Genomic DNA, 57,671 nt, shown 5'->3' with positions numbered 1-57,671 from the left:
GGCCAGTGTGCCGCACAAGAGCGAACATGGGTTGGTGCGGCTGCGGCTGACCGATGCCGACAGCGTGCGCGCGGCGGCGGAAGCCTGCTTGGCAAAACTGGTCGAGCTGGACGTGGCCACGCCGCGCGTGGTGGTTGGGCAGATGGTCAGGGGCAGGCACGAGTTCGCGCTGGGCGTTACGGTGGATCCCGCTCTTGGACCACTGCTGATGATCGGTGAAGGCGGCACCTTGCTGGAGCTGCGCAAGGACATTGTCACTTTGCTGGCGCCTTTCGGCATGGAAGAAGCCCGGGCCGCCTGCCGGCGCCTGCGGCTGGCGCCCCTGTTCGACGGCTACCGTGACATGCCCGCACTGGATCTGGAGGCGCTGGCATCTGCCGCTGTTGCGCTCGGGAATTTTGCGCTGGTTTACCGCAATTCGCTTAAGGCCGTGGACATCAATCCCCTGATGGTGATGCCGGCGGGGCAGGGCGTGGTGGCAGTCGATGCCGTTGTGGAAATGACGTGAAACTTGAGACAACGGAGCGCGGAATGCAAATGCAAAACACACCCAAAGACGAAGTCACTGTAGCCGTGGAAGACGGCATCGCCGTAGTGACGCTGAATCGCCCCGACCGCATGAATGCCGTCAATGATGCGCTGCGCACGTGTCTGATCGCCAGCCTGGATGAGTTGAACCGCACCCCCGAAGTGCGTGCGGTGGTGCTAGCGGGCGCCGGGCCGCACGCCTTCTGCTCGGGTCAGGACCTGGACGAAGCGGCGGCCGTCACCTGGCAGCAGATCGTGCCCTGGCTCAACCGGCAGCGCGCCATGTACCAGGCTGTGCGCGACCTGGACAAGCCCTGCGTGGCCGCGGTGCATGGCGTGGCGGCTGGCGCGGGCTTCCAGATGGCGCTGTGCGCCGACTGGCGCATCACCACGGCGGACAGTCGCTGGGGCCAGCCAGAGGTCAAGGCCGGCCTGGCCAGCATTGTCGGCTCCTACCTGATGACCCTGCATGTGGGCCATACCCACAACATCCAGATGTCGCTCTCGGGCGATCTGGTCAGCGGGCAGCGGGCGTACGAAATCGGCCTGGTGACGGAGCTATGTGCGGCGGACGAACTGATGGGCAGCGCGCTGGCGCGCGCACGCAAGCTGGCGGCGCTGCCGCCCACGGCCGTGCGGCTGTCGAAGCAGCGCCTGCGCACGATGAGCCAGCCGGGCTTCGACGATGCCTGCGTGGCTGGCATCCGCGCCCAGCTCGAATGTTATGCGGACGGCGAACCCCAGCGCGTGATGGCAGCCTTCCTGGAAAAACGCGCGAGCAAGGAGAAACAGCAGTGAAACAGATTGCACAGCATTACATCGATGGCGCGCGGGTGGCGATAAAGCCCACCGGCGAGGCCCGGATCCACGACGCGGCAACCGGCGCACCGCTGGCCGCAGTGACGTTCGGCAGCGAGGCGGATGTCGGCGCGGCGGTTGGGGCCGCGAGGCTCGCTCTGTCCGGCTGGCGCGCGCTGGGTGCGCGGGGCAGGGCGCCCTTCCTGCAGGCGATCGCCGACGCGCTGGAGGCGGTTTCGGCAGAGCTGGCCCGCGAAATCTCGCGCGAGGTCGGCATGCCGCTCAAGCTGGCGCAGCGCATCCAGGTGGATGCGCCAGTTGCCGCGTGGCGAGCCACGGCCGCGCTGGCGGAGGATTTCAGCTTCGAGCGTAGCGTGGGCAATTCGCGCATCGTGCTCGAACCGGTGGGCGTGGTGGCTGCCATCACGCCGTGGAATTATCCATTGCACCAGATCACCGCCAAGCTGGCGCCAGCCTTACTGGCGGGCTGCACCGTGGTACTAAAGCCGTCGGAGCTGGCTCCGGCAACCGCCGTGCGGCTGATGGACGCTGTAGAGCGCGCCGATCTGCCGCGCGGCGTGCTGAACGTGGTGCTGGGTGGCGCGGCGGTTGGCGAGGCGCTGGTGGCGCATCCCGGCGTCAACATGCTGTCGTTCACGGGATCCACCGCGGTGGGCCGCAAGATCGCATCCATTGCCGCAGGCGACATGAAGCGGCTGTCGATGGAGTTGGGCGGCAAATCCGCCGCCGTGGTGCTACCTGGCGCGGATCTCGGCCGCGCGATCAAGGCCACGCTGGCGTCCTGCTTCCTCAACAGCGGGCAAACCTGCAGCGCCACCACACGGCTGCTGGTGCCGCGCGAGGCCTACGCGCATTGCCGCGAATTGCTGAAGGAAAGCGCCGCCTCCCTGACCCTCGGCGACCCGGACAATGCAGCCACGCGCGTGGGCCCCTTGCTCTCAGCGGCGCAGAAAGCGCGTGTGCTGGCATTTATCTGCGAAGCGGAAGCCGCGGGCTACGAACTGCTGGCGGGCGGTAGCCAGGCGCCCGTGCCCGACGCCGGCAACTTCGTCGCGCCGACGGTGTTCGGCGATGTGCCGGCGGACAGCCGTCTGGCCAACGAGGAAGTGTTCGGGCCGGTGCTGGCCGTGCTTTGCTACGACACGCCGGAAGATGCCATCGCGCTTGCCAACGCCACGCCCTACGGCCTCGCGGCCACGGTGTGGGCGGCCACGCCGGAGCAGGGCCAAGCAGTGGCGCGCGAATTGCGCGCCGGGCAGGTCGATGTGAATGGCGGGCGGTTCAACGCGCTCGCCCCGTTCGGCGGGTTCGGCATGTCGGGCGTCGGGCGAGAGGGCGGCGTCTTCGGGCTGGAGGAATTCCTCGAGCCCAAGTCGATTCAACTTCCCTGAGCCACGTCCTCAGCAACATCTCGGAGCAAAAAGCATGTACACGCAGATCGAACTCACCAAAGCCGGCACGGACAACCGCATCGCCGTCATCACGCTCAACCGCCCCGACAAGCTCAACGCCCTCACCAAGGTAATGGAGGCGGAACTCCGCCAGGCTATGGAAGACGTCGACCGCGACAACACGGTCCGCGTGGTGGTGCTGACCGGTGCCGGCCGCGGTTTCTGCGCCGGCATGGACATCGAGGAACTCGAGATCCTGCCGCCTGGCGATATCCGCGCCGCGCAATGGATGCGGCCGTTCGACATGAACCGCCGCCCAGACTACCAGACGCGCTACGGCTACTTCCCCGCCATGCGCAAGCCGGTGATTGCCGCCATCAATGGCGCGGYGGCGGGGCTGGGGCTCGTCTTCGCGCTCTACAGCGATATTCGCTTTGCCAGCGACAAGGCGGCGTTCAGCACGGCCTTTGCCAAGCGCGGGCTAATTGCCGAGCACGGCATCTCCTGGATGCTGCCGCGTGTGGTCGGCCCCGGGCATGCCGCCGACCTGCTCTACTCAGCGCGCAAGGTATCGGCGACGGAGGCTCTGCAGATGGGTCTGGTGAACCGGCTTTATGACGTAGACAGCCTGCTTCCCGAAACGCTGCGCTACGCGGAGGACCTGGCCCAGAACGTGTCACCGCGTTCGATCGGCGTGATAAAAAAGCAGCTTGGAGAGGTGCCTTTCCAAAGCCTGGTCGAGGCCACCCGGCAGGCCAATGAGGAGATGTTCGCCAGTATCCAGAGCGCGGACTTCAAGGAAGGCGTGGCCCACTTCGTTGAACGCAGGCAGGCGCACTTTACTGGCGCATAAGCAGTCAACCCGGCCGGGTGCCGCGCAACGCGTGCTGGGAAGAATATGGCCGACAGAGCCGAAACAAGGAGACGACTGTGATAAACGTCAATATCAGTACAAGTGCACTGGCTGCAGAATGCACCCCGTCAGCTGACGCTGTCTATCGAAAGATAGCCTTGCGCTTCATGCCATGGTACGTGTCCTGCAGAGGGCGGGAGGCGACCATTCTATCTACACTTCACGATTGCTGGCCGGGCAGGGCGGACGGGGAAGGTGATAGTTCGGTAGAGCCATGCGTATGACCTCGCGAAAGATCGGAAAAATAGGGGTATTCTGGCGATCCGCGTTCATGCCACGATCTGCGCGCCAGGGAGATCTTCATTGAAAGCACTCGCGAGCATCGGCAGGAGAAGAGCGTTTTTCCTTCATCTATCCTGGCTGGCACCCACATTTGCGGAATTTGAGGTTGCCATTAGCCGAAATAACGATCTGCAACAGCTGGACGCTTCAGAAAGGTTTGCGGGAAACGATTTTGCAGCTTCACGATGGCCTGCGGCACCGGATCGACGGGCTTAGCGGGCTCATTTACGGGCTTAGTCGGGCGGGCTGAAGCCTTAGTTAGGGGGGCGCGACGCGTCTTGGCCCGTGGTGCGGCCTTGACTTGCTTGTGCTTCAGCCAGTATCTACGTCAGGGGCGGACGGGCATATTTCAGCGCGAATGTAACTTGAACGACTCCCCCAGCATACCCGCGCGATCGACGCAGGAAATGCGATTTCGGCCATTTTCCTTTGCGTGATACAACTGCGCGTCGATTAGGTTTAGGAACGCGGTCGGGTCCATGCGCTCAGTCGGCACGATCGTGCCGACGCCGAAGCTCGCCGTCACGCACTGGTTGTACGGCGAGCGCACATGCGCAATCGCTTCCTCCGCGATAAAAGCGCGGCAGCGTTCGGCGATTCTCACAGCGGCCTCCGCATCGGTGTCGGCCAACACCAGCAAGAATTCCTCGCCGCCGAAGCGGACAAGCACATTGCCCGGGCCGGCCACTTCGCCCAGCAGGCGGGCGATCCGCTTCAGACATTCGTCCCCCTGCAGGTGGCCGTAGTAATCGTTGTACGACTTGAAGAAGTCGATATCGATCATGATTAACGACAGCGGCTTGCCGTTTTCTTTCGCTGTCGCCCATTCGCGTTCCATCACGCTGTTGAACATGCGGCGGTTGCCTACTCCCGTCAGGCGTTCTCTGAACGAAAGGTGTTCGAGTTCCTTCTGCAGTTGCGCGAGCTTTTCCTCCGTGCGCTTGCGCTCGCTGATGTYGAACATAAAGCCGATCAGTGAATCGACATCGCCTTTGGCGTTGCGCACGACGTGCACGACGTCGCGCAACCATATGTATCCGCCGTCGCGCGTGAGCGCGCGATAGTCGGCTTCGTGATCGGTGCCCGCCTGCGACTGTGCAACGCAAAACTCGACCACCGCTGTGCGGTCGTCCGGATGCATACGCTCGGCCCAATCGTTGACGTTCCTCCAGGTCGACGGCGCCCAGCCCAAGAGCGCTTCGATCTGTGGACCGATATAGGCGAATTCCATAGTCGCCCAGTCGATTTTCCAGGGGATGGCTTTGGTCGATTCCAGCAGGGTTCGGTATACGGCACTGTCGTCGTCGCCGAACACGCGGTTCGGCGGGGCAAGGGTTTCTTGATGCCGCAAGAAGGCGGCCTGTAGCGTGCTTTCCGGGGTATCGTGGCAGGTCATGCTGGTTGTGCGTACGGTTGCTGTAGTGACGCTGCTTGTATTAACGACAGCTTGTGCCGGTTCCTGAAGGGGGCTGGAACGGTTATCCTGCCGTTCGTGGCTTCGGCGTCCGCTCGGTTTCGAGACGCATTTTTTACGTCGATCGGCCCGCTTCAGTGCTATCGATGCCGTTCGAGAAGTCGGTCTGGAGTCCAAAGCTGACGCGCTACACTGTAGTCTTGTTTCGCCAGCGCCGCGGCGGGGCATTGACCAAAGCAGGCATGCTGGCCGCCCGTCACGTTTCGCGCGTCCACCCGATCCGGTGACGTTCCTGCGTGGCCTCATGCCGTGCATCGTCTTCGGTGTGCAGGTAGGCGCTGGTCGTGGCGATGGATGCATGCCCGAAATTGTCCCGCACGAAACGCAGGTCCACCTGCTGGTCGGCCATGTGCGACCCCGCGGTATGGCGCAGCCAGTGCGCTGACGCGCTGGCCAGCACCGCGGCCCGGCTTGCCCACTCGGGGCCGCGCGCGCGCAGGCGCGCGGCGGCCATCCCGAACACCTCCTTCAGCACCAGGTGCAGCGCGCCCCGTGACAAGGGTTTTTCCTTGCCGATGATCGGCTGCACGATGGGGCGCTCCTCGCCGGGATGCTGTGCCGGTGGCCCGCTCACACAGTTCATAGTGTGTTGCATCGACCGGTTGAATCCACACCAGATATCGGACATCCACGAGCAAGCGGCCGGCGTTTACCCTCGCGTCATGGTTGACGGAGAGATGGACGCTGGAGCTTGGAGCTGCGGAATGGTTGCCGGTCTAATCAACGATATTCCGACGGTCAAGGACACGAAGGAGCGGATTATGGTGGAGGCCGAAACGCTGATCCTGCATCGGTTGTCTGGCTATTTGGGGGTGGTCGCTGGCACTGTCATTAGGTAGGTTCAGATCTCAGCGGGCTTGATCGCCCTTTCTCTGGGGTAGGCCAAGACGGGATTCTGCTCGTAGAGCAGAGCGACGAAACCTAGCCACATCAGTTTCGTTGGCTAGCGCATGAAGAGGAATGGAAACATGCGCCGATGCCGGGACCCAAAGCGTTGCTACAGTGAGATGTGCCGTCCTCCATGGCAAGGACGTACGCAATTTCAAGCGTTGGTACCCACCTGACAGGCGAATCGACGGACTTCCGTCTGCGATCGTGGCCCCCGGATTTGGCTACACCATTACAAGGAGCGCTTGTCGGGCATGGCTGGATGGGGGCTCACCTGCAGATAGCGCTCACTCGTCACCAGAGTTGCTCGGATTAACGCGCGGCCGTTTCGTTGACTCGGCACCCAGGCGTCTTGAGAGCGCGGTCGCTTGGGTCACCAGGACAGATTCGATCTTGCGTTCCAATCCCTTAGTGAGCCGCACAGTCGGCAAGGCCACGGCAATCGAGGCGATGGGGCGTCCCTGGATATTGAAGACCGGTGCAGCCAGCGCGGTTATGCCAGGCATGTACTCCTCCCGCCCATACGCGATCCCGACCTTTCGTACTTCGGTAAGTTCCTTGTGTATATCCTTAATCTTTGTCAGAGTGCGCGCCGTATAAGCAATTGGCTGATGCGTAGAGAGATACTCGTCGATTTCGGTGTCATCCAAGAACGCTAAGATTGCGCGACCCGCAGCATTGGCAAGCATAGGTAATCGCTCTCCAAGATTCAATGTATGCGCAAGGGGCGACGGGGAACTCTCTGCGCAAACCACAATGCAATCGTTGCCCTTCGGTAGCGTCAAACATGAAAATTCGTCCAACTCCACATACAGCTTGTGAACGAAGGGCGCTCCCTCGCGAACAATATTCAGGTTCCTGAGATAGGCGTTGGCGAGATACATGACCTGCGAGCCGATCGAATATCGAGCCGTTCCTTCGTCTAGGTGCAGGTAACCGGGCTGCTGGAGGTCGCGTAAAAGCCCCGTCAAGCTGCTCTTCGGAATACCGAGGCCTGCGGCAATCTCGGAATGGGTGGCGCCGGTCTTGCATTGCGCAACAAATTCCATGATTGCCAACGCCCGGAAAGCAGATTTCGCCATACAAGTCTTTTGAACGAGAAGTTGTGCCGGATCCTATTCTAAGTGATTTCGAGCCCAGCAGGATGTTGAGGGCGCAATGGTAGGGAGTGGCAACTTTGCGGCTTAGGTTGGCAAGTGGTGGTGGAGATGCCGTACTTCCGTCGGGACGGCACTCCTGAGAGCGCCATCAAGGGACGTCCTGTTGGCGGCGTTTCGATTGTCGGAGTGCAGCGGCGTCTACGTTTCTGTGTGTACAATCACGTGCGGGTGCGCAGTGCCGTGCCACAGTGCCACAGCTGTGCGCTGGCTCTCCGCACGCAGGAGGGACGCGCATGTGAACTCGACGTACCGGGTGGCCGACAGGTGGCCGTTTGGTCACTGGCTTCCGCGTGAAGGAAGAGTATCCACTCCAGTTCTGGGTAAGAATGGCAGTTTGCTGCCTTCTGCTCGAACCCTTGGGGGCCCGTCCAGATCCACGGGAGCAATTCGGCACAAGGGCATCCGCCGCTCCGCCGTCGCTGTTTCAGTGTTTCCCGACGCAACAATGCAGAGCTGCCTTGTGCCCGATGCTCTACGCCCGTGCTGGTGGGGAGTCACGAACATGCCCGCAACCGCAACCAGCAAGTCTGCAAAGAATTAAGCAGGCGGCCTTCGATCAAGAGGACCGGGGTGGCGATACACGCGAATCGTGGTAGCAGGGATGGAGATTATGATGAGTCTCTCCTTCGTTGCGCTCTTGTGGGCGATGAGCGTGATCATCAATCACGATTGATTTTGACCTGCTCAAGGATCTGATTTAAGCCTGCTCCGAAGGAGGCTGAAACCGCTCACGAATCGGCCGGCGCCGCAGGGGGCTCCCAACCACCTCCCAATGCCTTGTATAGCACGATGAGGCTGATATAGGATGCCGTTTCTGCATCGGCCAACCCGTCTTGTATGCGCAAGAGCGTACGCTGCGCGTCCAATTCAGACAGGTATGATGCCCGGCCTTCGCGATACTGCGTGTGCAGCAGCGATGCGGCCTGTTGGCTTTGGTCGGCCGCCTGTGCAAGGTCGCGCACACGTTGCTGCGTCTGGCCATACGTGGTCAAGGCAGCTTCAACCTCCTCGAGTGCGCGCAAGACCGTTTGCTCATACCGCGCCTGCGCAGTTTGTTCGCTTGCCTGGAATGCACGTTGACGTGCGCGCACGCTTGCCAGATGCAATGCAGGCCAACTAATGAGCGGCGTCACGCCGAATGCGCGGCTAGAACTGCTTCCAAGATCGACGCCTCGCATGGCCACAAAGCCGAGGAATGCGCCGAGGTCAATACGTGGATATAGCTCTGCTGTGGCTGCCCCCACCTCGGCCGTCGCAGCTGCCCACGAGGACTCCGCACTTGCGACGTCCGGTCGTCGGCGCAGCAAGCTGCTTAGGTCGCCAATCGGCAGATGCGTGTCTAGAATGGGCAGCTTCGATTGCTGCGCAAGCTCCCCTAACTCATTTGGCCGCAACGCGGCGAGGATCGCGAGGTGATAGAGTGCCAAGCGGCGCGATGTCTCAAATTGCGGGATCAGAGCCTTGGTGCTTGCTAGCTCGGCACGTGCGCTGGCCAAGTCGCTGGCCTGGGCTCGCCCAGCAGAGGCCATCGATTCCGTGACTCGCAAGGTGGCTTGACGGATTTCGAGATTCGCCTGTGCAAGCTCCAAGTGCCGTTCGGCTCCGCGCATTTCATAGTAGTTGCGGGCCACCTCTGCGACCACGACAATGCGCGCTTGAGCTAGGTCCGCCTCTGCCGCATTGCTTCGGGCCGCGGACGCCTCAGCCGTACGTCGCAGGCGCCCGAATAGGTCGATCTCCCAGTTTGCGTCGATGCTTGCGTGGAAGTTCTGTACTAGGTTGCGCTGGCCGACGGGCCCCGGGTTGGCCTGTGACATGCTCCGGTGATAGCCTGCGTTTGCCGTGACAGTCGGAAATTGGTCCAGGGTTTTCTCATCCAGCACGGCGCGTGACTCCAACAGGCGCGAGTGAGCGATTCGGATATCGTGATTGCGTTCGAGCGACAGGTTGACGAGCCGGTCCAGTTGCGGATCCTGCAGTTGACGCCACCAATCGCGCTGAATTCGGTCAGAGGTGAAAAGCGCCTGCTCGGGGCTGATTATCGTGACTGCTGCCTCGACCGGAGGCCTAAAGTCCGGACCGACCGCACACCCAGAGAGGACGATGGCACCGAGAATCGCGGCCGTGTGAAGAATAGGAGTGTATCGTGTCTTGTTCATGGACTTTTCCTTATGCACGATCCGCTTCCGTGGGCTTTAAGTTAAGGACGGCATCGGCGGAATCCGCTAGCAGTGTCGTGCGCGCACCCGCGATCTCGCGCGTCGCGCGGTGGTCGACAGCGATGATCGTGTATACCGTCGGAAGCACGAACAGCGTAAAGACCGTACCAACGAGCATGCCTACCACGATCACTAGACCAAGGTCGTATCGGCTGTTCGCGCCTGCACCCGATGCAAACAAAAGGGGAACTAGGCCGACAACCATGGCGGCCGTCGTCATCAGGATCGGGCGCAGCCGCATTCTCGCCGAGTGCTCGATGGCCGCGCGTCGATCCAAGCCCGCTTTCACCTGCATCTCGTTGGCGAATTCGACCATTAGGATTCCGTGCTTGCTGATCAGCCCGATCAGGGTGACCAGGCCTATCTGCGTATAGATGTTGATGGTGGCAAAGCCTAGCGCCAGCGGGATGAGGGCGCCACAGATCGACATTGGTACGCTGATCAGAATGATGAACGGATCTCTCAGGCTTTCATATTGGGCTGCCAGGATAAGATAGATAACGATGATTGCGAAAAGGAAAGCCATCATGAGCGCTGAACCTTCCTGCGTGTACTGACGCGCATCTGACAGCCAATCATAGGTGAAGCCGGGGGGGAGCGCCCTAGCTTGTTCGGTCAGGAACTGTACCGCGTCGCCCATTGTCACACCCGGATTTGGAATGGCCTGAAACGTGGCTGAATTCAACTGATTGAACTGAGTCAGCTGATTAGCCTCCACGCCCGTGGACAGGCGCACCAAATTCGACAGCGGAACTTGCTCGCCCGTTGCGCTCTTGACGTAATAGCGCGACAGTGCCTCTGGCGAAATACGCTCATTGCGTAAGCTCTGCGGGATCACGTCGTAAGATCTTCCGTCGGTGCCAAATCGATTGATGTAGTTTTCGCCGACTAGAACTGCGAGTGTGTCGCCGATGTCCTTCATGGTGATCCCCAAGCTATTTGCCTTGGTACGATCTATCTGGATGTGGACCGCTGGATTGTTGTAGTCCAGGTCGCTGTCCACGACCATGAATAGGCCACTCTTGCGTGCCGATTGCTTCAATGTCTCCATGGTTTCATATACGAGACGGTGATCTCCCGCGCTTTTGATGACCAGTTGAACAGGCAGCCCCCCGGTCGAGCCAGGCAGCGATGGCAGCTGAAAAGCAAAGACATTGCTGCCCTCGATGTCGTTGGCCCTGCTTTGCATGTCTACCTGAATTTGGTCGGCATTGCGCTTTCGCTTGTCCCAGTCAACAAAGTTGACGCCCGCGATACTGTTGGCTACGCCGCCAGAGCCATTGATTAGCCACAGATTGCTCTGTTCAGGAAGTGTCCTCATGGCGTCATTCCACTTTTGGCCAAATTTTTCCACATAGTCAATATTGGCGTTTTGGGGTGACTTGATGGCCGTGAGAACGGTGGACTGATCCTCCACGGGCGCCAACTCGCTTTGTGCGCTGCGGTAGAGCAACGGCAGGCTAACGAAGACGATCGCTGCCAGCGCGCCGCTGAACCAGCGGTGATGCAAAGAGATATCGAGGAGACGGCCGTATGCGGTACCTACCTGTTGAAATATCTGCTCCGCGCGGCGCGCCATCCGTCCTTCGGACGCCTTGCTGTCGAGCAGGAAGGAACTCATGACCGGCGACAGCGTGAGCGCGATGACGCCAGACACGACCACAGAACCGGCCAACGTGAAGGCGAACTCCTTGAATAGCGTGCCCGTTAGGCCGCCCATGAGTCCGATCGGCGCATACACCGCAGCTAAGGTGATCGTCATGGCGATCACTGGCGCGGCAACCTCGCGTGCGCCGATCAGTGCAGCCTGCACCGGCGACTTGCCTTCCTCGATATGGCGGTGGACGTTCTCCACCACCACGATGGCATCGTCTACGACCAGGCCGATCGCGAGCACCATGGCCAACAGTGTGAGCAGGTTGATGCTGAAGCCAAACAACGCCATGAACGCCGCGGCGCCGAGCATCGACAGCGGTATGGTTACCACCGGAATGATCACTGCGCGCCATGAGCCAAGGCACAGGAAGATCACGCACACAACAATGGCAATGGCCTCGAACAGCGTGCTTCGGACTTCGTCAATGGAGGCGCTAATAAAGCGTGCGAGCTCGAACGGAACCGCCACCTGCACGTCGGGAGGCAGGCTCTTTTTGATTTCTGGCAGCAACTCATTGACCTTGCTGACAATGGTGAGCGGATTGCCGTTAGGCGCGGCGTTTAGGCCAAAATAGACGGCCTTCACACCATCCATAGTCGCGCTGGTGTCTGCCGAAGCCGCACCCAGTTCTACGGTCGCGACGTCGCTCAGCCGGACAATACCGCTAATCGTTCGTTTGATCACCATGTCGCGGAATTCCCCCACGTTGATCAGATCGGTATTCACCTGAATGTTGGACACGACATAGAGTCCCTTGGCCTGCCCCGGGGCAGCTTGCACATTGTTGTCGCGCAGCGCCTGCGCGATCTCGCCAGCTGAGATGTTGCGCGCAGCCAGGCGATCGGCGTCCAGCCATATACGCATCGCCATCCGCTGACCGCCATTGAGATCAAGGCTGGCAACGCCCTCGATCGAAGAGAACTGGGGCTGCACGACGCGGGAGACGTAGTCGGTCAGCGCGGGGATGGACATCGTCTTGCTCGCGAACCCTACATAGGCCACGGCCGTGGCGTCACCGGACGACTTCGTCAGTACGGGGTCGTAAGCCTCCTTCGGGAGCCGATACTTGACTTCGTTCATTTTGGCCATGATCTGAGTCATGGCCTTGTTCGAGTCTGCGTTCAGCTTCATCCGCAATGTAATGATGCTTCTCCCTTGCGTTGAGGAGGAGGTCAAGTAGTCGATGTTCTCGACGGTGGCGACAGACTGAGCGATAGGCTGCGTCACGAACCCTTGCATGAGTTCCGGCGACGCACCGGGGTATTGGGTGGTAATGGTTAGCGTGGAACTCTCGGTCAGCGGATACTGACGTATTGGCAGCCCGCCCAACGCGCGCAGGCCCATGAGCAGTATCAACGTGCTGACGACCAGTGCCAGCACGGGTCGTCGGACGAAAAGATCAGTAAATTTCATGATGAGATTTCTTGTCGTGACTATTGGCGCGCGACGTCGCTGCCGTTCGGTACCACGGCCACGGTGTCGTGGCCAACAACTTGCACTGCGGCGCCGTTGTGCAATCGCAACTGGCCCGACGTCACTACGCGCTCGCCGGCGTGGATACCTTCGGTGACGACCACCTTTCCTTCTATGTGCTCTCCGGTTTTCACATACGACTGGCGGACGCTGAGGGCCTTCGGGTTCATGTCTTGCAAGACATAGACGAACTCGCCATAGGCGCTGTAGCTGACCGCAGTCTCGGGAACGGTGACCACAGCTGGTCGTGGCGGCAGCGCCACGCGAGCATTGACGTACATGCCGGGCGTGAGAGCACCGTCCGTGTTTTCCAGCGTGGCTTGCACTAGGAGCGTCCGGGTGCCGCTATCGATCTGCGGCTCAATGGTGCTGACCTTGCCGGTGAAACGGCGGTTCGGATGCGCATCCACCGCGACAGTCATGACCTGGTCGGGCCTTACCTCGCGCAATGCCCGCTCCGGCAGCGTGACATTGGCGTACAGGGTGTGTGAGTCCGTGAGGGACACCATCCCGTCACCAGTATGGACGAATTGCCCCAGGTTCACGCGCCGTACACCCAGTACACCGTCGAAGGGCGCCTTGATGCGCTTTTGCTCTATCAGGGCCTGAGTGCGCCGGATCTCGCCTTCTGTCTGGTCGTAGGCTGACTGTGCTTGATCAAGTTGCTCCTGCGTGGCGGCCTGCTGCGGCAATAGGCGGCGCGTGCGTTCGAGCATGGCCCGGGCATTACTGGCTTGGGCCTTCAGGCGTGCGAGATCGCCTTGTTCTGGCGCGTCATTCAGTTGCACCAACACCTGTCCCGTCCGCACCCTGCCGCCTGGGTAGAACAGGATTCGCGAAATGAGACCACTTGTCTCCGCCGTTACAAGCACTTGCCGGGTGGCTTCGAGCGAACCGATGCCTGTCAGGAAGCCGGGGAGGTCGGATTGCTCGGCCACGGCCACTGCCACTTTCGTGGCCGGGACTCCTGCTGCGCTCGTCTTGCTTGCCGCTTGCGCGCGGACGTGAAGTACCCCAGCGCCAATCGCGGCGAGAGCCAACAGGGCGGAGCAGCCCAGCCCAATCTTGAGTGTTTTGTTCATGATGTCGGTTTGTCTTGGTCAAAGGCCGGGTGCAGACTTTCGGACGCGCCAACGTGCCGTGACGCCGGTTCTCATCCACGCGTACCCTCACACGGATTGGCCCGGCTACATCTCTGCACTGCTTACCGAGAGCTAAAGCGGTATGCCTCTGGCTGAAAGGAAGAGGTGACGATGGCCAGTTCTTTGCGTTGAGCGTGTTGTCGCGCGTATTTCATGGACTCGCCTGAGCCTTGCGTCGAGGTTTCTACAAAGACCCGTCTTGCCCCGGGAAGAATGATATAGAGGAACGAATGGGCAATCTACGTGATAGAGTCCGGGAAACTTTGTTAATCGTCCATAAAAGTAATCATGGATCCACTTTCCGATGTCCTATCTTTACTGCGCATCCAAAGCTATCTTTCGGCTACGCTGAGCGCGGGTGGGGCGTGGGCGATCGAGTTTCCCGCGCAGGAGGGGATCAAGTTCAGTGCAGTCGGGCGGGGTAGCTGTTGGCTTCTGGTCGACGGTGAACCGGAGCCGTTGCAGTTGCGGGAAGGTGATTGTTTTCTTCTGACGCGGGGGAAGTCTTTCACGCTGGCCAGCGACCCGACCATACAGCCGATCGACTCTCGGGCGATTGTTCAGAGGATTGCGGCTGACGAGCTAGTCTGGCACTGTGGTGGCGACGATGTCGTGATTTTCGGTGGACGATTCGCATTTGCCGGTGAACCGGCCGCTTTGCTGATCGGCACGTTACCCCCCTTGGCACACATCAACGAAGGTTCGTCCCAGGCAATGGTGCTGCGATGGGCATTGGAGCGATTCACGGAAGAACTTCGCGACCGGCAGCCTGGCAGATCCCGAATGGCAGAACATCTTGCGCACCTCATGTTTGTTGAGATATTGCGTGTTCATCTGAAGGCGACGAGTCAGAGTGGCAGTGGATGGCTCGCCGCGCTGTCGGACCGTAATCTGAGTAGGGTGGTCGGTGCCATGCATGCCGCGCCAGCAAATCGCTGGAGCGTCGAAGACTTTGCCCGCGTGGCAGGAATGTCGCGATCGGCCTTTGCCTATCGCTTCAAGCAAGTGGTTGGCGTGGCACCGATGGAGTACCTGACGCGATGGCGAATGCTAGTCGCCGGCGATCGGCTGCGTCATACTGACGAACACATATCATCCATCGCATATTCGCTCGGCTACGATTCCGAAAGCGCATTCAGCACCGCGTTCAAGCGAGTGATGTCGTGCTCTCCAAGGCAATATCAACGAAGCTCCACCGCGCAGGCTGTGGCGCAGCCCGCTGCCTGACACTTTTGGCTAACGGCGTGCCATGGTCGGTTACGTCATGCTAACCGCAGGGAGGATGGGCACGCGGCATGCACGTGCGGCGTGACGTGGGAGGCGACAATCATTTTGTCCGGCGGCCAAGATGTTTGTCGGTAAACCGGACATCCTGCTTGACGCTATCCAGTGACGTTCATCTCCAGGGAAGCGTCAGCGAACTCCGCTGCATCATAGCTCTTGTCTGCACCTGGCGTGATCGCTGTGTCTGAATCCTTCGCCGCCTGGAGAGCATCGTCGACCATGACCTTGGTGGCCTCGCGTTCTGCACGGCCGTCGGCGACTGTCACCATGGCCCTGGCACCAGGCTGTGAACGGTTATACCGCTCAGGGGGTGCCCATGTAACGCAATTCACTGAAAGTTTTGCCGATACAGAACAGCAGAGCATCATTGTCCGTCCTGGACTCCTGGACTCCTGGACTCCTGGACTCCTGGGCTCGCTACTCCGCTTGCCGCCTTTGCATTCGCCACCGTGGTTGTTGTTGTCCTCGCCATCCTTGCGGACAAAGCTCTTGAGGTCCGTCCAAGCTTAAATCAGCGTACCGTCGACGCTGACGTGTTCGCCAGTCGGCCAGCTCTTCTCTTGCGCAATAGCAAGCACGGATCGGTCGTTTGCGGTTGTAGGTGAACACCGTGGGGCCCGCAGGCCTCGTCGGCCATGGCCAGACCGACGAACCAGCGGAAGAGGGCTGTTAGAGAGCACCTGCAGGCATGGCCCCGCCACAACTTCTCCGGCGCGATACTCTCGCGCGCGCCTCCAAGATCCGCATCGTACATTCCCGCGAACGGCCAGTTCATCTTCGCCAGCGCTTGATTGGCCATGGTACGGCTACATGCGTAGTGGATGGGATTGGGCACGAAGTCGTTAAGTCGCCGCTCGGCGAACAGTGCCTGCGCCACGCATCGCATGTTCAGGGTCGTGCGAGGGTCTCATATCAACGCACATGCTGACTCCGAACTGACTTCTGCCGGAGGTGCTTCACCAGCCTGATAAGTATTGGATCCATGAGCGGAGGGGTTGCCGATAGGCTCTGGACATCGCGGTGCTGCCCCGCAACCCCCTGCCCGTCATACCGAGAACTCTGCATCCAATGCTATGAGATCGCCAGCGTTGCGCCATCGGCCGGAACTGAGCCGTACGGCACGCTCCTGCATCCCTGGATCGTCGCATCACCAGCATGCCTGTCCGGAACGGTTCCGCGGCAAGTCGGCTTCTTCTGAGAATCTCCTCCTTGACTGAGCGTGAATTGCACACCTATACTTTGYTCACATACAGGATGTGAGTTCACGTATGTGAACTATGACCAAAAAATTAGGCCTCCATGGAAGGCGACGGAGACAAACGTAATGCTTAGTGATCAGAGAGCTCTATGTGGAACGTACATGCGAGCGGAAGTGCACTTTCAGTGCGTACGAGCGCTGGACACGTGATTCCAAACAGTTAGTCGCCACCTTTGAAATTGCCAGCTGCATTTCCGGCTACTAGGCATTGATCCCGAGGGGGCGGCGGAGATGGCGATTCCGTCACTGCAGCCGATTGGTAGCGCCCGGCGCCAGCAATCGGTGCAGTGCAATTTTGCGAAACTTCAACGAGTAATCTGAAAAATGCATCTGACATTAGGCCTGCATCGTGCTGTCCGGCACGAGCCGAGCAGCGTAGCCACGTTCTACGAAGGACGCACCCATACATTTCGACAATTGGCTGACCGCGTGGCCAGGCTGGCCGGTGCGCTGCGTACTATCGGCGTAAAAACGGGCGATCGTGTTGCTATCCTCGCACTGAACTCTGACCGATATATAGAGTACTACTTGGCGGTATGGTGGGCCGGCGCGGTCGTGAATCCGATAAATACGCGTTGGGCCACACCAGAGATTCTCTATTCGCTAGACGACTCGCAGTCCGAGGTGATGTTTGTAGACAGCGCGCACAAGTCGAAGATCGATGAATTGCGCGAGGGTAGCACTACGCTTGAGCACATTATTTACCTTGATGAAGAAGAGAAGCCTAATGGCACGCTTTCCTACGAAGATCTCATTGAAGATGGTGAGCCGATTGAGGATAGCTACCGCCACGGAGACGATATAGCCGGCATCTTCTACACCGGAGGCACAACCGGATTTCCAAAAGGAGTGATGCTCAGTCACACCAACATCGGTGTTCCGGCCATGACGTTTCTTTGCGAAGAGTATGGCTTCGGTTCCGTTTCTCTTCATACCGCGCCGTTGTTCCATGTCGCGCCGCTAATGTACGTAATAGCTCAGCTATTTAATGGTGGCCGCCACATCGTCTTATCCGGATTCGAACCAGCGCAGGTGGCGCGTGCGATCGAGGAGAGAAAAGTCACGGATGTACTACTGGTCCCCTCAATGCTCCACGTTCTGCTCGATTCTCCGGTTGTTCAAAAAACGAACTTCTCAGGTCTCAGGCGGATCTGGTACGGCGGGTCGCCAATCGCAGAGACAACCCAGCGTCGAGCGCTCGAAGTGTTTCAACCCAGCGGCTTGGTTCAGCTCTACGGCCTGACCGAGATTCCCGTTGTTGCATTGCTTTCCGCAGCATGGCATGCACCCGAGATGAGAAAGCTTCGATCAACCGGGCGCGCCGCTCAGGAAAACGAAATCATGATCGCCGACGCGAACGGAAGAGAAGTACCGCGCGGCTCGATCGGTGAAATAGTCGCGCGCGGACCCAACGTAATGAAGGGATATTGGAACAAGCCAGTGGAGACGGAGACGGCCATCCGTAATGGCTGGCTATGGACAGGTGACGCCGGCTACATGGACGACGACGGCTTCGTGTTCATTGCTGATCGCTTCAAAGACATGATCGTCACGGGGGGGGAGAACGTTTACGCGGCGGAAGTCGAGAACGCCATTGCGAAGCACCCGGCAGTTGCCGCCTGTTCAGTCATAGGTATTCCCAGCCACGAGTGGGGTGAGTCGGTTCACGCTGTGGTGGTGCTGAAGCCTGGCGCCCGCGAATTTACCGTGGAGGAGATCCGACATCATTGCAAAGATCTGATCGGTGGATACAAGAGCCCACGTAGCATCGAATTCAAGCCGTCACTTCCGCTTTCAGCATTCGGCAAGGTCGTCAAGGACGAGCTTCGAGCGCCGTTCTGGAGAGACGCAATTCGAAAGGTATAGATCGACGTCGACCAACACACGTAAAAACTTCCAGGAGGTTCAAGTGAATCAGGCACAAAGGGATATCCAAAGTCACCTTGTCGGTGTAGCTGCGCCCCCTTTTAGGGGAGTCGTCGAATATACCAAGGTCGTCGAGTACGCACAGGCCATTCATATCCGCAACCCTATTTATTTCGATCGTGAGGCCGCGATCGCAGCGGGATACCGAAACGTTGTTGTGCCCCCTGGTTTTATCAACCCATTCTCACTACAACCGCGTTCCGCAAAGTTCGAGACATTTGGCATTAATGAAAAAAGAGCGGTCGCAGGGGAGTGGTCATGGGAGCAGCGACTTGTCATTTGTGCAGGTGATGAACTTCACGGGCAGAGTGTACTTGTCGAGTTTAGTGAGAAGCAGGGAACGCGTCCGAAACGCATTTTCGTGATCGAGACTACGTATTCGACTGACGATTGCGAGGCCGCCATTGTGGTTCGCGACACAACGATCGAGTTCAAGGAGTGAATCCATGAGAGATCCAATTGAGGAACTCTGTCCAGCCGTTAGTCGCGTCGATATCGCTTGGGTGTGTGTTGCGACCAATGACGGCAATCCGTTGCATCTCGATCATGAATTCGCAAAGATTGCCGGCTTTGCGGACGTGGTCGTACCGGGACATCTCTTGATCGGATGGATCGGCCAGTATCTCGAGGACTGGTGCGGTGGTCCTGAAAATATCCTGGGCTGGGCGCTACGCTTCACAGCGCCGGTATGGCCAGGTGACCGTATTAAGCTGCAAGGTGAGCTGACGGAGTCAGTTCTGCAATCCGGCGAAACCGTGATGGTGACAATCACAGCGACATCGCAGAAAGATCAGGTGGTCGGCATCGCTAGGGCGGAATTTCGCCTCTCATACGCGAAATCATTTAACAACTAAGGAAACACACCGTGGACCGCTACGCTCGCTACACCAAGCTGAAGTTTGACCGACCGCATCCTCATACATTGCGAATCACGATCACCACTGACACAAAGCACAACTTCATGGACGCCGATATGCATAGAGAGCTCGGTGAGGTCTGGCGAGACATCGACGTTGACGAAAGCGTGTCCGCGGTGCTACTCACAGCAGCCGGCGCGTCCTTCTCAGCTGGTGGAAACATCAAGCGCGCCAGCGACACTTACGAGTTCGAGGAACGCGCGCGAACGATGAAGGAAGCGCACAACATCGTCTATAACATGATCAATTGCAGCAAGCCAATCGTCAGCGCGGTGCGGGGGTGGGCGGTCGGCGCAGGCCTGGCATGTGCGCTGTTGGCCGACATTTCTATAGTTACCAAGGACGCGAAGCTCATGGATGGCCACACGAGACTGGGGATAGCTGCCGGCGACCATGCCGTCATGCTATGGCCTTTGCTCTGCGGCATGGCGCAGGCTAAGTACTACCTTCTCTTGTGCGATCAACTGTCCGGCGCGGATGCCGAGAGAATTGGTCTAGTTACGATGGCAGTCGAGGACGATGAGTTGGAGCAGAAGTCATTGGATATTGCAATACGATTGGCCGAAGGTGCGCCGAGTGCAATACGCTGGACTAAATATGCTCTTAATAATTGGTTCCGACAGGCAGGCCCAATTTTTGACACGTCGCTCGCGCTAGAGATGATTGGATTCTTTGGTCCAGAAGTCAAAGAGGGGCGCTCTGCGGTGAACGAAAAGCGGCCTGCAAAATTCGAACAAAATATTTGGTTTTGATTCTCCCACCAATCTCAGGGGGCAGCATTCGTCAGCGCAACGCCATGCACGCTGAACTTGTTGCGATAGTTTTGTGTTATGGAAAATTAAAATCATGATAAGTGACGGCGTACTGAGGCTGGGACAGGGTTACGTCTGGCAGGATCTGGAGATCGGTCAGCGATTCGACACCTACCGCCGAACCATCACCGAGTCTGACCTGGTCAGCTTCATCAACTGCACCGGTATGTTGGAGGCTATCTTCATCGATGCCGAGTACAGCACCCGTTTCGGCGCGGTAAAGGGACGGATCGTACCTGCGGCGCTCACATACGGGTTGATTGAAGGCATGTTGTTTCAAACAATGATTCAGGGTACGGGTCTAGCACTGCTTGAATCACATCAGAAAGCGCTCAAACCCGTCATTGTCGGAGATTCAATCCGCGCGACTGTGGAGGTAACAGGAGTCAAACAGACATCGAAGGATAACCGTGCAGTCGTTGCGTCACAGGTTGAGGTGTTCAACCAGCGTGATGAGGGGGTCCTGACCTATCAGGTGGTACGTCTTCTTGCTGGACGGTAGACAACCCTACGGTCGACGAAAGAAATTTCCTCAGTTATCGGGTAGCCAAATCGGTAGACCTGTATTTGGCATGCACCCGTTCACCAAGCCGATGTAGCGGCGCGATCGTTTCAATCACCAAACAGTGAAAAATGGCACCAGGTTGACCTAGACCGCAATCGCGCGATGGTATCGACCAGACGGAAAGCGGACAAACGAGTCGAGCGAGGTACCGAGTTTCACCATAAAAAGTTGCTCCACTAATTCGGAGGAGATTAAAACCATGATTACCGCTGGAACGATAGATGGAATCAGGATCGTGCCTGCAGAGATTGAAGCTGCTGTTTACAGAAAGATAGCTTGGCGTCTCATACCCTTCCTAGGGTTGTGCTATCTCATGTCCTACCTGGACCGCGTTAATATCAGCTTCGCGAAATTGCAAATGCTGCGGGACCTCGGGATGAGCGAAGCCTCCTACGGTCTGGGCGCTGGTTTGTTCTTTATTGGGTACATTCTCTGTGAAATACCCGGCAATGTTATCTTGCAGAAGGTTGGGGCTAGATTCTGGATTGCCCGCATCATGATTACGTGGGGGATTCTGTCCGGCCTCATGATGTTTGTCACATCTCCTTGGCAGTTCTATGCGCTGCGGGTTCTACTTGGCGCTGCGGAAGCAGGCTTCATCCCAGGGGTGGCGTTCTTCCTGGCTAGTTGGTTTCCAGCTTACCGTCGTGCTCGCGTCATGAGTCTGTTTTTTCTTGGAGCAGCTCTCTCGGGTGTAGTGGGCGGCCCGCTTTCGGGCTGGATCTTGACTCACCTTCATAATTCCAGCGGCCTTCATGGCTGGCAATGGCTCTTTCTGCTCGAAGCGATTCCGACGGTCGTGCTTGGAATCATGACTTTCTTCGTCCTCGCGAATTCACCCAACGAGGCGAGATGGCTTTCGCAGAAGGAAAAGGAGATCGTGGCAGGCATTCTAGACGCCGATGCTGGCGAAGCGGGACATAGCACACACCGCTTTGTGGACGGACTAAAGGACATGAAGGTGTGGTTGCTGGGTGTCATCGATTTTTCGATCCTCATCTGTATCTACGCAATCAGTTTCTGGATGCCGACTTTCATTCGAAATGCTGGTTTGCACGATACCTATCAGATTGGGCTGCTCACTGCCCTCCCGAGCGCTGCTGCCGTGATTGGCCTGCTGTGCCTCGGATGGAGTTCGGACCGGTACCGGGAACGCCGTTGGCACCTAATTTTGCCGTTAGTCGGTGGATTCGCGGCCATGGTAGCGAGTACGTGGTTTCCGCAGAACGTTGTGATGACAGTCAGTTTGCTGACAGTTGCTTACGGTTTGGTCTTTGGGTCGATACCGGTCTTGTGGGCTGTGCCTCCGTCCTTTCTGCGAGGATCCGCAGTGGCCTCGGGGTTCGCGGTAGTTTGTTCCGTAGCTAACGTCGCGGGACTTGTCAGTAACGGAATCATCGGTTCCGTGTTGGACCTAACTGGTAGTGCCGCAGTGGCGATGTGGGTGTTCGGAGCAATCCTCCTCATTGGAGCCGCACTGGCTTTCTCGTTGCCGGCAAAGCAGGTCAACCGTTAGGCGATGCAAATGGCGATGGCCTCCAGCCAAATCTTGGGGTATAGCCGTAAATCATTTTATACAAATAACATCAAGAATTTTTCAAAACCACAACGGCGGCATAGATCGCCAGTGCGATCTGTGCGTCAACAAGGAGGAGAGAATGATGAGCCATCGAAGGCTGGTTGCGGCATTGTTTGCAGCAGCCCCTGTGCTAGCCTGGTCCCAGTCCGTCACAACATACGGTGTGATCGACACCGGTGTGGAGTATGTGAATAACGTTGGCCCATCCGGCAATAGCCTGGTGCGCATGCCTGCGCTCACGGGAACGGTGCCTTCCCGTTGGGGCCTGCGGGGCTCCGAGGATTTGGGCGGCGGCCTGAAGAGCATTTTTGTCCTGGAGTCGGGCTTTGCACCGGATTCTGGTACCGCTAATCAAGGCGGTCGACTTTTCGGCAGGCAGGCGCTGGTGGGGTTGTCGGGGGAATGGGGGCAGCTATCGCTTGGAAGGCAATACACGATGTTGTTTTGGGCAAATCTGGATTCGGACATCCTTGGCCCTAATATCTATGGATCGAGCTCGCTCGACAGCTACATCGCAAATCCGCGCGCAGACAACGCGGTGGCATACAAGGGGAAGTTTGGGGGGCTGACCATCGGCGCCACTTACAGCTTCGGCCGTGACACAGTCAACGCCGGTCCAAGCGCCGCCGGCACGAACTGCGCGGGTGAGAATGCCGCTAGCAAGTCGTCATGTCGCGAGTGGTCGGCGCTGGTTCAGTACGAGTCCAATTGGTGGGGGGTCGCGGCCAGCTATGATTCTCTGCGCGGTGGTCCTGGAGCATTTGCCGGCCTCACTAGCAAGGATTTGACCGACGACCGCCTTCTGATAAGCGGCTATGTTGTTCTCTCACAAGCTAAGCTGGGTGCGGGCGTGATTCGTCGCGACAACGAGGGCAGCAGCACACCGCGCAGCGAACTATGGTACGGCGGCCTCGCCTACGACATCACGCCGGCATTCACGCTGGCGGGCCAAGTCTACTACCTCAACTACCGCAACAGTGGAGACAAGGCGATGCTGTACGCGCTGCGTGGCTCCTACGCGTTTTCCAAGCGGACTTCCGTTTACGCCACAGCTGGCTATATCGACAATGGAGGGCAGCTTGCCATGTCGGTCAGTACCGGCGCACCCAACTCCAACCCGAAACCAGGCGGCTCTCAATTTGGCAGCATGGTCGGAATCAAGCATATCTTCTAGTGCACTTGTGTGATTGCCGAAGCCCAGTGGGGTAGCTTCCTTCGTTGGACGGGCCGTTACTCCACATTTCATGCCGACTGGGTTCGGACATATCGACATTGCTAGCTCGGCAGACGATGAGATTGTGTGCTGATGTGATCGGGGCCAACGACATGATGGCGATTGGGTTACGATGCGCGCCGGCATGTTGGGTTGGCCGTCGCCGTCGGAGTTCACTATCGACAGCGCGTGCCGGGCGCCGCGTCGAAATGCTGCGAGTCGGTCGACGAGGGGGCGATGACCACGGCGCGTAACCCAAACGATCATGTTGGGCAGGGTAACTCCCCGGCGGGCTCCTGGGGGCCCCGCACCTGCATGCGCTCGTGCGTCAATCTCGGGCTGAACTCCGTGGCCATGCCAGTCGGAGAAATGGGGGAAACAATGTTTAGGCTGTCCACCTCTGGCGGCCGCCAACGGGCTGGCTGGTGCGCCGACGTGACTGAGTTACGAGTGGCAAGCCCATCGTGGGGGGGTAGGCCGCCGCCGTGGGCTTGTGGTGACGGTCACGCACAGTGCGGGTGGCCATGTCGTTTGTGAACCTGAATCCTGGAAGAAGGAAATGATGGTCGACAAACTGGAACGCCGGTTGGCGGGGCCGGCCAGAACCTACATCGAAGCGGGATATGCCATAGAGGTGGACGTTCTGCAAGTGGCGGACGGAAGCTGGGGAGCGCTCGTCCGTCTGTCAAAGCAGGCTGACGCGCAGTTGCCTGCCGTGCATTTTATGCTTGACCGTACGTTCGAGGACCGTGCCATGGCGTTCTCGTACACGCTGGCGCTGACACGCACGTGCGTGTCGCAGTTCGCACCAGCGGCCACGAACACGATCGCGGACTTGCTCAAGTCCGGCAAGGCCAACACATAGGCAGGCCGCAGCGCGGCAAAATGAGAATTCAACGAGGTTGGATGTCGCTTTGCGCGCTTCGAGATGCCTTGATGGCAGGAGTCGGAAGCCTTCCGAGGCCTCATGGCGGCATTCGAGCGCATTCTTCCTTTGCGACGGCCATCAAATCTGTCGAGGCGAGAGGTTGTCTCGGCGGTTCTGGAGGCGGGCGGAGGTTTGACCGGTGAGGTCTCGCGGCTTTTGAATTCTGCCACTGAGCTTGCGATCCGCGATGGAAGGGAAATGATTGATGTCTCCCACATTGAACACGCCTGGAGCTGAGTGCTCTAACCGGCCGAGGCCGTGGCCCGTTGCACCGCGTCCCTTTGATGGGGTCCTGGTTCAAGAGGGCGACGCGCACTTGCACGACACTGTGTGCTCCCGCACGACTCCAACGCATATGTTGGCTTTTACACATCCGACGGCCAACGATTCGATTGATAGATGACTCGACGAAGCCGGTCGCGATTCGTAGGCCGACACGACATCAACGCCCAGCTCAGCGATTGGCTTTATCTCCTCGCACCACCGCCGCACGGGCTGTGCGTGTTGGAGGGATTTGCCCACGGCCATTGTGTGATTGCGGATAGTCACGTGACTGTCGCGTCCGGAAGTTGGCACCAAGAGGTCCATGACCTGCTTGGCCTGCCGGTAGGGCATTGTGGCGCCGAGTTCAGCATGCAGCCATCGCAGCTCGCCTGTGCTTGCTCCTTAACGTAATTCTTAAGCGGCGACACATACCTGGATCTGTCTGTACCACAATTGCATGCTTTCCATCGATCGCGGCAGTAGAAGACCTTTCCCAGCGTGGTCTTCAGTTCGGCGGAATGTCCGTCGTGCACACGGCGGAGCGCGCCGCAAGCCTTACAAGCTCGCTGCGACGCGCAGTAGCGATCGATCTGCTCCACGACAAATTCTTGCTGGACGCAATTGACTAACGACTTGCCTTCCGCAAGGGACAAGCCGACGTCGCCGGAGGCCCCGCAGTCGGCTCGATGGAACCGCATCAACTCAACCCGTTTGACCGCTGTGGCATGGCCATCATCGAACTCGAGAACGATCGTGCATCGCATGTCGGCTCCCCGTCTCTTTGATATCGAGACGATACTCTGATGCAGGGCGGCATCCCAGGGTTTTTAACGGCTTCCCTCAACAGCAACGGCGCTATCCGGCGCGTGCACTTCCTGATGCCAATGACCGCTTCGATCCTGTCGAACAACCGCGTGCACGCGCCTTTTGGCGCGGCGGGCGGTGGCGCGGGCGCACTTGGTAACAACTACATCGAGCGCGCGGACGGAACCCGGGAAGGGTCGGCGCACATCGGCAGGGCGACATGGTGCCCGACGACGTCTTCGTGATCGAGACCCCCGGAGGGGGAGGGTACGGCCGCGAATGAGCCCATTCTGGGTGGCTCATTATCCTCTTGAGGGCAGACTGCTCTCAGCCGCGCTTTGGCAAGCTCTCCAGCAGTGGCGGATCAACGGCAGGGGCCCGGCGCGGGCTGCGTTCCCGGCGCAATCATGTCGATGAAGTCCTGCATGTAGCTGCGCACGTACTGGTCGGCCCGCAGGCTAACCGCCGCCATCGACGGCGGAAAGAGGTCGCCGGTGTCGATCACCGCGAGGTCGGTGTCGCGCCGGGGCTCTACCGCCATCTGCTGCAGCACGGCCACACCCAGGCCGKCGGCCACGTAGGCCTTGATCACGTTGGCGTCGGTCGCCCTGACCACCACGCGCGGCGCCAGTCCCCGGCGCTCGAACTCCCGCGTTACCATCCATCCCGAATTGAAGTGCTCGTCGTAGGTCACGAGCGGATAGCGTGCGATGTCCTCGATCGTCACGCGTGCCAGCTTCAGCAGCGGATGCCGCCGCGGTACGATCAGGCAGCGCGGGATGGCATAGGCTTCGAGCGTGACGATGCCTTCCGGCGTCGCGTCCGGCAGCGTCGAGATGCCGAGGTCAACCGCGTTTTCGCTCACCCACTGCATGATCTGCGCGGGGTGTCCCTGCAGCAGTTCCAGGTCTATTGCCGGATATGCCGCGCTGAAGCGGCGGATGGCGTCGAGCAGCCCGTAGCGTGCATGGATGTGCGTGGTGCCCACGCGCAGCGTGCCGCTGCCACCCGCGAGGCCCGCGCTGGCCAGCCCCGACAGCGAGCGCGTGTCGTTGAGCACGCGCCGCGACAGCGCCGCGGCCTCCTGGCCGGCGTCGGTCAGTCCCACCAGCCGGTTGCCCCGGCGCACGAACAGTTCCACGCCGATCTCGCCTTCGAGCGAGCGGATCAGCTTGCTCACGGCGGGCTGGGTGGTGTGCAGCGCGTCAGCCGCGCGAGACACGCTGAGCTGGCTGGCGATGACGGCTTGCAGGCAGCGGAGTTGCTGGAGGGTCATGATCGTCGCGTCGGTTGGATCATGCCATTTTGGCAATGATTGTCTACAAACATGTCATTTTACAGAAAGAAGCCGACGGCCGAGAATGGCTGCCATCCCCTCAGGAACGAAAGGCTTCGCGATGACTTGCAGTGTGTTCGACCAAGCCCTCCAGCAGCACATGTGGAGCACCGACGAGATGCGTGGTGTGTTCTCGGAGGAGAGCCGTGTGCAGAAGTGGTTCGATTTCGAGGCCGCGCTGGCCGCTGCGCAGGCTGAACTGGGCATCATTCCTGCCGAGGCCGCTGCCGAGATTGGCGTGAAGGCGCGGGTGGCGGACATCGACCTGCTGGCGCTGGCCGCCGAAACGCGCCGGGTGAAGCACCCGCTGGTGCCGGCGGTGCGCGCGCTCCAGCAGCGCTGCGCCGGAGGGCTGGGCGAGTTCGTGCACTTCGGCCCGACCTCGCAGGACGTCTACGACACCGGAATGATGCTCCAGGTGCGGCAGGCCCACGCCATCCTGATGCGCGACCTGGCGGCCGTTGGGCGCGAACTGTACCGCCTGGCGGACGAACACAAGCACACGCCGATGGCCGGGCGCACCCACGCTGTGCAGGCGCTGCCGATCACGTTCGGCCACAAGTGCGCGATCTGGCTGTCCGAACTGGGCCGCCACCATGAGCGCATGCAGGGGCTGGAGCAGCGTACCTTTGTCGGCCAGATGGTGGGTGCCGTCGGCACGCAGGCGTCGTTCGGGGCGCAGGCCGGCGAGCTGGAGCAGCGCGTGATGGAGCGGCTCGGGCTTGGCGTGGCACCGATCAGCTGGCAGCCTGCGCGCGACCGCCTGGGCGAGTATGTCAGCGTGCTGGGCCTCGTCGGCGCCACGCTGGGCAAGATCGCCAACGCCATCATGAACCTCGAGGGCGACGAGGTGGGCGAGCTCGCCGAGCCGTTCAGCGACGGCAAGGTAGGCTCCTCCACCATGCCACACAAGCGCAACCCGGCCGTGGTGGAGACAGTGGTGACGCTCAGCCGCGCCATCCGCTACAGCGTGGCGATGATGCACGACGCGCAGATGGCCGAGCACGAGCGCGACGTGGCCGCGGTGCGTATGGAGTGGAAGGCCGTGCCCGAGGCCTGCATGATGGCCGCGGCCATGCTGCAGATGATGCAGTACGCGCTGTCCGGCTTGACGGTGAACGCCGCGCGCATGCGCGCCAACCTCGATTTGCTGGGCGGCTTCCTGATGTCCGAGCGTGTGATGTTTGCGCTCGGCGGGAAGGTCGGCAAGCAGACCGCGCACGAGCTGGTCTATGCCGCCGCCATGCAGGGCATGGAAAGCGGTATCACGTTCGAGCAGGCGCTGTCCCACGATCCCGCAATCCGCGCGGCCATCGAGCCAGCCGAGCTCAAGGCGCTGCTCGACCCGGCCACCTACGTGGGGCTGGCCCCGCAGATCGTGGAGCGTTTCCTGGGCCAGGCGCGGGAGAGCGGATGGCCCGGCTGAAGGCGCGCCGGCCTGCACAGGCCCTGCCCGGCGCGAGACATCACAGGACATCACAAGACAACACAGGAGACACACCATGAACCGAATTGCCGAGAGATTGCGACGGCTGGGCGCGCTGGCGCTGCTGTGCGCGGGCGCCATGATCGCCACCCATGCGGGCCATGCACAGGCTGACACCTACCCGAACCATCCGGTGCGCGTGGTCGTGCCCTATCCCGTGGGTGGCGGCGGGGACACCGTCGCCCGGCCACTGACGCTGTACATGTCGGAGCGCATGGGCCAGCGTATCATCGTCGACAATCACGGCGGCGCCAACGGCAATATCGGCATGGAGATGGTCGCCAAGGCACCGCCCGACGGCTACACGCTGGCGCTCGCGCTGACCTCTCAGCTGGCAGTCAACCAGAGCCTGTACCGCAAACTGCCGTACGACCCGGTCAAGGATTTCGAGCCCGTCTCGCTGCTGGCCTCGGCGCCGTACTTCCTCGTCGTGCATCCTTCGGTGCCGGCCACGACCCTGGCCGAGTTCATCAAGCTGGTCAAGGCGAATCCCGGCAAGTACACCTACGGCTCGTCGGGCAACGGCAGCGGCCCGCACCTGTCAATGGAGTTGCTGAAGTCCATGGCCGGGCTCGATCTCGTGCACGTGCCGTTCAAGGGCACCGGGCCCGCCATGCCCGCGCTGCTGGCGGGGCAGGTCAGCGCCATGTTCGCCAGCTATGGCGTGGCGTCGCAGCAGATCAAGGCCGGCAAGTTGCGCGTGCTGGCGGTGTCCACCGCGCAGCGCGCGGCCTCCATGCCCAATGTGCCCACCATCGCCGAGGCCGGCGTGCCCGGCTACGAGTCCAACGTGTGGTACGCGCTGCTGGCGCCGCGCGGCACGCCGCGCCCGATCGTCGCCAAGCTCAGCGGCGAAATCGCGGAGCTGATCAAGAGCTCGGACCTGCGCAAGCGCTTCATGTTCGACGGCATCGTCCCGGTGGGGTCGACGCCCGAGGCACTCGGCGCCTATATCCAGTCCGAGAGCGTCAAGTGGTCCGCCATCGTCAAGCGCTCGGGCGCCACGATTGACTGAGCGAGGCCAGCACTCCCATCCCAGCCACACCCACAGGAAACCCACAATGAAGATCGAACGCGTAGAGGCCATCGCCGTGCGCATCCCGCTGAGCAAGGTGTTCTCCGGCAGCTCGTACCAGGTCGACAGCCGCGCCACTGTGATCRCCCGCCTGCACACCAGCTCGGGCCTGGTCAGCGAGGTCTACAACGGCGACCCGCGCGAGCACGGCCCCGAGATCGCCCGCATGATCGAGCAGGACATGGCGCCGCTGCTGATCGGCGAATCCATCCACGCGTGCGAGCGCATCTGGGAAAAGCTGTTCCGGCTGACGATCCGGGCGGCAGACCGGGCGCTGGTCATGAACGCCATCGCCTGTGTCGATGCGGCGGTGTGGGACCTGGCGGGCAAGGCGCTCGGCGTCAATGTGTGCCGCCTGATGGGCGGCTACCGGCAGGAGATCCCGATCATCGCCATTGCCGGCTATTACCTCCCGGGCAAGACTGCGTCCGACCTGGCCGGCGAGATGGCCTGGCTGCGGTCGGTGGGTATGGCCGGCTGCAAGGTGAAGGTGGGTGGCCTGTCGCCCGAGGAGGATGCCGAGCGCGTGAAGTATGCGCGCGAAGGCGGCGGCGCGGACTTCATGCTGGCAGTGGATGCCAACCGCGGCTGGAGCGTGGCGGAGGCGACGCGCTTCGCGCGGCTGGTGGAGCCATACGACATTGCGTGGTTCGAGGAGCCCTGCCACTGGCACGATGATGCGCGCGACATGGCCGCGGTGCGCCAGGCCACCTCGATCCCCATCAACGCGGGGCAGAGCGAGGTCAGCGCGGCGGGCGTGCGCCGGCTGCTCGACGCGGGCGCGGTGGACATCGTCAACTTCGATGCGTCCGAAGGCGGCGGCCTCACCGAATGGCGCCGCGCTGCGGCGGCCTGTGCGCTAGCCGGCGTGCGCATGGCGCACCATGAAGAGCCGCAGATCGCTTCGCACATGCTGGGCGCCGTGCCGCACGGGATCTGCGTGGAGTGCTTCCCGGACCCCGACCGCGACCCGATCTTCCCCGGCATGTGGGCCAACCCGCCGCGGATTAAGGACGGCATCCTGTCGATCCCGCAGGGCCCCGGGTTCGGCATCGAGCTGGACTGGGACATGGTGAAGCGGTACCGGCTGAACTAGGGGGATCTCCGGGGCCGCCGGGCCCCGGCACTGCCCCACCTCGGTTGCTGCCCCGGCTTCCTCGCTTCCCCTTCATGGGGTAGTCGAATGGAAGGGACTTTGGGTCGGCCGGAAGAGCACCCTTACCTTCCACGTATGCGGCCATCGGTTCCGTGCTTTAGCGACAACACATGGACGATTTTCAGGTGAAAACTTGGACCGCGAACCATTGGCCTCATCCTCTGCAAGAGCAAGAACGGGCTGATCGTGGAATATGCGCTGCGTGAGTCAGCGAAGCCAAGCGATACAATTTGCAGTAATTGGCCATGCCGTTCGGACAGGGCGGTGGCTGCGCTAGAATGACCCGCGACAGAACGACAATAACGAGGGTCGAGCGGTGACGTCGCGGACACACTACACCACATTGGGCCTTGCCAAAACTGCCTCTGCGGCAGAGATCAAGGCCGCCTATCGGCGAATGGCGATGCAGTGGCATCCGGATCGCAACCCGAAAAGCCAGTCCGAAGCCACCGCCCGCTTCAAAGAAATCAAGCACGCCTACGAAACACTGAGCAACGAACGGAAGCGTGAAGCCTATGACGACTCGCTGAACGAGACTAGATTCGGGCCTGGCGCGGGATCGTTTGGTTTCGGCGCCGGCGCAAGCCAGTCTTCGGGAAGGGCGAAGCCGGCCGGATTCGGTTCCTACTGGCATCGCTCCCCGCCGCCTGTACGCGGCGAGGATATTGAGTGCAAGGCATCGATCTCCGTCGAGACGGCGGTCAACGGGGGAACGATCGAGGTAAAGGTTCCATACGTCGGTCCGTGCGATGCCTGCGGCGGTACGGGATGGGCGCGGGCCGCGTCGCGCTGTAAGGCGTGCGCTGGCGAAGGATGCTCTAAGTGCGACTATACGGGTAGGACAAACGTCTGCGCTACATGCAAGGGGAGTGGTCACGCGAAAGCGGAACGGAAGATTGCGACGGAGGTTCGTGGTGGAATCGTCGATGGCATGATGATTCGCATCGTCGGTGGTGGCACACCCGGGGGAAATGGCGGGGCCGATGGCGACGCACTGTGCAGGATCAAGGTGCTGAAGGCTGGAAGCTACAAACTTCAGGGCCTCGACCTGATGGGGGAAGTAAAGGTGGATTTTGCAACTGCCGCGATCGGCGGGAAGGTGCACGTCGACGTGTTCGGGAAGTCCTACACCGTCGAGGTGCCGCCCATGACGCGCGCGGGGAAGATCCTCCGGCTGTTAGGGAAGGGCCTGCGACACGCTGTCAACCATGACACGGGCGATCTGCGGCTCAGGGTCGTGATCGACCTGCCGAAGGGACGGCTCAGCGAGGCGCAAAAGCAGGTGCTCAAAAGCATGTTTGCGGACGGCATGAGTTTACACGACTGACCGCGCCGATGCCGCACCGGTGGCAGGGGCATCCGCGGCCGGCTCGCGGGTCTGCCAGTTTGAGCTCGAACCCAGTGAACGGCAGCCCCCATGACGCCCACGCTACAGCGAATGCGCGGCGCAGGTGCCGGCGGCTAGTCGATGCGGGCGCCGCTCGCCTTGACGATCGGCCGCCACGCCTGGTACTCGGCCACCACGAACTTGCCGAATGATTCCGGCGTGTATTGCATTGGCTCCGCGCCTTGCAGCAGGAGTTTCTTGCGCATAGTGGGGCTGTTGACAGCGTCGGTCACGGCCTTGTTCATCCTTGCAACCACCTCCGGCGGCGTGCCCTTGGGCGCAAACAGGCCAAACCAGGCACCCGTCACCAGGTTCTTGACGCCCGCTTCGGCCATGGTCGGGGTGTCCGGCAGCGCCTCGGCGCGCTTGGCGCTGGTGACGGCCAGCGGGCGCAGTTGCCCGGCGCGAATATGGCTCATCACCGAGGGGATCGTCGCGAACATGAACTGCACGCGCCCGGCCAGCAGGTCGTTCAAGGCATCCGCGCCCTTGTAGGGCACGTGCACGGCGTTGGCGCCGGTGCGTTCGTTGAGCAGCGCGCCCGACAAATGCGCGGCGGTCCCGACGCCGGTGGAGGCAAAGTTCAGCTCGCCGGGATTCGCTTTTGCGTAGGCCACCAACTGGGCGACATCGTTGGCGGGCACGCCAGGATGCACCACCAGCACGTTCGGCACATCGGCGATTGGCGCCACCGGCGCCAGTGCCGTCTGCGGATTGACCTTGAGATTGGGATAGAGCGTGGGATTGATGGCGATCGGGCCGACCGAGGTGGCAAGCAGCGTGTAGCCGTCCGGCGCGCTCTTGGCCACGAACTCTGTGCCGATATTGCCGCCCGCGCCGGGCCGGTTTTCCACGATCACCGTCTGCTTCAGGCTCTGGCCGAGCTGGTTGGCCACTTCGCGCGCGAGGATATCGGTGGTGCCGCCTGCGGAAAAGGAAACTACGACGCGAATGGGTTTGGTCGGGTAGGGCTCGGCATTGGCGCCGGTGCTTGTACCGGCGCCGGCAAGCAATAGCAGCGCGGCGGCGGTCAGCCGCTTTGGCAGGGTCATGTCTCACTCCACGGATTGAGGTGGTTTCAGGCCGCGCTGCTTTGGCGCGTGCCCACTATAGACATGGTACGAAGCTGGTCCCGCCCAGCGTTGATCAAATAGAAACGCTGCCTTCTTTCATCATGATGGCGCGACTAGCGTGCGCGCTGGTAATGACGCTCCATCGTCGCGCACTGGGCCAGGTAGTCCAGCAGCCTGGCAGTGCCGGCTGGCAGCGACTGCCGGTCGCGCACGCACACATAGAAATTGCGCTCGGCCCACGCATCAGTCAGCGTCAGCAGGCTGAGCCCCATCATCGACAGGTAGTTCTTGGCGATGCCCTCCGGCACCACCGCGATGCCCAGCCCCTCGCGCACCATCCGGCAGCGCGCCTCGAAATTCGATACCTGCGTCTTCACCGTCAGCGGCCGCGAGATGGTGCTGCTCACCAGTTGCAGGAAGGCCTCGAAGGTATAGCGCGGGAAATATCCCAGGAAGTCGTAATCCAGCGCCTCTTCCAGTTGCAGCGAACCCTTGGCTTCCAGTGGATGGCCGCGTGGCACCACCAGTCCCACCCGGTCCGAGCGGTAGGGTAGAGAGAACACGCCGGGGCTGGGTGCTTCGGCGTGATAGATGCCGATGTCGGCATCGCCGTTAGAAACCATGCGCGGGATGTCGAAACTTAACGCTTCGATCAGGTCGATGCGGCTGTCGGGCGCGCTCTGCAGGAAGCCGCTGATATCGGTAGGCAGGAACTGCAGGATCGTGGACGGGTTTGCCGCCAGGCGAGTCTTGGCGATGCCGTCCGTCGAATAGGTGGCCAGCGCCTCTTCGGCCAGCTTGATGCTGCGGACGATGGCCCTGGCGCGCTGGTAGAGCATGGCGCCGGCCGGCGTGGGCTCCACGCCGCGCCCGTGGCGCACCAGCAGGGCGGTACCGACCTGGCGCTCCAGTTCCGAGATGCGCTTGCTGGCCGCCGAGGTGACCAGGTTCTCGCGTTCGGCCGCGCGGGAAAGGCTTTTTTCCTCGACGGCGGCGATCAGGACTTCCAGGGAGGCGATATCCATGCGGGTGTCTTGCTGATGTGCGGATGGCGTGGCGCGAGAAAGCGACGAGGCAGGAGTGCCATGCTATGCATCTTCGCTGCCAACGTCAAACGGGATTTTCCCGGCCGCGACAGGTGGCTCGCTAGATGCGCCGGCAGCAGTGCTTGACGCGCCCGCGCGTGGGCCACTTCGCCACCGTGCTCGGGAGCTTTCACCAAATTTCAAAGCTTGCCTGCCGGCGCTCCCTAACATGGGGTCAAGGCGGCAAGGCAATACCGATCAAGCCGCCATCAAGCCGTATGACGACAAGGAGCACTGCATGGTGATCGATGAACTAGCCGAATACGTCGGCGCGGAGGGACGGCGGGCGCTGTCGCCCGAGGTCCTCCACTATGGCAAGCGCGCCGTGATCGACTGGTTTGCCGCGCTGTTCCCGGGCACGCGCATGTCGCCCGGCACGAACCTCGTGCAGGCACACCGCGCCGAACTGGGCGTAGGTGACGCCACCGTGGTCGCGCACGGCACCACCGCGTTCCCAGCCACGGCGGCCTGGATCAATGGCAGCGCGTCGCATGCTGCCGAGTTCGACGATATCTTCCGCGACGCTGTCTACCATCCAGGCTGCCCAACGATCTCTGCCGCGCTGGCGCTGGCCGAAGACCGCGACGTGAGCGGCGAGGCCTTCCTGCGGGCCGTGGTGGCGGGCTATGAGGTCTCCACCCGCATCGGCGCCGCCATCCAGCCCGCGCACTATCGCTATTTCCATACCACCGGCACCGTGGGCTGCTTCGGCAGCGCGGCAGCCAGCGCCTTGCTGCTGTCGCCGGGCAATGGGCGCGTCGCCGCCGATGCGCTGGCCACCTCCGCCACGTTCGCCTCGGGCCTGCAGCAGGCCTTCCGCTCGGATGCGATGACCAAGGCGCTGCACGCGGGACATGCCGCCATGGTGGGCGTGCAGGCGGCGCAGGCTGCCGCGGTGGGCGTCAACGGCGTGCACGACATCCTGGAAGGCGCGGCCGGCTTCGGCGCGGCGATGTGCGGCAGTCCCGGCTGGTCGGATGTGGCCAAGGGCCTGGGCGCGAACTACAACATCCTTAGCATCACCCAGAAGAACCACGGATGCTGCGGCCACACCTTTGCGGCCATCGATGCGGCGATTGAACTGGTGCGCGGGCATGGCATCGACGCCGCCGGGATCGAGGCAGTCACGGTGTGGACTTATCAGACTGCCATCGACGTCACCGGCAATGCCGTACCGGGCACCGCCTTCGAAGCCCGCTTCAGCCTGCCCTACGTCATCGCGCACGGCATCCTGCACGACGCGGTCCGGCTTGACGCCTTCTCCGGCGAACGCCTGCGCGACCCGCAGATCCGGCAATTGATGAAGCGCGTCACCCTGCACGCGGATCCGGAGCTGACCGCGGCGTTCCCCCGCCAACGCGCGGCGCGGGTGGAAATCCTGCTGAAGGACGGCACCCGCCACACGCTGTTCGCGCCTTACCGCAAGGGCGACCCGGAGTCGCCGCTGGACGACGCCACGCTGAGCGACAAGTTCATGGAGCTGGCGGCGCCGGTGATCGGCAGCGACACGGCCGAGGGACTGCTCGCCGCGCTGTGGCAGCTCGAGACCGGCAGCGTTCGCGGGCTGCGGCTCGCGGGTCTTGGCGTGGCATGAGAGGGGAGGAAAGCGTGAACGATATGACTGTAACGACGGCGATGGCCCGCAGCCTGGCAAAAGCGCTGTTCTCGCCGGACACGGTGGCGCTTGTCGGCGCATCCAGCGACATCACCAAGAATACCGCCCGGCCGATGCGCTTCATGCGCAAGCACGGCTACCAGGGCACCATCTACCCGATCAACGCCACCCGCACCGAAGTGCTGGGCGAGAAGGCCTACCCGAGCCTGGACGCGGTGCCGGGCGAGGTGGAGCACGCCTTCGTCATGGTGCCGGGCAAGCACGTCGAGGCCGCGCTGGAGCAATGCGCGGCCAAGGGCGTGCAGGTGGTGACGGTGTTCTCGGACGGCTTCGCGGAAGTGGGCGAGGCGGGCCTGGCCGCGCAGCAGGCGCTGGTCCGCAAGGCCAGGGCGCTGGGCGTGCGCCTGATCGGACCGAACAGTATCGGTGTGGTCAATGTGGAATCCGGCGCGGTGCTGTCGGTCAATGCCGTGCTGGAGATGGACGAGTTGCACGCCGGCAGCATCAGCGTGATCTCGCAAAGCGGTTCGATGCTCGGCGCGCTGCTCTCGCGTGGCGCGGCGCGCGGGCTGGGTTTCGCCAAGCTGGTGTCGGTGGGCAACGAGAGCGATGTTGGCGTCGGGGAGCTGGTCGATCTGCTGGTGGACGATGCCGCTACCAAGGTGATCCTGTTGTTCCTGGAAACGATCCGCGACGCCGCCGTGCTCGGCCCGGCGCTGCGCCGCGCGCGGCAAGCCGGCAAGCCGGTCATCGCCTACAAGCTTGGCCGCTCGGCGCAGGGCGAGGCGCTGGCGCAGTCGCACACCGGCGCGCTGGCCGGCAACGATGCCGCGGTGGACGCCTTCCTGCGCAAGTACGGCGTGATGCGCGTGGAAATGCTGGAGACCTTGTTCGAAGCCGCGCCGCTGGCCCTGCGCTATGGCCGGTGGGTGCCCGCCCTCAAGCGCAATCCCCGCGTGGCCGTGGTGACCACCACCGGTGGCGGCGCGGCCACCGTGGTGGACCGCCTGGGCCTGTCGCAGATCGACGCGGTGGCGCCGCCGGACGGCTTCGTGGCGCACATGGCGGCGCGCGGCGTGCGCATCCGCCAGACGCCCATCATCGACCTGACGCTGGCCGCGACCAGCGCGCAGTACAAGGATCTGGTCGAGCAACTGCTGCTGAGTGACTGGTGCGACGCCGTGCTTTGCGTGGCGGGCTCGTCCGCGCAGTTCCATCCCCAGCTCGCGGTGCGGCCCATGGTGGAGGCGGCCGGCGCGGGACACAAGCCGCTGATCGCTTTCCTCGCGCCGGAGGCGGGGGAGTCGCTGCGCGTGCTGCAGGCAGAAGGCATCCCGGCGTTCCGCACGCCGGAAGCCTGCGCGGACGCGCTGGCGCAGTTGTTCAAAGCGGCGCGGGCGCATCCCGAGGCCGACGAAGCCGTCGCGCCGCTTGGCTGGCCGGCCGGCTTGCCGCGGTCGGGCAACCTCTCGGAGTACGAGGCGGCCAGCGCGTTCGCGGCGCTGGGCGTGCCGATCGCCCCGCTCGCGCTGATGCCGGTGGGTGAGTACAAGCACAGGATTCCCTACCCGGTGGTGGCCAAGATCTGCTCGCGCGACATCCTGCACAAGACCGATGTGGGCGGCGTACGCGTCGGCGTACGCGACACGGACGAACTGCAGCGCGCCACGGCGGCGATCCTTGCCGATGTCGGCCGCGCCGCGCCGCAGGCCCGGCTCGACGGCATCCTCGTGCAGCGCATGGAGGACAAGCTGCTGGAACTGATGCTGGGCTACCGGGATGACCCGCTGGTGGGCCCGATCGTGATGCTGAGCGCGGGTGGGATCGCCGCCGAACTGCGGCCGGACGTCAGCCTGCGGCCGGCGCCGGTGACGCGCGACGACGCCATGGAGATGATCGACGAGGTACGCAGTACCGCGCTGGTCCGCGGCTTCCGCGGGCTGCCGCGCGGCGATATCGCCGCCCTGGCCGACGCCATCGAGCGGTTTTCCCGGCTGGCTGCCTTCGAGGGCGTGAACGTGCTGGAGGCCGAGATCAATCCGCTGTTCGTGCGTGCCGACGGCGTGGTCGGGGTGGACTGCGTGGTCCGGCTGGCGGAAGAACAAAGAGCCGAACTGAATTGATTCAAATCGAGTAAGAAAACGGAGACAAACATGGATTTCAAACTGACCCCCGAGCAAGCTGAGTTCGAGCACGCCGTCACGCGCTTCGCCGAGAAGGAGTTGCGCGCCGGCTCGGTCGCCCGCGCCCATACCGACGACTACCCCTGGGATGTCGCCCGCAAGATGAGCGAGCAAGGCCTGCTGGGCATCACTGTGGCCGAGGCTGACGGCGGCCAGGGCGGCAGCCTGATGGACGCCATCATCGCGATCCAGGCCGTGGCCTCGGTCTGCCCGCGCAGCGCCGACGTGATCCAGGCCGGCAACTTCGGCGCCATCCGGGTGCTGGCCGAGTATGGCTCGTCGGCGCAAAAGGACAAATGGCTACGCCGCCTGCTGGCCGGTGAAGCCTTGATCTCGGTCGGCATGACAGAGCCCGAGGCCGGCTCCGCCGTCACCGAGCTACGCACCACGGCCACGCCCGATGGCGACGACTACCTCATCAACGGCACCAAGGTCTTCACCACCCATGGCCCGCACGCCGACGTGATCCTGGCCTACGTGCGCTTTGGCCCGGGCGTCAACGGCATCGGTTCCGTGCTGATCGATACCAGGCTGCCGGGTGTGCGCATCGGCCAGCGCTCGCGCTTCATGTCGGGAGAGGAATGGGCGCAGATCTATTTCGAGGATGTTCGCATCCCGGCGTCCGATGTGCTGCTGGGCGAGGGCGGCTTCAAGAAGCAGATTGCCGGTTTCAATGTCGAGCGCATGGGCAATACAGCGCGCTCGCTGGCGCTGGGACGCTATGCCTACCAAGTAGCGCGCGACTGGGCCATGCAGCGCAAGCAATTTGGCAGGCTACTGTGCGAGTTCCAGGGCCTGCAATGGAAGTTCGCCGAGATGAAGATCAAGCTCGATGCCGGGCAACTGCTGCTGTACCGGGCCGCGGCCAACGCGGACAGCGGCTTTCCTTCCGCCGAGGAAACCGCGATCGCCAAGGCGTTCTGCAACCAGGCGGGCTTCGACGTTGCCAATGAGTCGCTACAGGTCATGGGCGGCATGGGCTACAGCCAGGAGGCGCTGGTGGAGTACTGCCTGCGCCGCTGCCGGGGCTGGATGATCGCCGGCGGCTCCATCGAGATCCTGAAGAACCGCATCGCCGAATCGGTATTCGAGCGGACCTTCGCGCAGCGCCCGGAAAAACAGCGGGCGGGTTGATCAGGAACGCATCCCAGGTGGGCGCATTATGTTTTGTACAACGGAACGCCGGACGCGCAGCTTGCCCGGGCCGGCAGCCTGCAAACGGGGCTGCCGAAGCCTACCGGCGAGCCATCGGAATCGAAGCCGATCCGGCGGTGCGCCGCTTCCTGCGGGCCGAACTCGCCCAGATCTAAGATGCGGCCGTGGCCTCGGTGATGTCGCGACTACCGCTTGCGCACTTCTCCTTCACCGTGCCGTGATCGGCAGCTACTTCCATTAGGCGCCAACCTCAAAAAAAGCCAAGAACTTGCGCATGATGGGCGACAAGGCGCCCGCGCGATGCGCTACCAGCACCCGGCTGGCCGCGTCGGGGCCGGCCAGCCGGCGGTACGCCACGCCCGGAATGCCGGTGCGTGAGTAAATCTCCGGCAGCACCGAGACCCCGGCACCGCTCGCCACCAAACCGATGATGGTCGTGGCCTCGCGCGCTTCCTGGCCGATGCGCGGCGCAAAGCCCGCGCGGTTGCACAGCGTGGTGACATGATCGAACAGCCCGCACCCCAGCCCTCGCGGGAACAGCAGAAAGGGCTGGGCGGACAGCGCGCCGATGTCGAGTTCACTGTCATCATCCGCTATCGCCAGCGCATGCGAGGCCGGCAACACGGCGACCAGGCGGTCGGCCAGCACCTCGTGCACGGTAATGCTGGCGGGCGGGTAGAACTGGGGCGAAGGGCGCAGGAAGCCAATCTCGATCTCTCCCTTCTCCAGTCCCTGCAACTGCTGCCCGGTGGACATATGCACCAGTTCCAGCATGGCACGTGGGTGGCCAAGGCGGAACTGCTGCACGGCGCGCGGGAAAACATTCTGCATGGGCACAGAGGCGGTGAAGRCCACCCGGATCTCGCCCGCCTCACCGGCGGCAACCTGCTTGACCACCTCGCGGGCCTGCTCCAAGTTGCCCAGTGCCGCCTTTGCCTTGTCGAGGAACAGCGTGCCCGCCGGCGTCAGCGCCACATGGTGGCGGGAGCGGTCGAGCAAGGGGCTGCCAAGTTCGTCTTCCAGTGCCTTGATCTGGGTGCTCAGCGGTGGCTGGCTGATATGGAGCTTGCGCGCGGCCTCGCTGAAGCTCAGCGCTTCGGCCACGGCGACGAAATAGCGGAGTTGGCGAAATTCCATCGGTTATATCGAAGTGCAATAACAAGCGGTTTGAAAACATATTAGACAGTATCACGACGGTTGGCCAAAATGCACGCAAACGAATGAAACCGGACCACAGGAGACAAGAATGCTGCGCCGACCTTACCTAGCCGGCTTGCTGGCCGCCGCGCTGTCGCTGGGCGCTGCCGCCACCAGCGCCGAGACCTACCCCGCCAAGCCCATCCGGCTGGTCGTGCCCTACGCGGCGGGCGGCGCTGTCGACATCGTGGCGCGTTCGGTTGGCCAGAAGATGAGCGTGCTGCTCAAGCAGCCCATCATTGTCGACAACCGCCCGGGCGCCAGCACCAATATCGGCATGGACGCGGTGTCCAAGGCCGCGCCGGATGGCTACACCATCATGATGGCCTCCAACAGCCTGGCCACCAATGCCGCGCTGTTTGCCAAGCTGCCGTTCGACCCGACCCGCGATTTCACGCCGGTGGCGCGCATTGGCCAGGCCTCGCTGGTGCTGGTGGTGCCGGCCAAATCCAGCGTGACCTCGCTCAAGGACCTGGTCTCCCAGGCGCAGGCGCAACCCGGCAAGCTCAGCTATGCCTCGGCCGGCAACGGCAGCTCCGGTCATCTCGCCGGCGAGTTGTTCAAGGAAGCGGCGCACATCGACGTGTTGCACGTGCCTTACAAGGGCGGCGCGCCAGCCATCACCGACCTGCTGGGCGAGCGCATCACGTTCATGCCGATTAACCCGCTCGAAGTCATCACGCATATCCGCGCCGGCACCCTGCGCGCCATCGCGGTGGCGAGCGACCAGCGTGCGCCGCTGCTGCCGGGTGTGCCAACCTCGCGCGAGCAAGGCCTGCCGGGCTTCACCGCTTCTGTCTGGTGGGGACTGGTGGCGCCGGCCAAGACGCCGCCCGCTGTCGTGCGTGAACTCAACACCGCTGCCAATACGGCGCTGGCCGACCCGGACGTGCGCAAGCAGCTCATGCAACTGGGTGTCACCATCCTGCCCGGCACCCCGGAAGCCTTCGGCCAGTTCGTGCGCAACGAAACCTCAACCTGGAACGGCGTGATCCGCAAGGCGGGTATCACGGCCGACTGAAGCCTTCGACGCGACCCAACGGAAATCCCCATGTCAGACATCCACGCCCAAGCGCAATCCCCGGCTCCAGCCGACGCGCAAGCCGACGCAAAGCGTCCCTCTATCCTGGTGGTCAGCGCGCATGCCGCCGATTTCGTCTGGCGCGCCGGCGGCGCCATCGCGCTGTATGCCGAGCGCGGCTACCACGTCAAGATCGTCTGCCTGTCCTTTGGCGAACGCGGCGAGTCGGCCAAGATGTGGCGCCAGCCGGGCATGACCATGGAGCGCGTCAAGGCCGCGCGGCTTGAGGAAGCGCAGCAGGCCGCCGACATCCTCGGCGCCACACTGGAGTGCTTCGACCTCGGCGATTACCCCCTGCGCGTGACCGACGCGGCGTTGCTGCGCCTTGCCGACCTCTACCGCGAACTGCGGCCGGAACTGGTGTTGAGCCATTCGCGCGAGGACATCTATAACTTCGACCATCCTCTCGCCACCCGTGTGGCGCAGGAAGCGCGCGTCATCGCCCAGGCGCATGGCTACAAGCCTGAAGTGCCCGTGATCGGCGCGCCGCCGGTATTCCTGTTCGAGCCGCACCAGCCCGAGCAGTGCAACTGGAAACCCGATTTGTTGCTCGACATTTCTTCCGTTTGGGAGAAGAAGCAGCGCGCTTTCGCCACCATGGCGGCGCAGGAGCACCTGTGGGAGTACTACACGCGGGTGGCGCTGCAGCGCGGCGCCCAGGCCACGCGCAATTCCGATCGCAGGGTGAAGTACGGCGAGGGCTATGCACGTGTGTTCCCGCAAGTATCGGAGAGCCTGGCATGAGGACCGTCGCCTATCGCAATATCCTGCGCGCCGCCGCCGCGGACATTGAGGTGCTGGGTGCCTCAGGCGTGGCCACTGTGCATGAGGCGCAGCGCCGCACGGGACTGATGAAGCCCTATCTGCGGCCGATACAGTCCGGCGTAGCGATGGCCGGCAGCGCCGTGACGGTGCTGATGCACCCGGGTGACAACTGGATGATCCACGTCGCGGTGGAGATGGTGCAGCCCGGGGACGTGCTGGTGGCGGCGCTGGTCAGCGACTGCACCGATGGCCTGTTCGGCGATCTGCTGGCGACCTCGCTCAAGGCGCGGGGCGCGCGTGGCCTGGTCATCGACGGCGGCGTACGCGATGTGGCCACGCTCAATGCCATGGGCTTCCCGGTCTGGTCGCGGGCGGTTTCCGCCCAGGGCGCGGTCAAGGAGACCGTCGGCGCGGTTAATGTCCCGGTGATCTGCGCTGGCGCCAACGTGCGGCCCGGCGACGTGATCGTGGCCGACGACGACGGCGTGGTGGTGGTGCCGCGCCCCCTGGCCGCCGAGACCGCACGCCGCGCCGCCGAGCGCGAGGCCATGGAAGCGGGCAAGCGGGCCACGCTGGCCGCCGGCGTGCTCGGCCTGGACATGTACAAGATGCGCGAGGCGCTGGCGGCCAAGGGACTGGCCTACTCGGATGAGACCGTGGACTGGTATAGCGGTTTCGACGAGGCCTGAGCCAGACGTCGCCCGGCGCGCCCGCATCTGGTATAAGCGACGCAGACAAGCATCCAGGCATCGCGGGGGAGCCAGATGGAACTGCGCCAGCTTCAGTATTTTGTCCGGGTGGTGGAACTCGGCAGCATGAGCCGCGCTGCGCTCGATCTCGATATGGTGCAGTCCGCCATGAGTCAGCAGATCAGCCGGCTGGAGAGCGAACTCTCGACCCGGCTGCTGCTCCGGACCACGCGCGGCGTCGCGGCCACCGAAGCCGGCCTGGCCTTCTTCCGCGAAGCCCGGCTGGCGCTGCGCCATGCCGAGCAGGCCACGCGCGCCGCCCATCATGCGCAGCTGTCCGGCACCGTCAGCGTGGGTTTGGCGCCTACTACCGCCTCGGTGATCGGCCTGCCACTGATGCGCGCCATGCGCGAGCGCTATCCGAATGTGCGCCTGCATACGGTAGAGAGCCTGTCCGGCCATCTCAGCGCCATGCTCAATGCCCGCCAGCTTGACCTCCTGGCACGGGCAATCTTCAATCCGCTGGTGGGACCAGCGCTGCCGGGTAGAGCACGCAACCAACCATGTCGAGCATTCGTTCTAGTGCGCTAACAGCCTTTGCCAGCGTCGTCACCCGGTTGGGGGGCTCGCCGGGAAACCTGATGAGTGCTGCGGGCATTCGGGAGGATGCGTGGCGAGAGCCTGGCAGCTTCGTGTCATTCGCAGCCTTCGCGCTGCTGCTGGAACTGGCCGCGGAATCGCTCGGCTGCGCCGACTTTGGACAATGGTTGGCTGACGGCCAAAGCGTGTTCACGCTAGGTCCACTCATCTTCATTGCCTTCGGTGGCTCCACTGCCTGCGAGGTCTTCCGTCGCCTGGATCGGTACCTCCACCACTATGTGACTGGCGTACGACCTATGCGATGCGCGGGGGGCAAGCGAGAGACGATGGAGATCAAACTGGTATTCCAAATGGAGCCTGCGTTCAGGTACGCACAGGCTGGCGAATTCCTCCTCGCGACCGCATACAAGATTGCGAGGCTGCTCGCGGGTCGCAGGGCTGACTCAGTGCGCGCGGTGGCACCTTCCCTACAGCGGTCCGGTGACGTCCCCGCGCGCGCCAGTGATGCTTCGTTGCCACTTCTTGCACGCAGCGGGGCTCACTACAGCCTGTTCGTGGACAGACGGATCCTGGGGTTGGAGGAGCCATATCGAAACAACAAATTCAAGGAGGCTCTCGCAGAGCACGTGGCCTCAATCTCGGTTGATCGGGAGCTTTGCTTTACCGATCAGGTGTCGGCCGTGATCCAGCACCTCTTGTCCACAGGGTACTGCACTCTCGCAGCGGTGTCCTCTTGCCTTGGCATGCACCCCCGTGGGCTGCAGAGAGCCTTGGCACTTCATGGCTCGCGGTTTGCCGATCTCTTGGCGGAAACAAGACGCGAGATGGCCCTGCGTTACGTGGCAGATGGGATACCCCAGTCGATCCAGGCGTCTCTGCTGGGATATCGCGAGAATGCTTCCCTCTATCGGGCACTAAGAGGTTGGCGCGGCGTCAGCCGCGATAGCGGTGCCCAATTCGATCATGTTACGACCGTTGTTGAAGATGTCCACGCCGATTGTCATCAAATGACACTTCCAATCGAAAGGCCCCTTGCGGAAACTGTGGGGCGCAGCGCGTTGAACCAGACCTTGTCCGTACGAGTTGTATCTCGTTGAGCCGAGGCGCCGCCTGCGTAGCGTCGATATCCCTATTGCTGCATCGCAGCTATACAGCGGCAAGCGGATCGGCGCTACTGTTTGATTGCGGACGGCTGCGGGGTAGCCGTCCGCAATCGCTTCGAATTGCCTGGATGATGAAGCTCGGAACTACAGTCGACGTGCATCGTCTTCGGCCCAGACGGGATGGGCTCGTGTAGAGCCGGCAGCGACAAATTTGAGGCGAACAATGATGCATGTGGCCGCACCCTCAAGCGCGCGCGGGCACCGATAATCATTAAGCGGTCCTCGTCCTGCGGGACACGTTGATGATGGGCGTGCGACCACGCTGTGGCGGCGTAAAGCAGGGAGATGGCGGCTATGCCGACTCGGATCGCGTTGGGAAAGCGTTGTCTTTGCATTAAGTTTCCTGGAGCGCAGGATTTAACTGCGTAGTGCAGTCGCAAAGACGGGACTAATCATATCCAAGCCACCCTTCGGCAGGGTAGTGCCGCGACCGGGCAGGCATACCGAATGGGTTGGCCCAGTAGTCTTCGCGGCGGCGCTGCCGGCCGCGGACGCACTGTGACCAAATGCCGGCTGTGCCAGAGGCTGAGTACCTTGCCCGCTTTGGGGCGATCTGCAGGATTTGCGCCAGTGGGACGGCGCCACGGAGCCACACAAATTCGGACACCCCGTCTCAGGTCAGAAACTCTCTGTATCCACCTCGCTGTTGCCCTGCGGATTGTACCGGCTGCCCACCACGGTTCGCTGGTTGATCAGTGACTCCAACCGGGCCATGTCATCTGCGCTGAGCTTCACATCGATTGCCCCGAGATCGTCCAGTAAGTGCGCCACGCTGGTGGTGCCAGGGATCGGAATGATGTTATTGCCACGATGCAACAGCCAAGCCAGCGAGAGCTGTGCCAGCGAGCAACCGACGTCGCGGGCAATGGCTTTGTAGCCGTCCAGCAGCGACAAGTTTGCGGCGTAAGCCTCGGGTGCAAAGCGCGGCATGGAGCGGCGGATGTCCTTGGCGTCGAGCGAGGCTACGTCGGTCAGTTCACCGCACAAAAAGCCGCGTGCCAGAGGGCTGAAGGCGACGAGGGCCACGCCAAGTTCGCGGCAGGTCTCTAGTACGGCGATTTCCGGGTTGCGCGTCCACAAGGAATATTCGGTCTGCAACGCGGTGATGGGATGCACGTTGTGGGCTTTGCGCAGCGTGTGTGCCGACACTTCCGATAGACCGATGGCACGGACATGGCCCTTGTGCACCAGATCGCTCAGGGCGCCCACGCTTTCCTCGATGGGTACTTTCTTGTCCCAGCGGTGCAGGTAGTACAGGTCAATCACGTCGGTACGCAGGCGCTTGAGCGCGGCTTCGCAGGTGGCCCGGATGGTCTGTGGGCGGCCGTCGATGACTCGCACGGGCTTGCCATCGCCATTGATGTCTACTCCGGTCATGCCGCACTTGCTGGCCAGGGTGAACTGGTTGCGGTGCTTGGACAGGACGTTGCCGACTAGCGTCTCATTTGCACCGAAGCCGTACAGGGCGGCCGTGTCAAAAAAATTGACGCCAGCATCCAGCGCGGTCAGCAGTACCTTTGCGGCTTGCTCGGGCGATGGTGGCACGCCGTAGGCGTGGCTCAGATTCATGCAGCCCAGACCGATGGAACTGACGTTGAAGGTGCCGAGTTTGCGTTGTTGCATTGGATGATCTTCTGAAAAAAGGTCCCGGCTTCGAGGATGAAGCCGTCAGTCTTGGTGGTTTGCCAATGTACCGGATTAGCTCGGGTACTGTCACCTTGTTACACTGACAGCCGAAGTGCGGCGAGAATATTGAATGGGCAGATCGATCAGGTCCCAGCGTTTATAGGGGGCGTCGTAGGCGTCTGGCGAGGCAGTTTCCAGGAGGTGACCGATGCCTCCGATCTGTCGCTGTAAGCGTTCGGTAGCATGTAGCGGTCTTGAGTTCAGCGCCATGAGCCTGCCACGAATCCGGAAATTGCGAAGGTCCTCAAGCGCTTGCACTACCCGCTGGAAGTGATGCTGACCTGCGTGCGCTGGTATGTGGCCTACCCGCTCAGCCGGCGTCACCTTGAGCAGATGAGGCCGAGCGCGGCATCGTAGTGGATCATTCCACCAGTGCATCACTGGGCGATCAAACTACCGCCGGCGCTGCACCAGGTATTCGCAACGGCTCTCGCTTCCAGTTCGGTAGCAACGCCGATTTTCGCGATGGACATCGTCATGACAGCTTAGCGACTGTATTTGCCAATCATGCTTTGACCACCGAGCGCGTGCCCCTTGAGTGCCGACATGAGTTCGTCCCTGGTCAGCCCAGGCGGCAGTGCGGACGGCGCGAGATCCGTTGCGACCACGGTCAAGGTGTAATGGTGTGCTGCGTCACCCGCCGGCGGGCAGGGCCCGCGATACACGACCTCGCCCCTGACGTTCTTGCCAATGGTGGCGCCATGTCCGTCGGTCTGGCCTTCGCCCTCCTTGAGCTGCCCGCGATCGGCGGCGATGTTGTACGCAACCCAATGTGAAACTCCAAGCCCCATCGCGCCGTCGGGATCGGAAAGCAGCACGGCAACCGACTTGGTACCGGCAGGCAGGTTCGACCAGGACACCTGTGGAGAAACGCCCTTGCCGCCGCAATCGGACGTATTGTTGCCATGCAGCACAGGAATCGTCGCGCCATCCGCGAACGACGCGGAAGACACCTGCATGCCTGCCGCCTGCGCGATGCCCATACCGACAAAAAGCAATGCGCCTGCCAGCGGCGCGAAGCCAGTCTTAGCCTGTTTCATTCGTACATCCTCGTATGCAATGAGTGGAATGTATGCCGAGCGCGCCAGGCAAGTGCGGCTGTACCCTCTAGCATTCGCGATTGCCAGCACGGTGATTCCGGATTTACCTTGGACCAAATCGCGCGCAATGCACTTAATGTGTACGGACGATGCTGCGCGATGTCATTAGATATAACGTTAAAAATATAACGACCGGGGATCTGGAGTATCGGCCACGGGGCTTTATCCCGCATGGCTTCGGGCCTCGAGGACATCTCGCACTTCTGGATTCACGCAGGTCGAGGTAATACGGCCGGCGAGTGCGTCGAGCAGGTTGCGGGCCGCACGCAACGCCATCGCGTCGCGTGTCTGTTGTGTAGCCGAGCCGATATGCGGCAGGGCGACGACGTTCGGCATTGTCAACAGCGGCGAGTCCAGTGGCAGCGGTTCGCGCTCGAACACGTCGAGTCCGGCGCCGAGGATGCGACGTTCCCGCAGCGCCTCGATGAGCGCGGCTTCGTCGACCACCTGGCCGCGCGCGCAGTTGACGAGGATCGCCGTTCGCTTCATCAGGCGGAGCTCTGCCGCGCCGATCAGCCGCTCGGTCGCGGCGGACAACGGCACCAGCAGGCACACGAAATCGGCCTGCGCAAGCAGTTCCGGCAACGTGCGCCATTGCGCACCGTAGGCTTCTTCCGCTTCGTGATTGCGTGTGCGATTGCAATACAGCACGTCCATTCCGAAACCCAGCGCCGCACGTCGCGCGAGGGCGCAGCCGATGCGTCCGAGCCCGACGATGCCGAGCGCCTTGTGATGAACGTCGACGCCGAACTGAGCCGCTCCGACCGACGCACGCCATTCGCCGCGCCGCGTCCATTCGGCGAGTTCGACGACACGCCGCGCGCTCGCGAGCAGCAGGGTGAACGCGAGATCCGCGGTAGTTTCAGTCAATTCGTCGGGCGTGTTGTTGAGGATGATGCCGCGCCGCGTCAGGTCCTCGACATCGAATGCATCGAATCCGGCGGAAATGGTCGATGCCGCTTCCAGAAATCGTGCGGCGTCAAGCAGCTCCGGCGTGATCTTCATGTTGTTGCCGAGGATGCCGTGTGCCCGCGCGAGCGCTTCGATCAACGGCGCGCGGCTTGCGGCAGCGACCTGTTCGACCTCGGTCACGTCATGTTGTTCGCGCAACAGCGCGAGCACGCTCCGCGGCACGTTCCGGTACACGACGATTCGTTTTCTCATCGGGGGTTCCTCTGAGCGCCGGTGATATTCAAGCAGCGGCACATAAATTAATAGGGAAGCGGAATATGAAATTCCGGGAAGCAGCCGCCAAAAGTTGCACGAGAAGTACGCATCTCACCAGAAGCGATTCAGGTCGGCCAGCACGTCGGCCAAATCGTTGGTAACCGGAGGGCTGAGTGTGGGCGCCATTAGCGAAAATAGTGATCCTCAACTTTACCCCGTACCCATCTGCCAAAACGCTGTCCCAACCTGTGCCTTGGGGGCGCCAAGCGACATGGCCAGCAGCCACTTGCTGTATGCGCTCTGCGTCGATTCGCGAGGGGCCGTAGATCTCTCGCCTAGCCTGTCGCTCATGCCGCGAGCTGGTAAGCACGCATCCCCGGCATGTCCGTCTTTGGTGGAAAGACGTTCCACGACCCGTCATCGTGCCGGAAGAAAACGATCGTCACCCATCCTTCTGGCCGCAACGTGCCAATGCGCACGTAGCGCCTTCGATCCGAAGGCGCGCGACTGAACTCGATCACACGCAACGCCGCACCAGGCCCGAACCACTTGCCGGCCTGCACACGCACGGACTTTTTGCCGGTATGCATATCCTTCTCCTTCTCCTTCTCCTTCTCCTTCAACCACTCGCTTTTGTTGGCGCAGCTTCGTTTCGCGCGCCGTTTGCTATATCCTCAAGGCGTCCGCTGCGCGGTGCGGCGACTGGCCACGATAGGATTCGAGGAAACGGCAGCGAAACACCCGCTGTCAGGCACTCGAACGCACGGAGTGGTAGTCCCCGTCACCTTGGACAAGAACCGGCCTGTTACCAATTTCGGCCCGTGCACGCGTTGCAGCCATTCCGCGATCTGGCCCGGTAGCTGCGCCTCATCGGACCAGCACGCGAATCGTCCTGGCTTCCGGATTGATTTCGATCTTGGCGCCATGCGGAATTTGCGCCGTGCTGTCTGTATCTAAACCTGCCAGCATCGTCACGTCCCCCAGCGCCGCTCCCTCTGCGAGGACTGTGTTGACAGTATTGAGCACGATCTCCAGCGGCGCCATATCGCGCGACTGCATTTCGTGCAGCAGCCACAAGGTTGCGACACCACCCTTCGCCGTATCGAGCACGAGAATCTTATCGAACGACTCGCCAGCGATCTATTGCGCGGGGCGAGAGAAAACGCCACGCAGACGATTCAGCTCAGTTCTGTTTTGGGATATGCGCGGATTCGATGACGCCGCCCCATTTCTTCTGCTCGCTGGCGACGAATCGCACGAACTCTTCGCGGGTGCCGGTGCCTACCGATGCGTTGGCGTCGGTCAGCTCCTTGCGCAAGGCGTCGGACTTCAGCACTTTCTCCAGCGCGGCGCTCACCCGGTCGACGATCGGCTGTGGCGTGCCCTTGGGGAATACCAGACCGCCCCACGAGACGTTCTCGTAGCCTTTCAGTCCGGACTCGTCCAGGGTCGGCAGATTGGGATAGAGCGGAATACGCTCGCGGCTGGTGATCGCCAGCGCGCGCAGCTTGCCGCTTTTGACGAGCGGCCAGGCGACCGAGGCATTGGTAAACGTGTAGTCAAGCCGGCCGCCGGCGAGGTCGGTGAGGGACGGCGGATCGCCGTTGTACGGGATGAACAACACGTCGATGCCGGCCATCTTCTTGAATAGCTCGCCGCCCATGTGGCCACTGCTGCCGGTACCGGCCGCGGCGTATGACAGCTTGCCGGGCTCCTTCTTGGCCAGCGCAATCAGTTCGGCGACGTTCTTGATCGGGGAGTCGCCACGAACCACGAGCAGGTTGTAGATCGAGAACATGCGGCCCACGGGCACAAAGTCCCGTTGCACATCATAGGGAAGCTTGCTGAACAGGCCGGGGTTGACGGCCAGGGTGTTGATGTTGCCATAGCCAATCGTGTACCCGTCCGGCGCAGCGCGCTTGACCATCGCCATGCCGATGTTGCCTGCGGCGCCCGGGCGATTGTCGACGACGAAATTGGCGTTGGTCGCTCTCGCGAGGTGACTCAGGACGATACGGCTTAGTACGTCGCCCGATCCACCGGCAGCAGAGGGGACGATCACGGTGACTGGCTTATGGGGCCATGGGTCCTCCGCCGCCTGGACGGACGAGGTGAGACTGCAGGCCGCACCAAAGGCGAGTGCAGCGAAGGCGGTGGTGAATCGCTTGATGCGATCTCCGAGGGAACAGTGAGTGTGGCGTTCGAATTTCATGATTTTTCCTAAAGTCTTTCCCTGCCATTGCTCATGACAAGCAAGAGGTCTGGGCAATGATTCACTCGTTTGCGTGTCAGGATTGGCCGCCTCCCTTTGCGATTGAACGCGCCTGCACCGGCTGATCGATGCGGGAGCTACAACGGCTGCCCGCGCTGGCCAAGCCTGCCGGAGTGACGACGCGTACGTCGCCGCGCAACTCACCAGCCATGGAAACGCTCCCAGGTCGTGAGCTTTCCGCCCTCAGCGAGCGCTCGGTACTCGGGGAACTGCGCTCCTGTTGCGCAGGCGTGATTCGGAAGAATGCGTAGGCGCGTGCCTACGGGAAAGCGATGGGAGACGTCCGCATCAGGTTCACCTTCGCGCGACACGATGCCGTGCTCCTGGTTAGCGCCACTCAGCAGGTAGCCTGGCAACACCGTGCCGTCTATCGTGCAGACCTGCCCATATCCATAGTCCTGCTTCTGCTTCTGGGTTCCGCGATCGCGGCTCATGGCCATCCACCCTGCGTCCACGATGATCCAACCCTTATCGCTCTGATGACCGATCACCGTCGTCAGTACACTAAGCGCGATCTCATCCGTGGTGCAGACACCAATGTTGTTCATCACCAGGTCAAAGAGAACATAGACGCCGGCCCGCACCTCGGTCACCCCCTGGAGCTGCTCGGCGGCAAGTGCCGTCGGGGTCGAGCCGACACTGACCCCCGGGCATGGAAGGCCCGCCGCGCGCAGACGCTCCGCCGCACGCACGCAGCCGACGCGTTCGCGCTCGGCCAAGGCCGTCAACGCCTCAGGCGTATCAAGCTCGTAGCTCGAGCCAGCGTGAGTCAACACGCCACCAAGGCGCATACCCCCGTTATGCAATACGCGGCCGACCTCCAACAGCGCTGAGTCTTCAGGCTGGATGCCCGAGCGGTGGCCATCCGTGTCGATCTCGATCCACACCTCGAAGGCCTCACAGTTCGCTCTGCCGAAGTCGGCAATCGCCTGAGCCGACGCCATGCCGTCGGTGAGTATCTTCAAGTTGCAGCCGCGCCGGCGCAATGCCAGCGCCTGAGGAAGCCGGTGCGGTGCCATGCCAACCGCGTAGAAGATGTCGGTGACACCCGCGGCCAGGAATTGCTCGGCTTCCTTGAGCGTGGAGACAGTGATTCCATGCGCTCCGGCCGCGAGCTGGGCGCGCACGACAGGCGTGCATTTGCTGGTCTTTACATGCGGTCGAAACCGCACGCCCAGCTTTTCCATGCGCTGCTGCATCCGATCGATGTTGTGCTGCATGCGCTCCAAGTCAATAATCGCTGCAGGGGTGTCAACGGTGTGAAGGGAGAAGTACATGTCGAACGAGAAGGAAAATCGGTTGCAGGCTGGTGGGTCACGGGAATGCGCGCCTGTAAAGAGCCCAAGTCCTCCGTCGCGGTGTCGGCGAGCGGTGAAGGTGAGACCGGTGCGTATGTAGCCACTGTAGTCAGCCAAGCCATCTCCGTGGTTAAATGCCTGGAAATCTATTGTTAAGCTGAATTGAATGATCCGCATCGAGGTCCTGAGCCAATCATCGGCTTGGATTTATCCCGCCGACACCAGAGCCAGGTTCTCAGGGTGCTGGTTCAACCGATTTCGTCATAATGTTGGGGAAGCTTCGCAAGCCTGCTTTTGGTATGGTTCTGGACTGCCTATGGGCGGTATTCGTGGTTGTGCGGCTTCTAAAAATTTCGGCCATACTGCCCCCCACGTCACTGCCTGGAGGCAAATAAATGGGGTTCGAATTCAACGGTAAGCGCGTCGTCGTCGCTGGTGGCTCGCGTGGCATCGGCCGCAGCATTGCGCTCGGGTTCGCGCAGGCTGGCGCTGCAGTGTCGGTCTGCGCACGCAATCTGGAAGGATTGAAAGCCATCGAGGCCGAGCTGGACGTTTATGGCCATCTGGCCCATACCGCACCTTGCGATCTCGCTGAAGGCGAGGCGATCAGTGCTTACATTGCAGCAGCCGGCGAAGCGCTTGGTGGCATCGACATTTTGATCAACAACGCGTCGGGTTTCGGAGGCGGGGATACCGAAGCCGGCTGGGAGGCCGGCATCCAGGTCGACCTGTTGGCAACGGTGCGCGCAGGGCATGCCGCACTGCCATTCTTGCGCCTGTCGGCCAACGCCGCCATCGTCAATGTGACGTCCATCTCGGCGCTTCGACCGTCGTCACGTACCCCGTCTTACGCGGCGATCAAGGCGGCGGTCATGCACTATACGGCGTCCCATGCGTTGACACTCGCGCCGGATCGGATCCGTGTCAACGCGGTTGCGCCAGGCTCGATCGAATTTCCCGGCGGATCGTGGGAACAGCGCAAGACTTCCGATCCCATGCTGTATGAGCGGATACTGCGTTCGGTTCCGTTCGGCAGGCTCGGGACGCCAGGCGAGGTCGCTAGCGCGGTGCTATTTCTCGCCAGCTCGCACGCAGGCTGGATCACCGGCCAGACCTTGGTGGTCGATGGCGGCCAGGTGTTGACGTAAGCGCAAATACGCACACGGGGGGCGGGAAAGGGCTCGCCGCGGAATGGAGCACTCCTGCTGCGAGCAGCACAAGCAGTCACCGTCGGGATCCTGGAACCGGATTCCGCGATTTACGGATTCATGGCGGTCTTACGGCTCTGAATTCAACATCGTCACATACTGCTGAATGCCAACTGCGATAGATCCCTCTGGCTTCGCTCGTTCGCTCCAGCCGGCCTCCCCGGGTTGGCTGAGCGCCATCGCAGATCGTCGGCTAGTCGGGATAGAGACGCCTCTCCTTCGGCAATTGCCGAGTTGTCCGTAACGCACCGCACCCGCACCCGCACCCTCGCGCCTGCCGGTCGCGGGTGTTTTTTGGGCGCTGAGCAAAACTGGTACTTTCGCACTGTCCCCGGTGGCTCACTGCGATGTTTGCCTCTATTGTGCGTCTACGCAGTATCAATCGTAGCTACTTACGGTCGCAAGTCCTGGAGCTTGCCAGTCGAGCATCTTGCTGACTTCGTCAAGAGCACGCCCCGCAAGCAGTTGGCGCCGGCAGGAGGGGACCGTAGGCTGTGGGTAAGAAATTTGACTTGTTAGACATTCGACTTCCCACAAGAACAGCGACCCTTCGGTAACGGTTTGCGTGCGACGGACCGCCGCAGATCTGAATCCAGGCTGTCTCAAGTAGATGCCTTCGGCACGGATAACCAGCGCTAGCAGCCCGCTGACTCGCGCGGCCGGGCGGCGCCAAAACCAAAATAATTTTTTTGTTAATCGATCTGACGATCGCTTTTTTCTGTTCGCCGTCTCCGTCAAACTCCGTGACCCGGGGTGCTGGCTCCGACGAACGCGTGCCTGACGTTGGCGTGCTCCGGGCTCTCGGCCTTCGCCGCCGGATAGCTGCGCGACTGATCGGGGATGATTTCGTGGGCTTGTCAGGACAAACTGCCAGCACGCGATCGTATCGTACCCTGGACGTAATGGCCTGCGCGCGCTGATGGCCAACCTCGCGGCGCGCGGTTTGCTCGATAACGCGCTGCTTTAGACAAACACAAACGCGCGCGAGACGTGCGCAATGCATAAAAGACGAAGCTGCCACCTGCGGCCTCGTACTGGAGATGAATGATGCAAGTTGAACACGTCACAGATGGTGCGCTGGCGAGCGCGGTGCGCAAGGCACGCCTGCGCCTCACGCCGTTCCTCGCCCTGATGTTTGCGCTGTCCATGCTCGACCGGTCAAACGTCGGCTTCGTCAAGCAGGCCCTTCAGGTCGATTCGAATATCGGAAATGCGGCATTTGCGCTTGGCGCGGGGATCTTCTTCATCGGCTATGCGGTGTTCGAGATCCCGAGCAACCTGATGCTGCATCGGGTCGGCGCAAAGGTCTGGTTGAGCCGGATCATGGTGACCTGGGGCCTGGCATCCGCCGCGATGATGTTCGCGCACGACGAGACCTCGTTCTACGTGCTGCGCTTCATCCTGGGTGTGGCGGAGGCAGGCTTTTCGCCCGGCGTGATCCTTTACTCGACCTACTGGTTCCCGGCGCGCGAGCGCGGCAAGGCGCTTGGCGTCTATTATTTCGGCTTGCCAGTGGCGCTCGTCCTTGGCAGCCCGCTGTCCGGCTTCCTGCTGGAAGTCATGGGCGGGCAACTGGGGCTGCGCAACTGGCAGTGGATGTTCATCATCGAAGGCCTTGCGGCGTCGATTGCCGGCATCATCGCGTTCTTCTACCTGGTCAGCAAACCGCGCGACGCCAAGTGGCTCACATCCGGCGAGAAACGTGCCCTTGAGGCAGCCATCGCTGCCGAAGACCGTGAAAAGATTGCGCATGGCCCAGCTACTGCGCTACGTGCGCTGCGCAACTGGCAGGTGCTGCGTTTCGTCGCGATTTACTTCGCGATCCAAGTCAGTGTTTACGGCGTTATCTTCTATCTCCCAACACGGATTTCCGAGCTGACGGGCACGGCGATCGGTTCGACGGTTGGCCTTCTCACCGCCATTCCCTGGCTATGTGCGCTGATCGCCCTGCGCTTCATCGCGGGCATGGCGGATGCCAAGGGCAAGCACCGGCAATTTGCCATTGCCATGTTGGCGATGGCGGCCGCGGGCATCGCGCTCTCGACGCTTGGCCAGCACCTTGCGCCGGTGCTCATCGCCTTTTGTATCGCGACGGTAGGCTTTGTCGTTGTCCAGCCGCTCTTCTGGACCCTTCCTACCGCGTATCTGAGCGGCACCGCCGCGGCGAGCGGCATCGCGTTGATCGGTGCGCTCGGCAATCTCGGCGGCTTTATCGCACCGACTTTGAAGACCGCTGTGGAGGCACTCTTTCACAGCCAGCAGGCAGGGATGCTTGCCCTGGCGTCCGCGGGAGTGGTCGGCGTGTTGCTCCTGTTAAGCATTGGCGCGCATGCACGCCGCGCGTCGGCAGTGCCGTTCAGTTCGTCCAGGACGGTATCCCGCTAGTGCCCTGCATCTGAGATGCGTTGAAGAAGTAAGCGTGCCGAAAAGGGCATGAAGGTTGCAGCAAGAATTTCACGATGGATAACGAAATGACAGGAACTACCGCAGCGGCCCCGGAGCCCGTCGTACGCTTGCACCCGATCGACGATGTCGTCATCGCGCGGAACCAGTTGGTTTCAGGCGTGCAAATCGGCGCGGGCCTTCTCGTACGCGGATTGGTTCCGGCAGGCCACAAGCTCRCCGTGCGCGGTATCGCCTCCGGCACGCCCGTGCGGCGCTATGGGCAGATCATCGGCTTCGCGACGCGGGGCATCGACGCAGGCGAGCATGTCCACACGCACAATCTCGCTATGGGCGAATTCGAGCGGGACTATGCCTTCGGCACCGACGCGGGGCCGTCGCGGGCCGCCGCGCCGTGTGCGCAATTCATGGGCATCTTGCGCGCCGACGGGCGTGTCGCGACGCGCAACTATATCGGTATCCTAACGTCGGTCAATTGCTCGGCAACGGCCGCTCGCGCCGTCGCCGACTACTTTCGCCGCGACATCCATCCGGAAGCGCTGGCGGCGTACCCCAACGTGGATGGCGTGGTCGCCCTGACGCACGGGCAGGGCTGCGCGATCGACGCGGAAGGCGAGGGCCTGGACTTGATCCGGCGCACCCTTGGCGGCTACGCGCGGCATCCGAACTTTGCCGCGGTGCTGATTGTTGGCCTGGGTTGCGAGACCAATCAGATTGATGGACTGATGGAGCGCCAAGGCCTGGCGCCTGGTGCCGCGCTGCGGACGATGACAATCCAGGCGCTGGGCGGGACGGCGCGCACGGTAGCGGCTGGCATCGAGCAGGTAAAGGCGATGTTGCCCGCAGCCAACAACGTGCGGCGCGAGCCGGTCGATGCCAGCCATCTGGTGGTCGGACTGCAATGCGGCGGGTCCGATGGCTATTCCGGCATCAGCGCGAATCCGGCACTCGGCGCGGCGGTCGATCGGCTGATGGCGCATGGCGGTACAGCGATCCTTTCCGAAACCCCCGAGATCTATGGCGCGGAACATCTACTGACACGCCGCGCGGTGTCGCGCGAGGTTGGCGAAAAACTCATCGAGCGGATCCGTTGGTGGGAGGCCTATTGCGCGCGCATGAATGCCAATATGAACAATAATCCCTCGGCGGGTAACAAGGCGGGGGGACTCACGACAATCCTCGAGAAATCGCTCGGCGCGGTAGCGAAAGGGGGAACGACGAATCTTGTCGACGTATACCGGTACGCCGAGAGGGTCCATGCCCGCGGCCTGGTTTTCATGGATACCCCCGGTTACGATCCGGTGTCGGCAACCGGCCAGGTCGCGGGCGGTGCCAACCTGATCTGCTTTACAACCGGGCGCGGATCCGCTTACGGTTGCGCGCCGTCGCCATCATTGAAACTCGGTACCAACACCGCGTTATGGCTGCGACAGGAGGAGGACATCGATATCAACTGTGGGTCGGTCCTCGACGGCACACGATCCATCGATGAACTCGGGGAAGAAATTTTTCAGCTAATGCTCGCCACGGCTTCAGGCCATGCGTCCAAGAGTGAGATGCACGGGTACGGCCAGAATGAGTTCGTGCCTTGGCACATTGGCGCTGTTACGTAGGCGTTGCGTAGGGGGACGCGGCGGTGCGCGACGAGAAYGCGTCCYTGCAGRCGGCGATGCCSTACCTGATCCGCAGCGCSTTCGYSCAGTTTCCGGKCGAGAGCGGSCGSTCCCGGCGGGTGACATTGCCGCTGGAYCCGRATGACAAATGACGATCAGACCGAAGGAGGAGRCWRGGCATTGCCCGYGCGCGGGTARAAACTGAATTGCCCGGCGAAAGGCCYTAAAACYCYGGATGCACCTCTGGGAGGGGCTTCGCGCCGGGCTTGCGTGAGCTAGAATGACGGCTCGATTTTTCGGCCCGAGCCGCCGGCGCCCGTTTTTGAAAGCTGCAATGGAAGATTCCGGCAAGCACGCCGGATACGACCTGCGTGGCCCCGGC

The 57,671-nt window shown here is 62.0% G+C and carries 44 protein-coding genes and 7 pseudogenes (1 of these 51 running past the window's edge); 31 read left to right on the top strand and 20 right to left on the bottom strand.

Annotated features, from left to right (window positions below; genetic code table 11):
* The 4 genes in view from AC1DN0_RS05900 to AC1DN0_RS05885 are tightly spaced (at most 34 nt apart) and all read left to right on the top strand, a layout consistent with a single transcriptional unit that may run on beyond the window.
* A protein-coding gene (locus tag AC1DN0_RS05900) for an acetate--CoA ligase family protein (protein WP_477145597.1) crosses the window boundary here: on the top strand, window positions 1-508 show its final stretch. Its footprint begins 1,580 nt before the window's first position; 508 of the gene's 2,088 nt are visible here — the last part of the coding sequence; its start codon lies off the left edge, out of view; its stop codon occupies window positions 506-508.
* A gap of 29 nt (window positions 509-537) precedes the next feature.
* Window positions 538-1,326 carry an enoyl-CoA hydratase/isomerase family protein gene (locus AC1DN0_RS05895; RefSeq protein WP_441633732.1) on the top strand — a complete coding sequence of 263 codons (789 nt, stop codon included), beginning with the start codon at window positions 538-540 and terminating at the stop codon, window positions 1,324-1,326.
* Complete coding sequence (locus AC1DN0_RS05890; protein WP_441633734.1) at window positions 1,323-2,738, top strand: aldehyde dehydrogenase family protein; 1,416 nt, start codon at window positions 1,323-1,325, stop codon at window positions 2,736-2,738. Before AC1DN0_RS05895 ends, AC1DN0_RS05890 begins: the two co-directional genes overlap by 4 nt.
* Window positions 2,739-2,772: 34 nt before the next feature.
* Window positions 2,773-3,591 carry an enoyl-CoA hydratase gene (locus AC1DN0_RS05885; protein WP_477145596.1) on the top strand — a complete coding sequence of 273 codons (819 nt, stop codon included), beginning with the start codon at window positions 2,773-2,775 and terminating at the stop codon, window positions 3,589-3,591.
* Window positions 3,592-4,282: 691 nt separating this feature from the next.
* Here the strand turns inward: AC1DN0_RS05885 and AC1DN0_RS05880 are convergent.
* Window positions 4,283-5,329, bottom strand: a complete 1,047-nt coding sequence (locus tag AC1DN0_RS05880) for a GGDEF domain-containing protein (RefSeq protein WP_477145595.1) — start codon at window positions 5,327-5,329, stop codon at window positions 4,283-4,285.
* A 274-nt stretch (window positions 5,330-5,603) separates the two neighbouring features.
* Window positions 5,604-5,969, bottom strand: a pseudogene (locus AC1DN0_RS05875) (tyrosine-type recombinase/integrase); the annotation flags it as partial.
* Between the two features lie 58 nt (window positions 5,970-6,027).
* Here AC1DN0_RS05875 and AC1DN0_RS05870 point away from each other — a divergent pair.
* A pseudogene (locus AC1DN0_RS05870) lies at window positions 6,028-6,246 on the top strand (nitronate monooxygenase); the annotation flags it as partial.
* A gap of 336 nt (window positions 6,247-6,582) precedes the next feature.
* Here the strand turns inward: AC1DN0_RS05870 and AC1DN0_RS05865 are convergent.
* From AC1DN0_RS05865 to AC1DN0_RS05850, 4 genes are all read right to left on the bottom strand, one after another.
* On the bottom strand, window positions 6,583-7,377 hold the full coding sequence (locus AC1DN0_RS05865; protein WP_441633738.1) for an IclR family transcriptional regulator: 795 nt from the start codon (window positions 7,375-7,377) through the stop codon (window positions 6,583-6,585).
* 806 nt (window positions 7,378-8,183) lie between these two features.
* Complete coding sequence (locus tag AC1DN0_RS05860; RefSeq protein WP_441633740.1) at window positions 8,184-9,614, bottom strand: efflux transporter outer membrane subunit; 1,431 nt, start codon at window positions 9,612-9,614, stop codon at window positions 8,184-8,186.
* 10 nt (window positions 9,615-9,624) lie between these two features.
* The gene (locus AC1DN0_RS05855) at window positions 9,625-12,744 is read right to left on the bottom strand and encodes a MexW/MexI family multidrug efflux RND transporter permease subunit (protein WP_441633742.1); all 3,120 of its coding nucleotides are present in this window, start codon (window positions 12,742-12,744) and stop codon (window positions 9,625-9,627) included.
* Window positions 12,745-12,764: 20 nt separating this feature from the next.
* Window positions 12,765-13,886, bottom strand: coding sequence for an efflux RND transporter periplasmic adaptor subunit (locus tag AC1DN0_RS05850; protein ID WP_441633744.1), 1,122 nt, complete (start codon window positions 13,884-13,886; stop codon window positions 12,765-12,767).
* Between the two features lie 348 nt (window positions 13,887-14,234).
* On the opposite strand from AC1DN0_RS05850, the gene AC1DN0_RS05845 reads away from it, so the two are divergent.
* Complete coding sequence (locus tag AC1DN0_RS05845; protein WP_441633746.1) at window positions 14,235-15,173, top strand: AraC family transcriptional regulator; 939 nt, start codon at window positions 14,235-14,237, stop codon at window positions 15,171-15,173.
* A gap of 155 nt (window positions 15,174-15,328) precedes the next feature.
* On the opposite strand, the gene AC1DN0_RS05840 is transcribed toward AC1DN0_RS05845, so the two are convergent.
* Window positions 15,329-15,499 (bottom strand): hypothetical protein, encoded by a 171-nt coding sequence (locus AC1DN0_RS05840; RefSeq protein WP_441633747.1) that lies wholly within the window; start codon window positions 15,497-15,499, stop codon window positions 15,329-15,331.
* 1,313 nt (window positions 15,500-16,812) lie between these two features.
* On the opposite strand from AC1DN0_RS05840, the gene AC1DN0_RS05835 reads away from it, so the two are divergent.
* The 8 genes from AC1DN0_RS05835 (at window position 16,813) to AC1DN0_RS05800 (ending at window position 24,365) form a co-directional block, all read left to right on the top strand.
* The gene (locus tag AC1DN0_RS05835; protein WP_441633749.1) at window positions 16,813-18,354 is read left to right on the top strand and encodes an acyl-CoA synthetase; all 1,542 of its coding nucleotides are present in this window, start codon (window positions 16,813-16,815) and stop codon (window positions 18,352-18,354) included.
* A 43-nt stretch (window positions 18,355-18,397) separates the two neighbouring features.
* Window positions 18,398-18,856 (top strand): FAS1-like dehydratase domain-containing protein, encoded by a 459-nt coding sequence (locus AC1DN0_RS05830; RefSeq protein WP_441633751.1) that lies wholly within the window; start codon window positions 18,398-18,400, stop codon window positions 18,854-18,856.
* A 4-nt stretch (window positions 18,857-18,860) separates the two neighbouring features.
* On the top strand, window positions 18,861-19,268 hold the full coding sequence (locus AC1DN0_RS05825; protein ID WP_441633753.1) for a MaoC family dehydratase: 408 nt from the start codon (window positions 18,861-18,863) through the stop codon (window positions 19,266-19,268).
* Window positions 19,269-19,279: 11 nt separating this feature from the next.
* Complete coding sequence (locus AC1DN0_RS05820; RefSeq protein ID WP_441633755.1) at window positions 19,280-20,083, top strand: enoyl-CoA hydratase/isomerase family protein; 804 nt, start codon at window positions 19,280-19,282, stop codon at window positions 20,081-20,083.
* Window positions 20,084-20,177: 94 nt separating this feature from the next.
* Window positions 20,178-20,645: a MaoC family dehydratase gene (locus tag AC1DN0_RS05815; protein WP_441633757.1), complete on the top strand. Its 468-nt coding sequence runs from the start codon at window positions 20,178-20,180 to the stop codon at window positions 20,643-20,645.
* 262 nt (window positions 20,646-20,907) lie between these two features.
* The gene (locus AC1DN0_RS05810; protein WP_441633759.1) at window positions 20,908-22,224 is read left to right on the top strand and encodes an MFS transporter; all 1,317 of its coding nucleotides are present in this window, start codon (window positions 20,908-20,910) and stop codon (window positions 22,222-22,224) included.
* 145 nt (window positions 22,225-22,369) lie between these two features.
* The gene (locus AC1DN0_RS05805) at window positions 22,370-23,461 is read left to right on the top strand and encodes a porin (RefSeq protein WP_441633763.1); all 1,092 of its coding nucleotides are present in this window, start codon (window positions 22,370-22,372) and stop codon (window positions 23,459-23,461) included.
* Window positions 23,462-24,059: 598 nt separating this feature from the next.
* Window positions 24,060-24,365 carry a hypothetical protein gene (locus AC1DN0_RS05800; protein ID WP_441633761.1) on the top strand — a complete coding sequence of 102 codons (306 nt, stop codon included), beginning with the start codon at window positions 24,060-24,062 and terminating at the stop codon, window positions 24,363-24,365.
* A 501-nt stretch (window positions 24,366-24,866) separates the two neighbouring features.
* Here AC1DN0_RS05800 and AC1DN0_RS05795 read toward each other — a convergent pair.
* Window positions 24,867-25,456: pseudogene (locus AC1DN0_RS05795) on the bottom strand (ISKra4-like element ISBusp5 family transposase); the annotation flags it as partial.
* Between the two features lie 84 nt (window positions 25,457-25,540).
* Between AC1DN0_RS05795 and AC1DN0_RS05790 the strand changes: the two are divergent.
* A pseudogene (locus AC1DN0_RS05790) lies at window positions 25,541-25,779 on the top strand (hydantoinase B/oxoprolinase family protein); the annotation flags it as partial.
* Between the two features lie 81 nt (window positions 25,780-25,860).
* On the opposite strand, the gene AC1DN0_RS05785 reads toward AC1DN0_RS05790, so the two are convergent.
* Entirely contained in the window at window positions 25,861-26,772 is a 912-nt protein-coding gene (locus tag AC1DN0_RS05785; RefSeq protein ID WP_477145594.1) for a LysR substrate-binding domain-containing protein, read from the bottom strand.
* Between the two features lie 121 nt (window positions 26,773-26,893).
* Between AC1DN0_RS05785 and purB the strand changes: the two genes are divergently transcribed.
* From purB to AC1DN0_RS05765, 4 genes are all read left to right on the top strand, one after another.
* Window positions 26,894-28,258: an adenylosuccinate lyase gene (gene purB, locus AC1DN0_RS05780; RefSeq protein ID WP_441632996.1), complete on the top strand. Its 1,365-nt coding sequence runs from the start codon at window positions 26,894-26,896 to the stop codon at window positions 28,256-28,258.
* A gap of 76 nt (window positions 28,259-28,334) precedes the next feature.
* A complete protein-coding gene (locus AC1DN0_RS05775) occupies window positions 28,335-29,333 on the top strand; it encodes a Bug family tripartite tricarboxylate transporter substrate binding protein (RefSeq protein WP_441632998.1) in 999 nt (332 codons plus the stop codon).
* Window positions 29,334-29,379: 46 nt separating this feature from the next.
* Complete coding sequence (locus AC1DN0_RS05770) at window positions 29,380-30,489, top strand: mandelate racemase/muconate lactonizing enzyme family protein (RefSeq protein WP_477145593.1); 1,110 nt, start codon at window positions 29,380-29,382, stop codon at window positions 30,487-30,489.
* Between the two features lie 376 nt (window positions 30,490-30,865).
* Window positions 30,866-31,876, top strand: a complete 1,011-nt coding sequence (locus tag AC1DN0_RS05765) for a DnaJ C-terminal domain-containing protein (RefSeq protein ID WP_441633002.1) — start codon at window positions 30,866-30,868, stop codon at window positions 31,874-31,876.
* Window positions 31,877-32,010: 134 nt separating this feature from the next.
* On the opposite strand, the gene AC1DN0_RS05760 is transcribed toward AC1DN0_RS05765, so the two are convergent.
* Together AC1DN0_RS05760 and AC1DN0_RS05755 are read right to left on the bottom strand one after the other, a co-directional pair.
* A complete protein-coding gene (locus AC1DN0_RS05760; RefSeq protein ID WP_441633004.1) occupies window positions 32,011-32,988 on the bottom strand; it encodes a Bug family tripartite tricarboxylate transporter substrate binding protein in 978 nt (325 codons plus the stop codon).
* 134 nt (window positions 32,989-33,122) lie between these two features.
* On the bottom strand, window positions 33,123-34,034 hold the full coding sequence (locus tag AC1DN0_RS05755; RefSeq protein ID WP_441633006.1) for a LysR family transcriptional regulator: 912 nt from the start codon (window positions 34,032-34,034) through the stop codon (window positions 33,123-33,125).
* A gap of 298 nt (window positions 34,035-34,332) precedes the next feature.
* Between AC1DN0_RS05755 and AC1DN0_RS05750 the strand changes: the two genes are divergently transcribed.
* The 3 genes from AC1DN0_RS05750 to AC1DN0_RS05740 are packed head-to-tail and all read left to right on the top strand — an operon-like array spanning window position 34,333 to window position 39,026.
* Entirely contained in the window at window positions 34,333-35,688 is a 1,356-nt protein-coding gene (locus AC1DN0_RS05750; RefSeq protein WP_441633008.1) for an MmgE/PrpD family protein, read from the top strand.
* A gap of 23 nt (window positions 35,689-35,711) precedes the next feature.
* Complete coding sequence (locus AC1DN0_RS05745) at window positions 35,712-37,832, top strand: acetate--CoA ligase family protein (RefSeq protein ID WP_441633063.1); 2,121 nt, start codon at window positions 35,712-35,714, stop codon at window positions 37,830-37,832.
* Between the two features lie 30 nt (window positions 37,833-37,862).
* Complete coding sequence (locus AC1DN0_RS05740; protein WP_441633010.1) at window positions 37,863-39,026, top strand: acyl-CoA dehydrogenase family protein; 1,164 nt, start codon at window positions 37,863-37,865, stop codon at window positions 39,024-39,026.
* Window positions 39,027-39,284: 258 nt separating this feature from the next.
* Here the strand turns inward: AC1DN0_RS05740 and AC1DN0_RS05735 are convergent, their stop codons facing one another.
* Window positions 39,285-40,184 carry a LysR family transcriptional regulator gene (locus AC1DN0_RS05735; RefSeq protein ID WP_477145592.1) on the bottom strand — a complete coding sequence of 300 codons (900 nt, stop codon included), beginning with the start codon at window positions 40,182-40,184 and terminating at the stop codon, window positions 39,285-39,287.
* Between the two features lie 109 nt (window positions 40,185-40,293).
* On the opposite strand from AC1DN0_RS05735, the gene AC1DN0_RS05730 reads away from it, so the two are divergent.
* The 5 genes and pseudogenes from AC1DN0_RS05730 to AC1DN0_RS05710 all read left to right on the top strand — a co-directional run bounded on the left by AC1DN0_RS05730 (window position 40,294) and on the right by AC1DN0_RS05710 (window position 44,476).
* Window positions 40,294-41,265 (top strand): tripartite tricarboxylate transporter substrate binding protein, encoded by a 972-nt coding sequence (locus AC1DN0_RS05730; RefSeq protein ID WP_441633014.1) that lies wholly within the window; start codon window positions 40,294-40,296, stop codon window positions 41,263-41,265.
* A 30-nt stretch (window positions 41,266-41,295) separates the two neighbouring features.
* Window positions 41,296-42,069, top strand: coding sequence for a PIG-L deacetylase family protein (locus tag AC1DN0_RS05725; protein ID WP_441633016.1), 774 nt, complete (start codon window positions 41,296-41,298; stop codon window positions 42,067-42,069).
* Window positions 42,066-42,779 carry a 4-carboxy-4-hydroxy-2-oxoadipate aldolase/oxaloacetate decarboxylase gene (locus AC1DN0_RS05720; protein WP_441633018.1) on the top strand — a complete coding sequence of 238 codons (714 nt, stop codon included), beginning with the start codon at window positions 42,066-42,068 and terminating at the stop codon, window positions 42,777-42,779. The genes AC1DN0_RS05725 and AC1DN0_RS05720 overlap by 4 nt, the downstream gene beginning before the upstream one ends.
* A gap of 75 nt (window positions 42,780-42,854) precedes the next feature.
* A pseudogene (locus AC1DN0_RS05715) lies at window positions 42,855-43,277 on the top strand (LysR family transcriptional regulator); the annotation flags it as partial.
* Between the two features lie 65 nt (window positions 43,278-43,342).
* On the top strand, window positions 43,343-44,476 hold the full coding sequence (locus AC1DN0_RS05710; RefSeq protein ID WP_477112042.1) for an AraC family transcriptional regulator ligand-binding domain-containing protein: 1,134 nt from the start codon (window positions 43,343-43,345) through the stop codon (window positions 44,474-44,476).
* 684 nt (window positions 44,477-45,160) lie between these two features.
* Here the strand turns inward: AC1DN0_RS05710 and AC1DN0_RS05705 are convergent.
* Window positions 45,161-46,165: an aldo/keto reductase gene (locus AC1DN0_RS05705; RefSeq protein WP_477112041.1), complete on the bottom strand. Its 1,005-nt coding sequence runs from the start codon at window positions 46,163-46,165 to the stop codon at window positions 45,161-45,163.
* A 336-nt stretch (window positions 46,166-46,501) separates the two neighbouring features.
* On the opposite strand from AC1DN0_RS05705, the pseudogene AC1DN0_RS05700 reads away from it, so the two are divergent.
* A pseudogene (locus AC1DN0_RS05700) lies at window positions 46,502-46,648 on the top strand (IS6 family transposase); the annotation flags it as partial.
* Between the two features lie 65 nt (window positions 46,649-46,713).
* On the opposite strand, the gene AC1DN0_RS05695 reads toward AC1DN0_RS05700, so the two are convergent.
* The 6 genes from AC1DN0_RS05695 to AC1DN0_RS05670 form a co-directional block, all read right to left on the bottom strand.
* The gene (locus AC1DN0_RS05695; protein WP_477112040.1) at window positions 46,714-47,268 is read right to left on the bottom strand and encodes a YbhB/YbcL family Raf kinase inhibitor-like protein; all 555 of its coding nucleotides are present in this window, start codon (window positions 47,266-47,268) and stop codon (window positions 46,714-46,716) included.
* 222 nt (window positions 47,269-47,490) lie between these two features.
* Window positions 47,491-48,492: a 2-hydroxyacid dehydrogenase gene (locus tag AC1DN0_RS05690; protein ID WP_477112039.1), complete on the bottom strand. Its 1,002-nt coding sequence runs from the start codon at window positions 48,490-48,492 to the stop codon at window positions 47,491-47,493.
* A 350-nt stretch (window positions 48,493-48,842) separates the two neighbouring features.
* A complete protein-coding gene (locus tag AC1DN0_RS05685) occupies window positions 48,843-49,085 on the bottom strand; it encodes a hypothetical protein (protein WP_477143876.1) in 243 nt (80 codons plus the stop codon).
* Window positions 49,086-49,362: 277 nt separating this feature from the next.
* On the bottom strand, window positions 49,363-49,605 hold the full coding sequence (locus AC1DN0_RS05680) for an aconitase X swivel domain-containing protein (protein ID WP_477112037.1): 243 nt from the start codon (window positions 49,603-49,605) through the stop codon (window positions 49,363-49,365).
* Window positions 49,606-49,678: 73 nt separating this feature from the next.
* Entirely contained in the window at window positions 49,679-50,707 is a 1,029-nt protein-coding gene (locus tag AC1DN0_RS05675) for a Bug family tripartite tricarboxylate transporter substrate binding protein (RefSeq protein WP_477111348.1), read from the bottom strand.
* A gap of 200 nt (window positions 50,708-50,907) precedes the next feature.
* Window positions 50,908-52,242, bottom strand: a complete 1,335-nt coding sequence (locus AC1DN0_RS05670) for a DSD1 family PLP-dependent enzyme (protein ID WP_477143877.1) — start codon at window positions 52,240-52,242, stop codon at window positions 50,908-50,910.
* A gap of 218 nt (window positions 52,243-52,460) precedes the next feature.
* On the opposite strand from AC1DN0_RS05670, the gene AC1DN0_RS05665 reads away from it, so the two are divergent.
* Window positions 52,461-53,213: an SDR family NAD(P)-dependent oxidoreductase gene (locus AC1DN0_RS05665; protein WP_477112183.1), complete on the top strand. Its 753-nt coding sequence runs from the start codon at window positions 52,461-52,463 to the stop codon at window positions 53,211-53,213.
* Window positions 53,214-54,028: 815 nt separating this feature from the next.
* Here AC1DN0_RS05665 and AC1DN0_RS05660 read toward each other — a convergent pair.
* Window positions 54,029-54,159: pseudogene (locus AC1DN0_RS05660) on the bottom strand (IS6 family transposase); the annotation flags it as partial.
* Between the two features lie 161 nt (window positions 54,160-54,320).
* Between AC1DN0_RS05660 and AC1DN0_RS05655 the strand changes: the two are divergent.
* Entirely contained in the window at window positions 54,321-55,658 is a 1,338-nt protein-coding gene (locus AC1DN0_RS05655) for an MFS transporter (RefSeq protein ID WP_477112185.1), read from the top strand.
* A gap of 86 nt (window positions 55,659-55,744) precedes the next feature.
* Entirely contained in the window at window positions 55,745-57,289 is a 1,545-nt protein-coding gene (locus AC1DN0_RS05650; RefSeq protein ID WP_477145602.1) for a UxaA family hydrolase, read from the top strand.
* The last annotated feature ends 382 nt before the right edge of the window (window positions 57,290-57,671 follow it).

It is taken from the genome of Cupriavidus sp. 05N39 (assembly GCF_056397325.1).
The sequence above is the reverse complement of the archived record's forward strand: the minus strand, read 5'-3'. Positions and strand labels throughout refer to the sequence as shown.

Coding starts and splice junctions, on each gene's coding strand:
- AC1DN0_RS05895 (WP_441633732.1), top strand. CDS start 538: ATGCAAAACACACCCAAAGACGAAGTCACTGTAGCCGTGGAAGACGGC.
- AC1DN0_RS05865 (WP_441633738.1), bottom strand. CDS start 7,377: ATGGCGAAATCTGCTTTCCGGGCGTTGGCAATCATGGAATTTGTTGCG.
- AC1DN0_RS05860 (WP_441633740.1), bottom strand. CDS start 9,614: ATGAACAAGACACGATACACTCCTATTCTTCACACGGCCGCGATTCTC.
- AC1DN0_RS05855 (WP_441633742.1), bottom strand. CDS start 12,744: ATGAAATTTACTGATCTTTTCGTCCGACGACCCGTGCTGGCACTGGTC.
- AC1DN0_RS05850 (WP_441633744.1), bottom strand. CDS start 13,886: ATGAACAAAACACTCAAGATTGGGCTGGGCTGCTCCGCCCTGTTGGCT.
- AC1DN0_RS05845 (WP_441633746.1), top strand. CDS start 14,235: ATGGATCCACTTTCCGATGTCCTATCTTTACTGCGCATCCAAAGCTAT.
- AC1DN0_RS05840 (WP_441633747.1), bottom strand. CDS start 15,499: ATGGTGACAGTCGCCGACGGCCGTGCAGAACGCGAGGCCACCAAGGTC.
- AC1DN0_RS05835 (WP_441633749.1), top strand. CDS start 16,813: ATGCATCTGACATTAGGCCTGCATCGTGCTGTCCGGCACGAGCCGAGC.
- AC1DN0_RS05825 (WP_441633753.1), top strand. CDS start 18,861: ATGAGAGATCCAATTGAGGAACTCTGTCCAGCCGTTAGTCGCGTCGAT.
- AC1DN0_RS05815 (WP_441633757.1), top strand. CDS start 20,178: ATGATAAGTGACGGCGTACTGAGGCTGGGACAGGGTTACGTCTGGCAG.
- AC1DN0_RS05810 (WP_441633759.1), top strand. CDS start 20,908: ATGATTACCGCTGGAACGATAGATGGAATCAGGATCGTGCCTGCAGAG.
- AC1DN0_RS05805 (WP_441633763.1), top strand. CDS start 22,370: ATGAGCCATCGAAGGCTGGTTGCGGCATTGTTTGCAGCAGCCCCTGTG.
- AC1DN0_RS05800 (WP_441633761.1), top strand. CDS start 24,060: ATGATGGTCGACAAACTGGAACGCCGGTTGGCGGGGCCGGCCAGAACC.
- purB (WP_441632996.1), top strand. CDS start 26,894: ATGACTTGCAGTGTGTTCGACCAAGCCCTCCAGCAGCACATGTGGAGC.
- AC1DN0_RS05775 (WP_441632998.1), top strand. CDS start 28,335: ATGAACCGAATTGCCGAGAGATTGCGACGGCTGGGCGCGCTGGCGCTG.
- AC1DN0_RS05760 (WP_441633004.1), bottom strand. CDS start 32,988: ATGACCCTGCCAAAGCGGCTGACCGCCGCCGCGCTGCTATTGCTTGCC.
- AC1DN0_RS05755 (WP_441633006.1), bottom strand. CDS start 34,034: ATGGATATCGCCTCCCTGGAAGTCCTGATCGCCGCCGTCGAGGAAAAA.
- AC1DN0_RS05750 (WP_441633008.1), top strand. CDS start 34,333: ATGGTGATCGATGAACTAGCCGAATACGTCGGCGCGGAGGGACGGCGG.
- AC1DN0_RS05745 (WP_441633063.1), top strand. CDS start 35,712: ATGACTGTAACGACGGCGATGGCCCGCAGCCTGGCAAAAGCGCTGTTC.
- AC1DN0_RS05740 (WP_441633010.1), top strand. CDS start 37,863: ATGGATTTCAAACTGACCCCCGAGCAAGCTGAGTTCGAGCACGCCGTC.
- AC1DN0_RS05730 (WP_441633014.1), top strand. CDS start 40,294: ATGCTGCGCCGACCTTACCTAGCCGGCTTGCTGGCCGCCGCGCTGTCG.
- AC1DN0_RS05725 (WP_441633016.1), top strand. CDS start 41,296: ATGTCAGACATCCACGCCCAAGCGCAATCCCCGGCTCCAGCCGACGCG.
- AC1DN0_RS05720 (WP_441633018.1), top strand. CDS start 42,066: ATGAGGACCGTCGCCTATCGCAATATCCTGCGCGCCGCCGCCGCGGAC.
- AC1DN0_RS05710 (WP_477112042.1), top strand. CDS start 43,343: ATGTCGAGCATTCGTTCTAGTGCGCTAACAGCCTTTGCCAGCGTCGTC.
- AC1DN0_RS05705 (WP_477112041.1), bottom strand. CDS start 46,165: ATGCAACAACGCAAACTCGGCACCTTCAACGTCAGTTCCATCGGTCTG.
- AC1DN0_RS05695 (WP_477112040.1), bottom strand. CDS start 47,268: ATGAAACAGGCTAAGACTGGCTTCGCGCCGCTGGCAGGCGCATTGCTT.
- AC1DN0_RS05690 (WP_477112039.1), bottom strand. CDS start 48,492: ATGAGAAAACGAATCGTCGTGTACCGGAACGTGCCGCGGAGCGTGCTC.
- AC1DN0_RS05685 (WP_477143876.1), bottom strand. CDS start 49,085: ATGCATACCGGCAAAAAGTCCGTGCGTGTGCAGGCCGGCAAGTGGTTC.
- AC1DN0_RS05675 (WP_477111348.1), bottom strand. CDS start 50,707: ATGAAATTCGAACGCCACACTCACTGTTCCCTCGGAGATCGCATCAAG.
- AC1DN0_RS05670 (WP_477143877.1), bottom strand. CDS start 52,242: ATGCGGATCATTCAATTCAGCTTAACAATAGATTTCCAGGCATTTAAC.
- AC1DN0_RS05665 (WP_477112183.1), top strand. CDS start 52,461: ATGGGGTTCGAATTCAACGGTAAGCGCGTCGTCGTCGCTGGTGGCTCG.
- AC1DN0_RS05655 (WP_477112185.1), top strand. CDS start 54,321: ATGCAAGTTGAACACGTCACAGATGGTGCGCTGGCGAGCGCGGTGCGC.